Below are 53,996 nucleotides of genomic sequence, written 5' to 3'. Positions count from 1 at the left end.
TGAGCCCCCGCACCCCGACCAAGGGGCCCGGCGCGCGCCTTCACCGCGCCGGGCCCACCCGCCGGCCACTTTGTTCCACAAATACGCAAACCCCGCCGCCAGCCCCGATCCCGCCGCCAAGGACAAAGCCGCAAGGGCTCAGGCAGCATCCGAAGCCTTCTGCGCGGCAAAGCTCCCGGTCATGGTGCCGAGCGGGATCAGACAGGCCTGCAGCGCGTGATACAGGTCGGGCTTGCCGAAGAACGGGTCGGATGACGGCTGCCCCTGCGCGTCGATCTGTGGGTGCCAGCCGCCATTCTCGCGGTCGATCAGATGCAGCGCCGCGAAATCCCAGAAGCGACGGTACCATTCCTCGTAAAGGGGATCGCCGTCGAGTTCGGACAGCGCATGGGCCGCACCGATGCCCTCGCAGATCGGCCACCAGTAGCGTTCGTCGATGGTGGGGCGGTCGTCCCAGCCAAGAGTGTAGTAGAGCCCGCCCTTCTTCGTGTCCCAGCCATCCGCAACGGCGCGCTCGAACAGGGAACGCGCCGCCTCGGGGGCCCAGGCGAGCCTGCGGCCACCGGTCTCGTAAAGCTGAACCAGGAGCCGCGCCCATTCGAGCGAGTGGCCCGGTGTCAGCCCGGCAGGGCGGAACATCGGATCGCCGTCATAGTCGCGGTCAAGGCTCCAATCGGCATGGAAGTGCTCGGCTAGCCGCCAGCCATTCTCGCGGGCGCGACGATTGACGATGAGGTCGGCAATCCGCTCGGCCATCTCGAGGTGGCGCGCATCGCCGGTGGCCTCGAAGGCGGCCATCAGCGCCTCGGTCAGGTGCATGTTGCAGTTCTGGCCGCGATAGGGCTCGGTTTCCTGCCAATCGTCGTCGAAGCCCTCGCGGATCGCACCGTGCTCCTCCTCCCAAAACCGCTCGCGGATCAGGGTCGTGACGTCGTCGAGCATGCCCTGTGCGTCCTGATGTCCGGCCAGCTTGGCGCTCGCGGCGGCGAGGAGGACGAAGGCGTGGCCGTAGCCCGTCAGGCGCGGATCGGGCACGTCCCGGGCTGTAACGCCCCAGGCATAGCCACCGTTTGGCTGGCGGTGCCGTTCGCGCAGGAAGCGCATGCCGTGATTGACGATCCCCATGGCACCGGGGCGACCCATCAAGGCGGCGATGGCATAGCAATGCACCATGCGGGTGGTGACATGGATCTCGCGCAAGCCCTCCTCGCGGATCGCCCGGCCCTGCGCGTCAAGCGGGAAGAACCCGCCCTTGGGATCGATGCTTTCGGCCTCGAACAGGCGCAGCAGGTCGTCCGCCTCCCGCGCAAGCCAATGGCGGTGGTCGGGCCGGTCGGCCCAGCGGGTGGCAACAGTCATGAAGGCGTCTCCGGAGTGGTTATCGAGGCAAGGGCGGTGCGGTGGTGTCACGCAGGATCAGGGAGGCATCGAGTTCCTGGTGAACGGGGGCGGCGGCGCGGTCCGACAGCCGTGCAAGAAGCCGCTCGGCCAGGTGCTGGCCGAGGGAGTAGGGGGCGATCGAAAGGGTGGTCAGCGCCGGCGTGGCCAGCGCTGCGTCGGCGACGTCGTCGAAACCGATCACCGAGACTTCCCGCCCCGGCGTTTCGGCGCGCCGACCCAAGCCGAGACAGGCGCCGAGCGCCACCATATCGCCGTTGCAGACGACCGCCGTGACCTCCGGATGGGTCTCGCGCAGCTTTAGCATGGCGGAGAGGCCGCCGGGCTTGCTGTCCTCGCATGGGAAGACCTGCGGCGCGCCAAGGCCATGTGCGGCGAGGGCAGATGCATAGCCTGCGATCCGCTCGGCGCGCGGGGCGCGAGGCGTGGTGCCACCGAGAAAGGCGATTCGGCGATGGCCGAGTTCCACAAGGTGGTCGACCGCGCGACCGAGCGCCGCCGCGTTGCGCAGCCCGACATGATCGAAGCGTTCGGCCACGCGGTGCAAGAAGGTGACCACCGGCAGGCGCTGCGCCACGAGGAGGTCGAGCGTGGCGGGGTCGGTGCCGCTTGCCGGCACCCAGATCAGACCACCGCGCATGCTGGCGATCAGGGCGCGCAGATTGCGTCCCTCTCGCTCCGCATCGTCGCGGGAATCGAGTACCGAGACGAGATGACCCGCCCGTTCCAACCGGTCGCTCACGCCGCTGACGACCTCTGCATTGAACGGGTTGGCGAGGTGGTGCAGCACCAAGCCAATCTCGCGGTTTTCGCCGGAACGCAGTGCCGCGGCTCGGCCGTCGGGCAGGTAGTTCACTTGCCGCGCCGCCGCGAGCACCCGATCACGCGTCTGGGCCGAGATCCGTCCCGTGCCGCGCAGCACCTGACTGACCGTCGCGGTCGAGACGCCGGCCGCCGCGGCGACGGTGCTGAGCTTGGGTCTGTTTGCCATGGTCTCCGTTCCGCCAAGGCAGCAAGTGCTTTCCAGACATCAGATACAACGTTATACCTTGGCCGCGCAACGCCTGTCTGCCGAAGCGGCGGCGCGACCAGTCCTGTCGGCGAGGAGGAAACCGCATGACATCCGTTCCGCAGCCAGCCGCCGACCCGCGCGGTTTTCTTGAGACGCTCTTCCGCGCCGCCGTCGCGCGGGCCGATCCGATGGAGGTGATGGCCGATCACCTGCCGCCCCGCCCCGAGGGGCGGCTCCTGGTGATCGGGGCGGGCAAGGCCAGCGCCCGCATGGCCGAAGCGGTGGAGGCCGTCTATGGCCCTTGCGAGGGGCTGGTGCTGACGCGCTACGGCTATGCGCGACCCTGCCAAGGCATCGACATCGTCGAGGCGGCGCATCCGGTGCCGGACCGGGCGGGGCTCGAGGCGACGACGCGGCTTCTCGACATGCTGGCGGGACTGGGACCGGAGGATCACGTGCTGGCGCTGATCTCGGGCGGCGGCTCGGCGCTGCTTTGCGCGCCACCCGAAGGGATGAAGCTAGAGGACAAGCAGGCGGTGAACGAGGCGCTTTTGGCCTCGGGTGCGCCAATCTCCGCGATGAACGTGGTGCGTAAGCAGTTGAGCCGCGTGAAGGGTGGTCGGCTCGGCGCGGCCTGCGCTCCTGCGCGGCTCCTGACATTGGTGATTTCGGACGTGCCCGGCGACGATCCGTCGGAGATCGCTTCCGGGCCCACCGTGGCCGACACCAGCACGCCCGAACAGGCGCTGGAGGTCATCGAGCGCTGGAACATTGCGGTACCGGCCTCGGCCCGTGCGGCATTGGCGGCCGGGCTCGATCCGGTACGTCCCGGCGATCCCCGGCTAGCCCGGGCCAAGACCCGGATCGTCGCCGCGCCGTCGCAGTCGCTCGAAGCGGCAGCGGCGCTTGCCAAGCAGGCGGGCTGCGAGGTCCGGATGCTGGGCGACGCCTTGGAGGGAGAAGCGCGCGACTTGGCGCGGGAGCAGGCCCGCATGGCGCGCGAGATCGCGGAGGCGATGGCGCCGGGCGACGCGCCTGTGCTGCTCCTGTCGGGCGGTGAATGCACGGTGACCCGCCGCGGCAAGGGAAGCGGCGGTCCGAATGCCGAGTTCGCACTGGCCGCCGCGATCGCGCTGGAGGGTGATCCTCGGATCCACGTGCTGGCCTGCGATACGGATGGGGTCGACGGCTCGGACGAGGTTGCCGGCGCTTGTGCCGGGCCGGACACGCTGGCCAAGGCGGGGCGGGAGGCTGCGGAGACGGCGCTGGCAGAGAACGATGCCCATGGGTTCTTCGCCCGCGTAGAGGAGCAGGTCGTGACCGGGCCGACTCTAACCAATGTCAATGATTTCAGGGCCTTGCTCATTCTTCCGCGAGGTTGAGTAGCCAAGGTCTCCTTAAAAAAGTGAAGGCTGGCGGCGTGGACTGCCAGCTTCCCAATGCGGCAGTGCAGCATCGAAAAGCTACTGCTTTAACGAAATACCAATTGCCGAAACCGGTTTCGGAAACGAGCTTCGAATCAAGGGAGATTCGAAGTGACCAAGGCGATCCATGATCACGAAGAGGGCCGGGCGCAGCCGGGGCGGGTGACGATCACCGCGCTATCGGCGGCTCTGGGGCTCAGCAAGAGCACGGTGAGCCGGGCGCTGAACGGCTATCCCGATATTTCGGAGCGGACCCGTCTGAGGGTGCGCCGGGGCGCCGAAACCATGGGCTACCGCCCGCTCAGCCACGCGCAAGCGATCCGGACCGGCCGGGTGCGGGCGCTTGGCCTCGTGGTACAGATCGGCGATCACGACGCGCAGCGCCCGTTCCTCGCGGATTTCCTCGCCGGCATCTCCGTGGCCGCCAGCGCCGAGGGCTGGACCCTCACAGTAGCCACGGCCGATAGCGAAGCCGACGCGGTCCGCACCATGGAGCAGCTGGTCGAGGACCGGAAAGCCGACGGATTCATTCTGCCGCGCACCCTGTCGCATGACGCCCGCGTGGCGCTGCTGCGCGCACGGGGCGTGCCTTTCGTGATGTTCGGCCGCACCGCCGATCCCGAGGGCTGCGCTTGGTTCGACATCCTCGGCGAGGCGGCGATGCGGGACGCGGTGCTGCATCTCGCCAGTCTCGGCCACCGGCGGATCGCCTTCGTCAATGGCGGCACGGCCTACAATTACAGCCGTCTGCGCCTGCAAGGCTACCGCGACGGCCTCGACGCGGCCGGCCTGCCGGAGGATCCGGAGCTGATCCGCGGCGGTGCGCTCAACACCGATGACGGCGCGCGGGAAACGCGCGCTCTGCTGGCGCTGCCGCAGCCGCCCACGGCGGTGGTGTTCGCGGTCGACCACGCGGCTCTCGGCCTCTACCGGGCCTGCGCCGAGCGGGGGCTCCAGGTGGGCCGCGATGTCTCGGTGATCAGCTATGACGGCGTGCCGGACGGCGCCCATGTGCAACCGCCGCTGTCTTCCTTCACGGTCGACACCCGCGCGGCGGGGCACCGGCTCGCGGAACTGCTGATCGACCGCATCCGCGGCGCCGCCCCCGAGACCCTGCGCGAGACCGCCCGCGCCGCTTTCGCGGATCGCGGATCGGCCGGTCCGCCCCGGCTGAGTTCCGAAGCGCTGTCGAAGCGCCTCGCCACCGAAACCACATGATTTTCACCAAGGGAGGAGACATCATGACCCACAAGACCCGCCTGATGGCAGGTGCGGCGCTGATCGCGCTGAGCGCCGGGGCCGCGCAGGCCGAGGAGCTGCGCTTCTGGACCACCGAGGAGCAGCCCGAGCGGCTTGCCGCGCAGCAGGAGCTGGCGGCCGAGTTCGAGGCGGCCTCGGGCCATTCGGTCGAGGTGATCCCGGTCACCGAGAGCGATCTGGGCACCCGTGCCACCGCGGCCTATGCGGCGGGCGACCTGCCGGACGTGATCTATCACACGCTGCAATACGCGCTGCCCTGGGCCGAGGCCGGCATCCTCGACATCGATGCCGCGACCGACGTGATCGAGAACCTCGGCGAGGACACCTTCGCGCCCGGCGCGCTCGAGATGGCGGCACTTGAGGGCGGCGGCTATGCCAGCGTACCGGTCGATGGCTGGACCCAGATGATCATCTACCGCAAGGACCTGTTCGAGGAAGCCGGGCTCGAAGCGCCGACCTCCTTCGACGCGGTTCGCACCGCGATCGAGGCGTTGCACAACCCTCCCGAGATGTACGGCTTCGTCGCCGCCACCAAGGTCGACGAGAACTTCATGAGCCAGGTGCTCGAGCACGTCTTCCTCGCCAACGGCGTCTCGCCGGTCGGCCCCGACGGCTTCCAGCCGCTCGACGAGCAGAAGACCACCGAGGTGCTGGAGTTCTACAAGGCGATCGCCGAAGCTTCGCCGCCGGGCGAGCTTTACTGGGACCAGTCGCGCTCGCTCTACTTCTCCGGTGATGCGGCGATGATCATCTGGTCGCCCTTCATCCTCGACGAGCTTGCGGGCCTGCGCGACAGCAATCCGCCGACCATCAACGACGATCCGACCTCGCCCGAGCTGGCCTCGAAGACCGGCATCGTCACCAACTTCTCCGGCCCCTCGAACCCCGAGGGCGCGGCCTGGGCCGACATCCGCTACTTCGGCATCACTAACGACGCTTCGACCGACGCGGCGATGGAGTTCGTCGAGTTCTCGATGAACGAGGGCTACACCAAGACGTTGTCGATCGCGCCCGAGGGCAAGTTTCCGGTGCGGCGCGGCACCGCCGAGAACCCGGAGGAGTTCTCGGAATCCTGGGCCGCCCTTCCGATGGGCGTCGATCGCAAGAAGCCGATGTCCGAGCTCTACGACCAGGAGATGATCGACGAGATCGTCGGCGGGCTCGACGTGGCCAAGCGCTGGGGCGTCGAGGAGGGGCAGCTGGCGCTGGCCTCCAAGATGATCAACTCGCAGGCCATCAACCGCGTGGTGCGCCAGTACATCGATGGCCAGATCGACGCCCCGGCCGCCATCGAGGCGATGAACGACGAGCTGGCCGCGATCCAGTGATCGCGGCCGGGCGACCCTGCGCGTTCCTCCCCGCGCGGGGCCGCCCGCAAATCTCCATTTCCCATCCGCCATCCGCGAGGACCGGACCATGACCGCCCAGACCCCACGAAGTGGGCCAGTGCCGCTCGGCCAGAGCGCCGAGACGAGCCGCCCCGCGCCGAAACCGCCCAAGGGCCGCAACCCGCTCGAGCGCCGCGAGGCACGGCTGGCCTGGGGGCTCCTGCTGCCCACCGTCGCCGCCGTGACCCTCGTGGTCGTGCTGCCACTGCTGGCGATCTTTTGGATCAGCGTGAAGCCTGTCGGCCTCGCCGATCTGCGCCCGCCGACCCCGGTGGTCAGCGAGGATCTGCGCGGCCGGCCCGAAGCGGTGGGCGACGACGCCACGCTGCGCTACCGGCTGCGCAATTCCAGCCAGGACCAGGTGATCACCGGCGTGGTCCTGACCGACACCCTGCCCGAGGGGCTGGAGATCGGCGATCTCGACCCGCGCTGCGCGCTCGACGGGCTGGCCCTGACCTGCGAGCTCGGCGATTTCGAGGGCGGCCACCGCGAAACCATCGAGATCCCGGTCACCATCGGACAGGGTTTTGCCGATGCCGGGATGGAGCTGCCCGACAGCCCGCCGGGCCTCACCGGTCAGGCCCCCAACGTGCTGACCTCCGGCAATTTCACCTTCGAGAACTTCGCCCGCGTCTTCGACGGGTCCGAGTTCTGGGGCGTGCTGTGGGTGACGCTGGTCTACACCGTCTTCGGCACCATCGGCGCGCTGCTCTTCGGTCTCTTCGCGGCGCTGCTGCTGGACAAGTCGTTCCGGGGGCAGGGCGTGCTGCGCGGCCTCTACCTCTTTCCCTATGTCGCGCCGGTGATCGCGGTGGCCTTCACCTGGATCATCCTGTTCGACCCGTTCTCGGGCTCGGCCAACGCGCTGCTGATCCAGATGGGGGTGACGACCGAGGCGATCAACTTCTTCGGCCAGCGGCCCTTGGCGTTGATCATGGTGATCCTGTTTGAGGTCTGGCGCTACTTCCCTCTGTCCTTCCTGTTCATCCTCGCCCGGATGCAGTCGATCGACACCGACATGTACGAGGCCGCCGACATGGACGGGGCCAGCCCGTTCCAGCAGTTCTGGTACCTGTCGATGCCGCAGCTTCTGGGCATCCTGTCGGTGCTGTTCCTGCTGCGCTTCATCTGGACCTTCAACAAGTTCGACGACATCTTCCTGCTCACCGGCGGCAATGCCGGTACCCGGACCCTCACCGTCAACGTCTATGAACAGGCCTTCGCCGTCTCCAACATCGGGGCGGGCGCGGCCGTGGCCGTGGTGATCTTCGGCTGCCTGCTGGTGTTCAGCTTCCTGTTCTTCCGCTTCATCAGCCAGGAGGAGGGGCTATGAGCATGTTCCGTCACGGATATGTCGCAGGGCCGCTCCTGGGTCTTCTCTGGGCGCTGGTCATCGCCACCACCACCGCGGTCGTCTTTTCCTTCGCCACGGGCGGCGCCTACCGTCCCGGCGGCATTGGCGCGGGACTTCTGGGGGCCGGTCTCGGAACCCTCGCCGTGGCAATGCCGCGGCTGGCCGGGCCGGTGGGCCTCGCCCTCGGCGCCATCCTCGCCGTCACGCCGGTGGCGGCGGTGGTCACCGGGCCGGACGTCGCGCTCTGGACCGCGCTGCTGGCGGGCGGCGTCGCCGGTGCCGCCATCGGCTGGCCGATCGCGGCGATGATGCAGGGCTGTCGCCCCGGTGCGCTCACCCGGCACGAATTCGAGGCCGCGGTGATCCGCTTCCTGACCGGCTTCGGCTACATCTTCTTCACCGCCATCGTCGCCATCCCCTTCTACGTGATGGTGATGACCTCGCTGAAGAACCAGTCCGAGCTGATCCAGAACCCGCTCGACTTCTCGATCGACCTGTCCAAGGGCTGGGGGCTGTTTCGCAGCTATGCCGAACTGTTCGGCCAGTTCAACTTCGGCAGCTATCTCTGGACCTCGTTCCTGGTCTCGGTGCTCACCGTGATCATCACGCTGATCTTCGCCATTCCCGGCGCCTATGCGGTGGCGCGGCTGCGCTTCGCGGGACGGGCGATGATCTCCCGCTCGATCCTTCTGATCTACATGGTGCCGATGATCGTGCTGGCGCTGCCGATCTACATCGCCTTCTCGATGCTGGGCCTGCGCAACTCGATCTTCGGCATCGTCATGATCTACCCGGTCACCACGATCCCGGTCGCGCTCTACATGCTGCAGGGCTACTTCCGGGGGCTTCCGGCCGAGATCGAGGAGGCCGGTCTCATGGACGGGCTGTCGCGGCTCAAGGTGATCTGGCAGATCACCCTGCCGCTGTCGATGCCGGCGCTGGCCTCCGTCTCGCTCTACGTCTTCATGATCGCGTGGAACGAGTTCCTGCTGGCCTTCATGCTGCTCGACGATCCGTCGAAATTCACGCTCACCCGCGGCATCGCCGCCCTCAACTCCTCCGAGATCCCGCGCCAGCACCTGATGGCGGGCTCCGTGATCGCGACCGTGCCGATCATGGCGCTGTTCCTCGGGCTCGAACGCTTCATGACCAAAGGCCTCACCGCAGGCTCCGTCAAAGGATGATTCCCATGACCAACCCCCGCATCTCGCCCGCCCTCGACGAGCAGGCCCGCGCGATCCTGCGCGGCAACGACCGCGGCGGCTACACCGTGCCGACCGACGGGCTCTATCCCTACCAGTGGAACTGGGACAGCGCCTTCGCCGCCTGGGGCTTCGCGACCTTCGATCTCGACCGAGCCTGGACCGAACTCGAAACGCTGTTCTCGGCCCAGTGGGACGACGGCATGGTGCCGCACATCATCTTCCACAGGCCCGATCCGGGCTACTTCCCCGGCCCCGACGTCTGGGGCACGCAGGTTTCGCCGCCAACCTCCGGCATCAGCCAGCCGCCGGTGGCCGCGACCATGGCCCGGCTGATCCTCGACATGGACCCCGAGGCGGGCCGCGACCGCATCGCGGCGCTCTACCCGAAAATGCTCGCCTGGCACCGCTGGTGGCGCGACTACCGTTGCGGCTCGGGCGTGGTCGCGATCACCCATCCGTGGGAATCCGGGCGCGACAACTGCCCCGACTGGGACATCGGCATGAGCAATGTCGACGGCTCGAATGTCGGCGAATACACCCGCCGCGACACCGGCCATGTCGACCCGTCCATGCGCCCCGGCAAGGCGGATTACGACCGCTACATCGCCATGGTGCAGTTCGGCCGCGAGTGTGGCTGGGACCAGTCCGAGATCGTGAAGAACGGCCCGTTCCTGATGGCCGACCCGGGCATCACCTTCATCCTACTGCGCGCGCATGACGACCTCGCCGCCATGGGCCGCGCGCTCGGCCATGACGTGAGCGAGATCGAGGGCTGGGCCGCCGATCTGCGCGCCGCCGTGCCGTCGATCTGGAACGCGGAGACGCGCGGATACGACGCGCGCGACCTCAAGACCGGGCGCTTTTCGGGGCGGATCGGCTCGGCCGCCTTCCTCGCCTATCTCGCGGGCGTCGAAAGCCCCGAGCTGGACGCCCGCATGACCGAGCTGTGGGACGCGGTGCGTTACGGCTTTCCCTCGGCCGATCCGGCCTCGGCAGAGTTCGACCCGCGCCGTTACTGGCGTGGGCCCTCATGGCCGGTGGTCAACGCGTTGATGGCGATCGGGCTGAAGGATCGCGGCCACCACGCGGCCGCCGAGCGGCTGCGCCGCGAGACGGCGGAGCTGATCGAGCAGCACGGCTTCTTCGAATATTTCGATCCGATCGACGGCACGCCCTGTGGCGGCGATGCCTTCACCTGGACGGCGGCGATCTGGCTCACCTGGGCGGGAACGGCCGCTGACGCGAAAGGAGGTGCGTGATGTCATCTATCGAGCTCAGGGGCGTCGAGAAATGGTTCGGCAACGTCCAGGTCATCAAGGGCGTGGACCTCGCCATCGAGGAGGGCGAGTTCGTCATCTTCGTCGGGCCATCGGGTTGCGGAAAATCGACGCTGCTGCGGATGATCGCCGGGCTCGAGGGCACCTCGCGTGGGCAGATCATGGTGGGCGGGCGCGACGCCACCGCCGAGCCGCCGTCGAAGCGCGGCCTTGCCATGGTGTTCCAGTCCTACGCGCTCTACCCGCACATGTCGGTGGCCGAAAATATGGGATTCTCGCTCAAAGCCGCGGGCGTGAAGCCCGCCGAGCGGCAGGCCCAGGTGGCCGAGGCGGCCCGGGTGCTCAGACTTGAAGAGTATCTCGACCGCAGGCCCCGCGACCTGTCCGGCGGGCAGCGGCAGCGCGTGGCCATCGGCCGCTCGATCGTGCGCGATCCGACCGCCTTCCTGTTCGACGAGCCGCTGTCGAACCTCGACGCGGCGCTGCGCGTGGAGATGCGTTACGAGATCGCCAAGCTGCACCAGACGCTGAAATCGACGATGATCTACGTCACTCATGACCAGATCGAGGCGATGACGCTCGCGGACCGGATCGTGGTGCTGGAGGCGGGCCGCATCGCGCAGGTCGGCACGCCAAAGGAGCTCTACGAGCACCCAGCCAACCTCTTCGTGGCGCAATTCATCGGCAGCCCCAAGATGAACGTGCTGCCCTGCCGTACTTCGCGCGGCGAATGGCAGCTCGAAGGTGGCCGCGGCGGCGCTTATGCGGGCACCGGTGAGGCGGTGACGCTCGGGATTCGGCCCGAGCATATCGCTCTGTTGCCCGAGGGTCAGGGGGCCTGCGACGGTACGGTGGACCTGCTCGAATATCTCGGTGCGGACACCTATGTGATCGTCGATTGCGGCGACGCGCTGGGCAAGATCACCCTGCGGGTGATCGGCGGCTCCGACCTGAAGCCGGGCCAGCGCGTGGGGCTGGGTTTCGACGCGGAGCGAATGCATTTCTTCGATGCGCAGGGAGCGGCCGTGTCCTGATCCGTACGAGGTGTCCCGCCTGAGGGCATCTTGGTCCGATCGGCTCGTCGCGGGGCAACCTTGCGGAAAGCCGCGCGGCCGCCCGGGATACTCTTCGCCCCGTCTTTCCCCGGAAAGGCGGGGCCTCTATCTCGCTCAGGATACGCAGGCTGCCCCCTGTCTGAGCGGAGAATTCATGGCGAAGAAACTGCCATCCCCCTGCATCGATGTCTGCAAGTTCCGGCGCGAAGGCCATTGCATCGGCTGCTCGATGACCAAGGCGCAGAAGAAGATGTTCAAGACGCTGAAGCGCCCCGAGCATCGCGAGGGTTTTCTCACGATGCTGATCCACCAGCAGAATGATCTGGGCAAGTACCGGCACTGGACACCGGCCTATCTGAAGAAATGCGCCAAAAAGGGCATGGCGCCGCCCCCAGTCCTGAGCTGAGCGGTCTCCGAAACGAAAGCGCGCCGTTCCTGTCAGGTCGTGGTGGAGCCCCCGCCGAGTCAAGCGCGCGGCTTCCAAATGACTTCTTCACCGATAAGACCTGTAATCGAAGTCATCGTCGATGACGGACGATGTGTCTCGATCGGAACTCGAGGACGTCGAAGCGCTCTCACCAACGATCCGGCAAAGAATGGGGGGTGCTTGGTAGCGGAGGAGGCTACCAATCCATAATATCATACATTCTTAATTTGTGCCATAAGAGCCTGATTTATGGGGTACTATATCGGGAGCTGTTCTCATGAGTTCTCATTCAGTATCTTCCAATCCCGTCGATAATGATGGTAAAGATGATGGGACATATGGAGCGTGAGAGATGCCAAAGCTGACTGCTCGGAAGGTCGCCAGTCTGAGGGATGCAGGCATGTATTCCGATGGGGATGGGCTTTATCTGCGGATCGGCACGAAGGGTGGCAAGTCGTGGATCCTACGCACCGTCATCCATGGCAAGCGTCGGGACCTTGGCCTTGGCTCGGTGAAGACGAAGACCCTCGCAGAGGCACGGGAGGAAGCCTACGCGCTACGCAAGGTCGCCAGAGAGGGCGGTGATCCGGCTACCGCACGTCAGCGAGAAGCTCTGACTTTCGAGGAAGCAGCCTTAAATGTCTGGGAGCAACTGAAACCGACATGGCATGGCCCGGCCCACGCGCAGCGATGGAAATCGAGCTTAGACATGTATGTATTTCCGCATTTCGGGTCACGGCCGATCCATACCATCCAGAGTTCGGATGTGCTTGGCGTCCTCGCTCCTATTTGGGTGGCGAAGAACGATACCGCACGCAGGGTGAAACAGCGAGTCAACCAAGTGTTCGACTGGGCGAAGGGCGCCGGGCATTATCCCTCTGAGAACCCGACCGTAGGGGTTGAGAAGTCATTGCCGAGAGTGAAGGCCAAACCAAAGCATCACCCCGCTCTCCCTTGGCAAGAGCTGCCCGCCTTCATGGCGGAGCTGAAGCAGATGGAAGGTGTCTCCGCACGTTGCTTGGAATTGATTATCTTGACCGGCCTGCGCTCGAATGAGGGCCGGGGTGCAAGATGGGAGGAGTTCTCGGGGGACGTTTGGACCGTCCCTGCATCACGCATGAAAATCAAGGACGAAGTGCACCGGATCCCGCTTGCATCCGAAGCCAAGGCTATAGTTGGACAGATGGCTGGCTATGACGATGTCTTGGTATTTCCCAGCCCACAGAAATCCAAATCCGGTTTGGCGAAACCGCTCTCCGACACCGTATTCGAATCGCTGTACGAGCGGATGGGCCGTACCGGCTTCACCACACATGGCTTCCGCTCCACGTTTCGCGACTGGAGTAGTGAGTATGCGCATGCTGATCGGGAAATCGCGGAGATGGTGCTGGCACATGCGGTCGGCGGCCCTGTCGAACGTGCTTATGCCCGGTCCACACTCTTCGACCGCCGCCGCGACCTTATGCTGCGCTGGGCGCGCTTTGCGACCGGCAAGGAGACTGGGAAGGTGGTGGCGCTTGCATGATTGCCGTCCTTTAATCCAACAGAAACCGGGGCGCTGTATTTCGTGTGTCGAGGCAACGACAACACGAGAGCAGACAACATGATTGACAAGATCCTTCGCCGCGCGGCCGTGGAAGAGATGACCGGCCTGAGCCGCAGCACCCTGTACCGCATGATGGACCGGGGGGAGTTCCCACGCCCAGCGCGGATCGGCCAACGAGCCGTTGGCTGGAGACAGAGTTCAGTCAATACATGGCTCAGCCAATGCACCTCTGCCGAGGAGTGTAGGGCATGACGACAGAGGGCGATCGAAACCATCTGGCATGGCGACTGTCAGTATCTCATATGATGACGAGTTCGCCCCTAGTCGTGCTACGCTGAGGGATGCTCCTCAGGTCCGGACATGTGCTGCCTCACTTAATATCGACGGTATCTACCAACGGCTTGCGCCAATCCGCGAAAGGATCATCCAGCGTATCTTCCGGCGCCGGGACGACATGCAGTCTATGCCCGTTTCCGAGAAGCCCGATAGCCGCCTCAGCTACACCATGCCCCGGCACATGACCCAGGGTAATGTCGTAGAACGACCTATCGTCAAGCGCTTGCAGCCCCCGGGCGATGCAGTGGTGGCGGGGCGAGGGGTTCCAGATAGCCTCTCCAAGCCGCGCCATAGGTGGGAGGATCTCGCCAAGTGCCAAACTGGAGACCGCCCGCCTTAAGGCTCGCATATATTTTTTTCCAGCCCCTCGCGCCGCTCCAGTGAAGGCCGGGTTGTGCCGCAAAAACCTTCGGCACTTCCGCTGCATGAGGCGAGTTTAACGCTTTTTACCGGCGACTTCGCTCCGAGCCTCTGCAGTTTTCCGAAATGCCGAAGATTTATCTAGATGCACCTAGGTTTGCCGGACTTACTACTCGTCCTCCGGTCGCCCCCTTGATTAATCAAGCCTGTCACAGCGGTGTTTAATGTCTTCAGTGGGGAAAGTTAATGGAAGCTCCAGCTTCTTGTGATATACATCGACGCTTTCTAAGCTTATGCGCTCCCCTTTACTTTAGAAGTGAGATAAGTGGGTCAATCAAGGAAGCAGCAGTCAGTGCAGTGCCCCAGTAAGCTATTCTCCTGTTGAATCTAGAGCTCGCTTCCTCTCCTTTTCTTTGGGAGATGAGGTCAGAAACTTGTGATAGTGATGCGATTTGCTCGCTAAGTTCGGAGACTTTTTCTTTAAGTTTCAGTTCATTTTGAATCTTCTCCCAAATGGGGGGGAGGTCAATCCGGTCAAGCTGAATTGGATGCTTGTAGTAGTAAGCTGTTTTGAAAAGGCTTAGCTTTTGCAATAGGTCGGTCAAATCTCTGGATGTTTCTGAGAAGTTTTCTTTGGTCATCTGCTTGGAGGCCAAGCTTGAGGATGTTTTAGTAAAGTCATCGAGTGCCGCAGAATAGGCATCAGCGAGGGCGGCGATAATGATTACCCTCTTGAAGTTATCATCATTATCATTGGTGTATACTACCCTTCTCAGATCAATTGTAATCTCCCCTTGATTCTTGAACCTGATTATCTTATTTTCTGGGAGCGCCTTCGAGCCCCTAGTGAATCTCGACGAGATTAACTTCCTGTCTTTCTTGTTGTCCGGCGAGAACTTGGATGGATCCAAGTCCAGATGCGCAATGCAAAAAGCTTTTTTCCCGCTGAGGCCGCTGTTAAACGAGCCATTTGGATTTTTTCCGGGAGAACTTCTTTGGATGCATACCTTTATATTCTTCTCAAACTCAGTTCCTGCAAAGAAGCTCAGGAACCACTCTTCCTCACTTCCTTCATTCGTGGGGGTTTGAATCTTGTATAGCTTTGATGCTTCCGAGACTTCTGGGATAAGGAAGCCGATATTCTTTCCGCCAATTTTCAGGTCCGTCAATTCTTCGCCTGCGTGCGCATTCGCGCATTCAATTACGGCATACCTCGAGAAGAATATATCCTTTGATTCATAGCCTTTAGGGCTGATGTCTTTGTTTTCTTTATCATTGTTGCTGTCAATCACTGAGGCCTGATCAGGCGGATTTTCTTTGGGCCCCTCAATTCTAGTGTTGTTTTTTGCTTCCGCTCCAGTGGGGATGCCTCCTTTGCTAATTAGACGTCGTCTGGGGGGGCGGGGAGTGGGGTAGGGGGTAGTCAAAGTAAGATTCCAGTTCCGTTGCTTTCAGGACTTGTAGTGCTGCCGTAGGAGTAACGTTCTACACAGCGCGTGAATTTGCTCACTGCCGGAACCGGCGAGCAACGTTGCAAGCAGCATTGCCATTCAATCTAGGGGTGATTTGTGTCATTCATGACACGCGACAGATGCCGGCCCTTGAATGCAATGCCTCAGATGGGCCGACGATCTGGCTTCCGATAGACAAGATCAGGACTCCAGAGCGATAGTTTTACTTACCACCTCGTCCGGTAGTCCTAGCGGACTTGAAAGCAGCTGGTGCCATGTTGACGAGACCATACAGCTTGCCAGAGGCGAAGAGGGGGCGCCTGCGACTTGCGCAGACGCGGCGGCAGCCGTAGGTAAACCGTTACGGGATCGCCTCCGCGATAGGATCGCAGGTGTCCGAGCCGCGACCTCTCAGGTCGCCGAGAAAAATAAGTTCCCGTCGGTCATCCGGCTGACTGCAAGTTTGCTGTTCAGAAAGGTGACTCGCGTTTCTCAAAACGGTGTCGTCTGACAGAATGGCTGTGAGTTTCGATCTGCACCGCATTCACTTTATGCACACGCAACGAATTGGTATCGATCCTAAGTGTTGTTTCTCTCGGATCGGCGTTCAGCCGGTCTCCCCAGTCGCCTAAGGGAAGCTCGAATGGGCTGCGCTGTCTGCCCTCATCTGTATCTTCTTGCTCGTTATCCCCGACGGGTGGTACTTCCTCGCTGACCGAAAAATCAGGCTCAGGGCCATCTTCATAATTTGAGTATGTTCTTGCGGTGATTTCCGTACCGCCCGGTATTTCGAGTTCTCCGCAACGCGAAGCCTTGTGGAACAGGACAGCATTCACACCGTTTCCGCCAACTTGAACAGAGGGAAACAGTATGCCATCGAGTGGAACCTGACCTTCGGTAGCGAGATAATCGGCAATGGCCTGTGTTGGCAGGTATTCCATCTCCTGATCATCCGGCAAGACAGGGCGAGACATGCGGCGGCTCAAAGTCCGCAAGAACATCATCCGCCCCAGCCGATAGGCATAATCAGGATCAAAGATGCTGCCGCGCTCAAGGACATCGCCAAGAGCCGCGAGATCGAGCAACCTCAAGGGGCGAATGATCTCGAAGCGCGCTAGCGCAACCCAGCTTCCGACAGGTGGTCGTACTTCGGCCAGCGCAATTTCTGGAGTGGTCGCTCCATAAAATACCGATATGCCTTTGGCATTCATACGGCCTGATGCTGCGGCCCACGCCGGAGGTGCGGATAACTCAAGATCAGGGCGCCTCATTGCCTTTTGTAGTGGCTCTTCTGACTGAAAGACTCGCCCTCGGAAGAAATGAGAAACCGCTGTCCCCGGTCCGACCGCTTCGACCAAAAAGCGACCATCGCCTGTCCGCATTTCATCGATACGGTCAAACAGTTCGCTCAGATGTGTGGCAGCAGTGCGGCTGAAAAATCGTGCTTCAGTTTTTATCTGCTTTTCGAAGCCGCTCCATTCCTCTTGCCAGCGCTCGTCTCGCGGCATGATCTCTTCATAATGAGCATCATCGGAGAACTCGGCTTCTATGCCCATTGTGGCCCCTTCGAAGTCGAAGTGGCGGTAACTCAGGATCGTCTGAACATTCTGTGCTATCTCTTCAGAGGTATGTGCAGCATCCATGATAGCATAACGGCTCTGTTGCCCATCACGCTGCCAATCATAGTCGATCTCCTTGTCGCGGAGCAGTGCATATTCATAGGAGTTTGGTTCGCTGGCTGTGCGAGAATAATGCGTCTCGAATGCCACTTCAATTCGGCCGGCCAGGTCTTTAAGAGTAATGCATGAAACTTCGCTATCCCCGCAGAAAGGGCAATTGCCCTCTTCGCCCTCGTTTTCGATGCATTCGGAAAGATAGGCGTCTCCGATGCATCCGGCGCAAATTTCCTGATTCTCTAATTCTTCAAGTTCTTCTTTTGTTATCGTCAACTTCTGCTCTCATAGACTCTGTTGCGCAAAACGGGTGATGACCGAAGTGCTTCGGTCGGACTTATCCCACGGCCTTTGTGACGGGTATAGCAAGCGCCGTGAAGCCGTTGAGCACGGCAATGCGGATTTGGACTTCAGCCACCTGACGGTCGAAGTCCCGGGGATGTTCACCTCCAGCACCTTCTGGCGTCGGCACAGCGTGCTGAAGTCCGGCACCGACCAATCCAGATCGATCAGCTGCGATAGGCTTTCGACGAAGCGGGTCGTCTGGCGAAGCGCCATGCCGAACAACACCTTCACCGCCAGGCAGACTTGGATTGCCGCATCGCTGTCGCTGTCGCTGTCGCTGTCGCTGTCGCTGTCGCTGTGCTGGCGGCCCATCTTGCCCGTCGGTGGCGGCGTCCAAATCATCTAGGGGTCAAGCCAGGTCGTCAGAGAGCCATGCTTCGTCGGCGCCGCGTTGTCGTCGGACCAGCTCATGGTCTTTTAGCTCGGCGGCGTCGGTCTGCTGCTCATGTAGCCCCGCTACCACGCTGGATTCCGGAGATGAAACCCGTTAGTGCGTTTGCGCAACAGAGCAAGTGAGTATGCGCATTCTGATCGGGAAATCGCGGAGATGGTGCTGGCACATGCGGTCGGCGGCCCTGTCGAACGTGCTGATGCCCGGTCCACACTCTTCGACCGCCGCCGCGACCTTATGCTGCGCTGGGCGCGCTTTGCGACCGGCAAGGAGACTGGGAAGGTGGTGGCGCTTGCATGATTGCCGTCCTTTAATCCAACAGAAACCGGGGCGCTGTATTTCGTGTGTCGAGGCAACGACAACACGAGAGCAGACAACATGATTGACAAGATCCTTCGCCGCGCAGCCGTGGAAGAGATGACCGGCCTGAGCCGCAGCACCCTGTACCGCATGATGGACCGGGGGGAGTTCCCACGCCCAGCGCGGATCGGCCAACGAGCCGTTGGCTGGAGACAGAGTTCAGTCAATACATGGCTCAGCCAATGCGCCTCTGCCGAGGAGTGTAGGGCATGACGACAGAGGGCGATCGAAACCCATCAGGCATGGCGTGTGTCAGTATCTCATATGATGAAGAGTTCGCCCCTAGTCGTGCTACGCTGAGGGATGCTCCTCAGGTCCAGACACGTGCTGCCTCACTTGAAATCGACGGTATCTCCGAGCGGCTTGCACCAATCCGCGAACGGATCATCCAGCGCATCCTCCGGCGCCGGGACGACATGCAGTCTATCCCTGTCTCCGAGGAACTCCACGACCGCGACTTGGGGCATCTTCATCGCAGCACCCACGTCTACGCAAATACGTCGCTTTGGTGCGGTCTCCTGCAGTAGCTTGGTAACTTGGTCGACCGACAGGAGAGGCCGCGTGGTGGCTGTGTCATGGGGTTTCAGAACCTCTTCACCGTGCTCAGCGGCCTCGATGAGCGTCGAGAGCGGCGCCTTCGCTTCGGTGATGCTCGCCTTCATGGGTGCCTCCCTCTGGATGCTTGGTCCGGTTCGGCTTGCGCGGCCGGTGTATCCAGTGGGCGTAGGCAAGGCCGCCTACTAGGTAGACGGCGAGCACGATCAGAACGGCATATTCGTGTGGCATAGGCCAGGACCTCCAGCGACCACTATAGGCGCTTGGCAAGGTCCACGACAGGCTGGGGATCTGCGCCGGCCGCGAGCCAGTCCTTGGGCGAGACCATCCGCCCCGCGATGACCAGGCTAGGCGATGGCGTGACGAAGAAGCTGTAGACCCGCAATGACTCCATGTCGCATGGGACCCAATGGAAGACACTCTCAAGATGCGGCAGCAGGCCCGCAGACCCGATCTGGAACGCTAAGACGCGCCAGTGGTGCCCTGCGCACCATATTCCGAGCAGCTTCCCCTCCTCGAGGCGCTGGTACAGATCCCTCTCTTCCAGGCCGGTGATCCGGGCTGCCTCATGCAGCGGCATCGCCGTGGCAATCAGATCCTCCTGAAGGGCCAGCGCTTCTCGCAGCTCGACCAGATCTTCATACGATCCCGAATTGCCGAGCGGCATAAAGGCGTCCCATTCGCTGGGCATCAGCACCGGAAACTGGTCTTTCGCGAACTGCTGCCGGACTCCGCGTATCCGGGCCAGGAACGTCCTGAAGACCATCTGCTCTTCGAAGTAGCGGGCGGCGTCTTCCTGGGCTGCCTGCATCTCTGCTTGGGAGGCATCGGGCTGAACATCCATCTGCAGCCCGTCGATCGGGAAGCCGGCGTAGAGGACGCGGGTACCAGTGCCGGTCTGGCTTTCAAAGACGATCTTATTGGGGGTGATAATGGTAGACATCGGGACCTCTTGGTCGCTACGGATGCAGGAACACAAGAAGAACATTGGCTGGGGCCGAGGGTTCCGTCAATGGCCAAGACAAGGGCTTGAAACCCTATATTTCTAGGTCCTTGTCCAGAAACCAAGTCCAGAAAATCCGTGGCTGTCGCAAGCTACATGATGCAAAAATATGCAAACGCATCTTTGTGCAGTCGACTGATAGCGCCATGCTGTCGATGGTGCTCATCAGGGGTTTCATTACCCGGCGCTTGGCTTTTTTCGGTTCTTAGCCTTTAGATAGCACGCGCAGGACGTCAGCAGGATACCACCCTCCGATAGGCTTCTGGGCGGACGGTAATCGTGCTTCGAGTTCGGCCGCGAACGGTCCAACTTCCTTGTCCGTGATAGTAGTGGATGTGCCCAACCGCTTCGCAGCGAGATCAAGCAACCGCTGTCGGTCGCTATCATGTCCCGTTAGCCCTCCGTCCGCGCGTGGGGGATCGAACTCGACGTCGTCCGCGCCGGGGTAGTGCAGTGCTTCGGCCAGCGTCCTATCGCGCGACGGGGGGCGCTCATCTCCGTGCTCCATCATCACCTCGCTTATCCACTGTATCCTGAAATCGTCATCTCGAACGCCTCGACGGCGATGATCAGGTCATCGAGCCGCTTACCTTCTGGCGTCCCTAGAGCCGCTCCGGCGCGCTGCAGGCGGGCGAGCTCCGCATATGCCTGCTCACACGCATCCCGCGTTTTGATGACAAGCCGATCGGTGCGGGCGATCTCCTCGTCGAGGTAGAGCGTGCTCCGATGCAGGTGTCGGGGGAAGGCAGGATGATCGTCAGGGTCGCTCATGCTGGACCTCCTCACCTGATGTCGACGGTATCTCCCAGCGGCTTGCGCCAATCCGCGAACGGATCGTCGACCCAGTCGGCCGGCGCGGCAGCAACATGCAGTCTATGCTGGGTGCCGAGGAATTCTACCGCCGCAATCTGAGGCATCTTCATTGCCCCGACATCGACACAGATGGCCCGGTGCTTGCCGGCAACCTCAAGGACTGTGGATGCCTCCTCGACCGATAGCAGGGGCCTTGTGGTGGCTGGTGAGTGGCCGTGAACGACCATGTGAAGACCATGATGCTCCCATCCGCCTTGCCAGCTCAGGAAGGGCTGCCGGATCCAAGCCCAGTGTCGATCCAGTTTGTCCCGCGCGAAGCGATCCTGTTCGAGGAATTCGTCAGCATTCATCTCCGGATGCAGCCCCGCATGCACGAACAGGACGCCTTCTCGGATGAGATGGGTAGCCCCGTGGCGGAGCGTGTCTTCCAGCCCGTCAGGAAAGGCGGCTCGTAGTGCCGCGAGCCGGGCTTCGTCGCCCATCTCGTCCTGCGAGCCGATGCACTGCAAGGTCTTTGAGCCACCAATGATCTTCCACCAGTAAACCTCTTTCGGGTCGTCGATGGCTTTCAGCATCATGATTTCGTGGTTGCCTGGCAGGATGTGGCACTCGTCGGCGCGCGAGGATGCATTCCAGGCCAGTTCGAAGCAGCGTAGGCTCTCCGCCCCACGATCACAGAGATCGCCAAGGAGGATGATCTCGCGTTGCCCGACACGTGGGATGCTATCGATGTGGTCCAGTAGGCGCTCCAGCGCGCCGGCTTGACCGTGGACGTCGCCGATTGCGAAGGTCTGCGTCTCGAAGCTTGGGCCAAAATTGGAAGCCCAGTCGGTGATCAGCATGGGGCCTCCTGCGGTGCCGGAGCGACATGCAGCCGATGCTGCGCGCCAAGAAACTCTACTGCCGCTACCTGCGGACATACAGTAGCGCCGACATCGACGCAGATGCGCCTCTTCGAGGCCGTTGCACACATCAGTTCAGTGACATCACTTGCAGCCGCGAGAGGCTTCATCGTTGCGGGAGTGTGGCCGTGGACAACCCATTTGAAGCCTTGAACCTCCCAACCATCTTCCCAAGCGAGGAATGGTCTCCGAACGTGAGCCCAGTGTGCCCCCGGGAAGCGGCCACGCCAGATGGTGCCATGCTGGCCGAGGAACTCGTCGGCTTCGACAAGCGGGTGCAGCCCTGCATGAACGAAAAGGATGCCTTCTCGCACGAGGTGAGTAGGCCCGCCTCGCAACAGGTCTTCCAAACCCTTGGGCAAGGCCTTTCGTAGAGCAGAGACGGCAAGCTCAAGGGGGAGATCCTCATCGGGATCGACGCAACGCAGCGTCTGGCATCCACCGTCTCGATGCCAGTCTGCCAGAGCCCTTCTGCGACCCTCAAAGGCGATCAACATCATTAGCTCATGATTGCCCGGGAGGATGTGGCGCGCGTCGGCAAGCGAGGAGGCGTTCCAGGCCAGCTCGAAGGCGCGCAGGCTATCGGGTCCGCGATCGCAGAGATCGCCGAGGAAGATCAGTTCCCGCCGGCGCCCGTCGCGCGGAATGCTATCGATATGATCGAGAAGGCTTTCGAGCGCATCCGCTTGTCCATGAACGTCGCCAATCGCGAAAACTTGGTCAGCAAAGTCAGGGCCATGGTTGGAAGCCCAGTTTGAAGCTAGCATGTTATCCCCTTCGCTGTTGACGGATTCTACCCCAAGCTGCATGCTAGCGTCATGTGCATGTGGATCACATTACGATCGATACGTGGACGCCCCGCCTAGGGCGCCGCTAGACGTGCGAGATCCGCTCTCCTGACACCGAGATCTGCCGGCCAGCGGCCGCCTTGCCCATCAATGCGATGCAAGGAGCTGCACATGAACGACCACCCATTCGATCCCGCCCGCGTAAACACGATGCTCCGTGCGACGTGGGGACTTCACCGCCCAGGCGACAAAGACGCTCGCCTCGATCTCGTGCTCGGACCCGATGAAGATCACGACTTGGAACTGGAAAAGCGGCTGAGGGAAGCCATTGGGGGCCCGGGAGACCCGTGGGAGCTTGCATACCGGTGGCACAAACCGGTTGAGCCACTCCAGTGGGGTGCCCCCGAGCCATCTGACGTGCCGGGTATCCGAGACGACCTTGAGCGCCGGCTCTCTGAGGCTGGCATCATCGGCGCAAACGATGTGCAAGCGTTTCCCACGGGCTGGATCTGGATCGCTCAGGTGATGGTCCACCGCATGTGCGAATGGGCCAATGAAGGCGAAACGATCCGCATTCAGCAGATCAAAGAGAAGTTCGGTGGACTCAGGGTCTACGCTTACGGCAGCGATCGCCTGGGCCGTCTCACGGACTGGTGTGAGGAGCAGTCGATTTGCCGGTGCATGGCGACTGGCATGGAGGGCGAGCTGCGTCAGACAGGATGGCTGCTCACGCTCTCGGACGCGGCCTACGAACTCTGCCAGCGTGACCGGCCTGCTGCTGAGCGGATGATGTATCCCCCAAGGGAGGGGGCCGATGGCTAGTTTCCTGGAGGTCGCCAAGCGTCACGCCAGCTACGACTTCGACCCTGGCGCGATCGACATCCGCCTGCACGCGGTGTGGGGCATGTCGATCCCCGGCACAGGGGCCAGCGTCCATGTGGAATGGGGAGCCGACCAGCCCCGTGATGCGGAGAGGGAGGCCGCGCTTGAGGCTCTCTTCGTCGAACCCTGGAGGGCACGATACTCGTCATTCGCGCCAGTCAAACGTCTTCCTTGGGGTACACCCAATAGCCTTCTGCGAGCCGGAATCTTAGAGGAGTTCGAGCGCGGTCTGACCGGGATTGGCGTCAACGGCGCGGCCGAATTTCGAGCTTTCCCGACCGGCTGGATGCTGATTGCACATGTCTTGTTCCACTACCTGCGCGCTTGGGCCGAGGAAGGTGAGGAGATCGAGATCCTCGAAATCCGAGAGCGGGTCGGGGTGCTCGAATGCAAGGTGGCCGGTAGCGAGCGGGTCGACAGGCTGGCCATCTGGGCGAAGCACCAGAGCTATGATCGCTGCCAAGTCACAGGCGATTAAGGAGAGCAGCGGGTCTACAATTGGCGTGTGCTGACGCTGTGTGACGACATGCACGTCCTCGCGCAGTGGGACGTGAAGGCCGTGGAGGAGAAGATGTATCCCACCAGCCGCTACGGAGACGGCGGCTTCGGCGGCACTCATCCAGACATCGACCCTGCGGACTGGGGGGACGGCTCGTGATCATCGTCATAGCCATCCCGCTTGGGCAGGGCCAAGGCTGCGACATTTCGATGTCGGCTGAGCGTCGGCCCATCGCACTGTAGACGTTGCGCTTCATAGGCAAGCCCATCGCGCGCGGTCGCAAGCCAAGTGTCATACCGCGTTTTAGCACTGGTCATCGGAAATGGAGCCGATGGCACTGGCGACGAAGTAGGCCACCAAGATTATAAGTATCGCGTGATACAGGGGGCATTGTCATCTGGCCGCTCCCCATCGTCATGTCGTTCGACCTGCCCACGTGATTACCATCACATCAGACTGCCCAGTCGCCAAGCCAAGAAACCAAGGCGCATTGATGACTAAGTCAAGTAAACCGTAAAGCTTTGAATTAGAATTAACTTCCGGCTTGCACATGGCAGGCCATGAAGATTGATACTGCACCCGCGATTGGCGAGCATCTCAAGGATTGGATGGCGCGCCGACCAGATACCCGGCGGCTTCACCGCGAGACCCTTCGCCGCGCGGCCGCGCTCGAGCAGGCCGGGATCGAAACCCGCCAGCCCATGCCGGAAACGCCTATTGAGCTTGTCGGGGCAATCACTGGCCTTCGCCGATTGGCACATAAGTGGCGCAACCTCGCAATCCTCCCTGCTGTCGCCGTCCGGGCTGCGACCAAGAAAGCTTCCGCCTTGGAGACTAGGCTGCGCGCGCACCCGGCTCGCGACCGGCTGCGTTATCTCGTGGTGGCGCCTGTAGAGAGGGTCCCGGTGGGAGGCGACCTCACCGGCAGGATCGACGAAATCAACGATATGCTGTCTTCCTGGCGAAAGCATATCGTTGGCCCGGCGGGCGCACGCGTGGTCTGGACAGGCCTGGAATTGGCCTTCGATCCGGCCGGGGAGGGGTCCGTGCTGGTCCATGCGAACCTCATTCTCATGCCACCGGAAATGGGAATGGGTGCCCTCTCCAAGGCCACCAACAGGTATTTCGGGCAACAAGGGTGGCACGACGCTTCCACAATACGGGATATCTCCCGGGTCTGCAGCTATGTTACGAAGGTCGCTGATCTCTGCGAAGCCCCCGATGAGGCGATCCGCTGGATTCACCAATACACTCATGATCGGCAAATGCACCGTACCCATCCGGCTCCCGGCCACTCGGTCAGGAAAGAAGACCCGGCTATTCCACCTGCACCCTCGCGCCCGGAGGGCTTGGGGACCGCTTCACTATCGCGGCAAGCCGCTCCGAGGCCGGCACCAACATCCCAAGGGGCCTATGAAGGGTGCCGGAACCCATCCCGCCAAAGGAAGGGAACAAGTGCCCAGCAACCCGTGGAAGACTCATCGCCGCAGGCCGTCGTTGAGCCTGTCGCAGATGCCATCGAGAACTTGGTAATCCGCGAACTGGGCCCCCGGCATTTCACGAAGTGGGCGGAACCGTGCCTGCTGGTGCAAGGCTATACTGAAGTCCCAACAACCGTCGCAGGGCGAGAGGGACTAGCGTTGATCCGACGGGTCGGGGGGGCGCCCGCTCGGATTGGGATGCAGCCGGAGCGCCTGCCCCCGAGCACCTTCGTTCTCAGAAAAGGGATCAAAATCATTCCAAAATAGACAGAGGAAACCACGGAACCGCGCCGCCTGATACTAGAGCAACTGCGGCCCCTTCCTGAGGGTGCGCAGGGTGCCTGTCCACCATCTGGTCTCCCCGACCCTCAAGAACCTCGCCACGTTGAGAGAGGCGCAAAGCATCTATGCCAAGGCCGATGCCTTGCACGCAGGGGGCAACGAACTGATCGCCAAGATGACTTGCCTGACCCTCGATGACATTCCCGGCCTGGTCGCCATAACAAGGAGGAGGTCCAGGTGAGGGCCTGGGGGGAGGCGAGCACTAGCTTACAAGCCTCCTTGCTATCTGGCGTACATCTGGTCACGTCCTCAACGCTGCCTTATTCCAGCAATGGCTGCCCCGTACTCGGCGTGTATCATGATAGCAGCCTTGGCCCGATCACCTCGAATCCATGGCAACTCGGAGCGCCTTGGCATGCCTGGCACTGTCGGGTCCGGCCCGATGCGGTGCACGAATTCGTGCTAGTCGCTCGTGATAGCGGTCGAGCGCCGCTGAGGACAGCAACGGTTCGATCAGTGTGTAGGAGTCTCCGATCTTGCCGATCTCCCGGTTGACCGCGAAAGAACCCATCGTCGTCGTCTCGAGCAAGCGCTGCAGCCAAGCGGTGTCGTAATCCGGCGCATCGGATCCAATCCGTCGGCCTTTGGTGAGATCAAGGTACCACGTAGCGACCTCTGGGGCCTCCCACCCCTCCTGCTCGAGCACCTCATACGGGATCCCATGCACCGCTGCGCTCTGGGCCGACCATGCATCCATCGACCAGTCTGGCCAGCGCCTGATCAGCCTGGAGTGGGTCTCGATCTCGCCATCGTCAGTTACCCAAGAGAGACCGACCTCGATCGGCCACCCTGCTGTGTCCGGCAAGCTGCTTGCTTCGAAGTCTAGGAATACCAGATCGTTGAGGTACTGCATGCCGGGAGAATAGCATGATCGGTGCGGTATGCTGCAGTGAGGTGCACGTAACCCTCTGATCATGAAAATGGATTTCATGAAAACGCTCATTCTCGCAGACCTGCACTGGGACAGGTGGAACCATATTACCCGCGATCCACTCGAGGGCTGCGAGGACCTGCTGGAAGGCGTGTACACGCTGATCCTCGCTGGCGACATTGCGCATGAGCCGCTCAAGAAATGGCCACGTGCGATCGAGTATGTGCGTAAGCGCATGCCGTATGCGGATGTCCACATTTTTCCCGGCAATCATGATTTCTACGGATCCCGCCTCGACCGCGAGCCGCTCATGGCCGCCTGCGCCCAGAAGGCCGGCGCCTCATATGCCCAGATGCGGCAGATTCTATGCGGCGACACCCGGTTCCTTTGTGCCACGCTCTGGACGGACTTCGAGCTCGGCGGGGATTTCGAGGTCAATAAGCGGCGCGCCGTGGACGGGATGAACGACTTCCGCCGGATCCATGTCGGAGAAAGCTGGCGCGCACTCTGGTGCAGTGACCTGATCAGGCTGCACCGCCAGCACCGGGCATGGCTCGAAGACCGCCTCGCCGAGACGTGGCCCGGACGGACGATCGTCGTCACGCATCATGCGCCGCATCCGGCTGTCATCAAGCGATACGATGTAGACCTGTCGGCCGCATTCGGCTCGGATCTCGGTGACCTCATGACCGGCCCCAGCGCGCCTGATCTCTGGCTGTACGGTCACACGCATGACCTGATCGATGCCCGCGTCGGTCGGACCGAGATCCGCAGCGTGGCTCTCGGTTACCCTGATCATCTGCCTCGCGGCTCCGACATCCGGGAACGTATCGAACGTATGATCATCGACGTGTAGCAGTCCCGCGCCCTGCGGGATCACCCCCTATCATGTCAGGCGATAGATCGGACCTCCCCAGTTCCAGAAATCCTCATCAAGTCTTTTGGGGTTGTTTGAATTTGAGCACTCGACGCAACAATGTTGCTCGACGGAATCTCAAAAAGCGTCCCTAACTCAACCCACTTTTGAAAGTTGGGTGGAGTTAGGGGCGCTTTTTCGCCGGCTCAACGAAGACCATGAGCCTTCAATATGTGCGAAATTGCACATCTGTTAAAGTGGGAGGTTCGGGGGCAAAGGGTCTGGCCTGGCCTTCAGGTGGTTCTGCTTCCCAAACGCAGTTCAAGGTCAGGACATGAAACGCGCGATTAGTTGGTTTAATATAAGAGCCGCCTCGCGCGCAGCCAGAACCGTGGCCTCGATGCGAGGGAAGCCGGGCCTGAGAAGGGGCGGTTAGGACCTAGGTGGCGCTGCGCGGGCCGGCGGTAGCGGTCAGTCCGGCGACAGAAGACCCAACACGTCGGGCGCGGCGCCGATTAGTAACGGCCGCATTTCAGTAGTGTTTGCCGTCAAGCAGGGGCCTTAGCCCCTGCGACGTCACTTCGAGCCGGCTTATCAGGGTGTCCTGTCACGGCTATTGACTCTGTAGCCTCATGTTGACGCGCATCATTCTGGGTATGCCAGAGACATCACCGCATCTGGGTTGCGCTTATAAAGGTCATACATTTCGTCCGACAGGCACATCGCCCGCTTGGTATCGCGGGGCCTTCCGCGTTCGCCGGTAGCCATGCAGCGCACTACGCTTTGCGCTTCGCACCATTTAGCCAGATTTTGCAGTCGCGTATTGCCGTAGACGTAGCACCTGAGGGAGCCGAACTCGTCCTCGATCTTGGAGATCTCAACCCAGTCGCCCTCATTGGCCCATCGGCACATGTGCCAAGTCATTACCTCTGCAATGTGGAGCCATCCCGTAGGAAAGGCCTGCATGTCATACGCTCCGATGCCGGCTGCCTCCAGTTGGCGCCGGAGGCTGTCAATGATGCCATCACGCATAGACGGATCGGGAGCCCCCCACGGCAGCTGGGTGGCGGGCTTGTGCCAGCGGTAGTGCCACTGCCATCCAAGGCGTTGCAGCAGTTCGGCGAGCTTCTCTTCCGTTTCAGCATGCCGCGATTGGCCCGCCCCCCAGTCAAGGTCGATACGGCTGCCTTCATTGGGGCGGTGCATGCCCCAAGTTTCATGGAGGGTAATGTCCACTTGGCGAGGATCGAATGTGGTGATGATGATGTCGTTAGCCATTTTTGAGGCTCCTTGTTTCCATGATGGACAAGGGGCAGCCGTCAGCTGGCAGGCAAAGTCTCGGGTTCAGAGGGAAGATGACCACGCGCGCCGATCGGCACCCCGGTGAGGGGGCGTTAACGTATCGGCGTTAAGGTGATCCAAATGCTCATGAGTGGAGCATCAATGCGGCATGGCGGACTGTCAAGCAGCTCCATGCTACCGACTGACCTCTCAGGCTCGCGCGTGGTTGCTCGCCCCGCTTATTGCGCAGGTCTTCCTCAAACCGAGCTCCCTGAGAATTCCGTAGACTGTGCTACGGGATATCTTCAGCGTCCGTGCGATCTGGGTGGGAGACAGGCCATTGCAGTGCAGGTCTCGCACTGCGCTTCGGTCAATGGTTTTCGTACCGCCCTTATAACGCCCTTCCGCCTTGGCGATCTCAACGCCCTCCCGCTGGCGCCGCTTAATCACCTGGCGTTCAAATTCCGCGAAGGCCCCAAGCATCTGGAACGTAAGAACGTTCTGCGGATCACTGTCGTTGAGTGAGCCTTGGAAGGTCATGCGCTCGGACAGGAACCGGACCTCCGCCCCCCGATCGAGGATGTGGCGGACGATCCGGTTGAGGTCGACAATTGATCGCGCAAGCCGGTCGATGCTCCAAACATGTACCTGATCGCCGGCCCAAACGGCGTCGAGCAGCTTGTCGAGTTCCGGACGGCAGTGCCACCTCCACCACTAAGCTTGTCTTCATAGACGCGCTCGCAGTGTGCGAGATCTTGTCTCGCCAGGTCCTGGTCTGCGCTCGAGACCCGCCGGTATCCGTAGATCCGTCCCACGTCCTGCCTCCGGTTGTACGATCAGTGTCTAGGGCCTGATCAGAAAGTGTCTGATCTGAGTAAACGCCATCCAGATCGGACATGCCAGACACAGCCCCTGGCTGTCCGCTTGGGGTGTACCCAGATTGGACATCAAAACACTCTATCAAGAGCTTGGTGCAAAAGGAGCGGTTTGTAGTAAGGTATTCTGGACCCTAGAACTCTTTAAAGATACGTCGGAAGTGGAGGGCGGTGCGATATTCCTTCGGCTCGTGTTTGAGCCAGTCGTAGCCGGTGAGCATACTATAGAAAGGGTTATGGTCCTTATTCACCAGCCGGACACCCTCCTGTCTGGAGTAGTGCTGGATAAGCGCCTTCTCGCGCCGCTTGGCCTCGTTCTTTTCCACGGAGAACTGATAAAGGGCCTCCTTGTCGAGATCTTGAAAGCGGTGCCACGCCGGGTCTGGCATCGTGTCGGGGTCAAGAACCTCATAGTTGCCGTAGATAGCCAAAGTGCGGACGCGAGCAATGCTCATCCAACTCCTGCGATGGCTTTTGTGGCGAGAGACAAGGTTTTTGGTCTCTCCAACATACATGTACACGCCATCGCCGCTGATGAGGCGGTAATTCCATGCGGGGATATAATTCGGGGCGCTCGACAATTTTTTTTCCAGACGGCCTGTTCCCCGCCGGTCTCTCGGTCCTAACGAGAATTCACGGGTTTGAGATTGGTAGTTGGACTGGTCGTTTGAGGCAAGAGCGCGGAGCCTTCAAATTGCTCAAGCGCCCAGCGTCAGCCACCGCCGGGCTTGCCAAGCACTGACGGTAGATCGTTCGAGCATGCGCTATCGCAGCATTCGGCCAGACGACGCCGAGACGCGCATGGCCATGAAGGCAATGACTTCGGACCGACGGCGGTTCGGCTACCGGCGCATCCATGTATTGCTGAGAGGGTAGGGATGGGCCGTGAATGCCAAGCGCGTCTACAGGCTATATGTCGAAGAAGGCTTGCGGACCTGAAACAGTGAGGCGCGAGCCGCCACCGGTTCGAGGCCGCGCCGAACCCGAAACGCAAGGTCGACGCGAAGCTGCGGGAAGACCGGCGCCCGGCCAGTGGGCCGAACGATGTCTGGGCAATGGACTTCCTGTCGGACCAGCTCTTCAACGGCTCGAAAATCCGAGTGCTGACCATTGCCGATGCCTTCACGAAGCTGTCTCCGGCCATCGACGTGCGACGCCGCTACACAGGTGCGGACGTAGTCGCCACGCTCGAACGTGTTACGTGCGAGCATGGCCTCCCTAGCTCGCTCCGGGTCGACCAAGGGCCGGAATTCACCTCCAAGGACCTCGATCTCTGGGCATGGATGAACGGCGTCATCCTCGACTGCAGTCGGCCTGAAAAGCCAACGGATAATGCATCCGCCGAGGCGTTCAACGGGAAGGTCAGGGCCGAGTGCATCGACCAGAACGCAGGCGCTTGCTCAACGTCTAGACCTCATTACCTTATAGGTCAGAAGAGAAATGACAGGCAGATCTGGTTGGCCAATAAGTGGTTAATTGCTGCGCCTTTTTATTAATAATGCCCGCTTGTGTAGGAAGAGCTGACAGTTCATCTTGAAGATGGCTGTCAGCCCTCTGTATCTTATTTTAAGCCTATGGCACCCTCAACTAAATACGACATGGTTCTGCGCATTGTAGTACGATAGCAAAGGCTGACTTGCAAGGATTGCAATCCGGAAATGGCATCAAGAAGTCAAGTCGATAGGGCGCAAATCACCGAATAGGAGGCACCTATTCCTTGCACTCTTGAGTCTGAAAGCATGCCCTTTGTCCACTCTTCCAGAATCAGTCGGATGGTATCCACCGCGCCAGTCGAAAGCGATAAGCCCTCTTTCAATCAGGAATAGAAATTGCGAAAAAACAGGCTTCTGGGATACTTCTAGGGTTTCGAATTTAAAGTGAATCTCGTTGGAGATTACTTTTTCATCCGCAATAATCCAGGCAGTGGTTGGGTGCTTTTCAGAAAGTCGACTTTCTAGAAGGTCAAAGTCCCACGCTGCGACTAGATGGCCATCAGGACCCAGTTCTGGTCTTCCGGTGCACTTCAAATCCACCGTTTCTTCATTGTAGTTAACCGACAGGTAAAGTCCTTGTGGGTTGGGCTTGGCAGAAACTGTTACAAATAGGTCCTTATATCCCTCTCTTTTGGGGTGTGTGCTTTCATATCCATACGCGAGTATTATATCTCTCGCAGTCATTTTGGGGCTTATCTTGGGGTTCGGCACTTGACTGAAAAGTGTGTCCGCTGTTTTTGACTTCTTTCTTTTTGCCTTGAGCTCAACCCCATGGTAATCAGCTGTGCCGAGATTGTTTATGGGCAAATTGAATTGCGCCTCAAGCGTATCCCCGACATCTTTAGCGTTAGCAGTGAGGGGGGAGCAGCTTTTTACCCACTTACCCTGCAGCTCCTTTAGCTTCGAAACGACTTCACCGATCCGGATTTCTACCTGATGTTCTGCATCAAACCTTTCCTGCACTTCACGGGAATATACCAAGCCTTTTCGCAGAGGTATGATAAACAACGAATGGCGCACAACCGTGATGTAGATCAACTCCTCCTGCTCGACGAGCTCGCCGAATCTTGACGGCCAGAATCTAGGGTCCCCAGCCTTTTCTGGCTTGGCTTTGGGTCGATAAAAACTGGTTTCTCGTGTCGTCCACCCGGACTCCGCTAGAATTTCGACGTTTTTTGAAGATATTTCTCCGTCCGCCGCCTCAGAGTAGTCGAAAAATCCTCCGGCCTTTAGGATTCTTGAAAAGTTCCTATTCGCATCAATTATGCACTTCTCGAGCATTGTCTGAGTTACTCTGATGAGGCAAAATTCACCGCGAATTTTATTATTTAGTTCGTCGATTAGTTCTTTTTCAATATCGGTCGCTTCGTGGCGCATGCTGCCCTCAGTAATAATATTTCTTGAGTGGAAAATGAATACTGCTCTAAATTCACGTGTCAAGGCACAACTATAGGTTATGTACTTCAGCATGTAGGTCGCGCGATAAGCAGGGTGCCGATTCCTAGGCACCCTGAGCCTTCTTCTTCTCTAATGGTCACACCTGCTTCCCCCGGCACGGAGGCACCGATACAGATCATGAACGAAGTGGCGTCTGGACCTGGTCAAGGCGCGGGCATGATGCTATAGCCACCGCCTAACATCTTAACGAGGCAGTGGCATGCTCGACGCAGAAACACAGCAGGCAGTGCAGCCGAAGGAGGTATCGGCTACGGTGCGCCCGATGATCGACCTGTTCGCCGGCTGCGGCGGCCTTTCTCTCGGCTTTGAACAGGCTGGCTTTACGCCGGTGTTCGTCAACGAGCTTAACGATGATGCCCGCCAGACGTACCTGCTGAACCGCCCTCATTTCGTTGGAGGTCAGCGTTTTAACGACATGCCGAACCTTGCGTCGGCAGACGTTCATTCCCTCAACAGGGAGCGCCTCCAGAAGCTGGAAAGTGACCTCAAAGGCCTTGATAAACGGTTAGCGTTCGGGAAAGACGGCACCATCGACGTCCTTGCCGGCGGCCCCCCGTGTCAGGGCTTTTCGGGTCTCGGGCACAGGCGCTCCTACTCCGTCGACAAGGCGCTGCTGCCATCAAACCAACTCTACGACCGCATGGCGGCCGTCATCGAGCACGTCCAGCCTCGCATCTTCCTATTCGAGAATGTTCGCGGACTGCTTTTTTCGAAATGGACCTCCCAAGGTAAGAAGGGCGACATCTGGAACGACGTATACGACCGGTTCAAGCGCCTCGAAGAAGAGTACGGCTATTCGGTACGTTGGAAGCTAGTGCTAGCAAGCGACTACGGGGTGCCCCAGAACCGGCCCCGGGTACTGGTCGTCGGCGTTCGCAACGACGTTGCTAAAACTGCCTCCGCGATCTTGGACGTCGGTGCGGATGAAGACGATGCATATGCCTGCAATTTCCTCCCTCGCCATGGCCTGTATCCAGTTCCCGACTTGGTCGACCTGCTTTCTGATCTGGAGGATCCTGCTGTAAGGGACTCTCTTCATAGCCAAGACTTCCCTAAGCCGTTCCAGACAGGGGCTTATATCTCAGAAGCTACAACCCCAGTTCAAAGATACCTTCGGCCAGGGGAACTGGGCAACGCTGGTGCCCAAGTTACTGAGCAAGAGTACAGCCGCCATGCCAAACGCATCGTGACGAAGTTTCAAGCCATGATCGAAAATGGCGGCGAGATTCCAGAAGAATTCAAAACCAAGAAATTTGCCCAGAAGGTATTGCCCGCCCGATGGGGCAATAAGCCTCCCTCCATCACTGCAACATCCATGCCAGATGACTACGTTCATTACCGGCAGCCGCGAACCTTGACTGTTCGGGAGTGGGCGCGCCTTCAGACGTTCCCTGATTGGTACCAGTTCGCGGGCAAGCGAACGACGGGGGGGCTCAGGCGTGCAGGCAACCCACGCGAGGGCCTGCATGACAGGGAGGTTCCGAAGTACACCCAGATTGGCAATGCGGTACCAGTAAGGCTAGCAGAGGCTGTTGCATCGCACTTCGACAAGATCCTGACAGAAGCTGGGTTTCCGGCTGGAGGGTAGCATGGATATATTCACGCCAGAGAAACGCAAGAATATTATGCGGGGCGTGAAATCAAAGGATACCAAGCCAGAGCTTGCCGTTCGGAGACTCCTGCATGCACTTGGCTACCGCTTTCGAATTCACCGGAAGGGGTTGCCAGGAAAGCCGGACATCGCCTTCGTTGGGCGAAAGAAGGCAATTTTCGTCCATGGGTGCTTTTGGCACCAGCACCCATCTCCAAACTGCGCTATATCAAGGCGCCCATCGTCTAATACCGAGTTCTGGAATGCAAAGCTGGACCGCAATATTGAGAGGGATCTGGTCCAGCAAAAGGGTCTCCTCGACATGGGGTGGCAGGTATTGGTGATTTGGGAGTGTGAAATAGAAGATTTGGACGCCTTGAAGGAAAGACTTCAAGAGTTCCTTGGCCCCCGCAGAGCGCAATGCCGAGCTACTCCTAGGGCGTCCCCTTAGACCTATGAAGCAGTCACCCTATTTCGGTGAGCTGCCCTAGCTGAGTCTTTTAATCTGATTGTAAATGTATGATCGGCCTTCATTCGACGAGTAAGACGCTTTCCGGCGCTGGAGGGTGACAGCCTTCTCCCCGCGTACTGTCCGCAAGGCTGCGCCACTATGCGGGGATCAAGACAGAGCGGCCGGTCCATAAGAGAGGCAGGCCAAGACTACCTGGCCCTCGCCCTTACCTGAGCCCGTCCCAGCGATGATGACGAGACACGCGTTTATCGCGCCCGAGCTTAGCGCCGGTCGCGCGGGAGCCGCCGCTTGCCGGTATAAGTGCCAAAGCTGAAGCCCCTAGGCACAGCGGCCTCGGTTTCGCGGCCGATATAGAGGCATGGGATCCGCACGGGGTCCGCGCCCAGTGCCTCGTTTTCGTCACGGCTTCCAGCTACGCGAACCGTGGTCGTCGCTGGCTGCTCGAGAGCTTCTTCGGGCTGCGCTCACTGTAGAGACGCGGCCCGAAGGTGATCAGGACCACGCAGGTTGGCATTTTTCCGACACGCATGTGCTGCTCTTGCAGGCCTGCTTGGCGCATGGGCCGTCCGGGAACCAAGTCCAAGTGGAAGTAGGACAAGGAAAGGCCGCGATCAGATCGCGGCCTTTTGCAGTGGTAAGCATGCTGGAGGCGTAGCGCTTACTCAGCTTCTGGCGGGAAATTCATTTCCTCGCAGGCATTTGCGCGAGCGACGACCTCATCCAGCCGTGCGGGACGATAGTCCCACCAATCCACGCCGGCATTCACGGCTTGCCGGTATCCTTTGCAGGCGTCGTGGACATGGCCGAACAGGTGGATGGCACCGTATCGGCGCCGGTTCCAAGTCATCAGGGGGTAGTGGCACAAGACCAGCCACTGGTCGCCCACCCGGATTTCCTGCATCTTTTCCTGACTTTCCCATTGGACCTCCCTACTGAGCCAAGAGTGGTCATGGTTTCCGGAAATGAGGTGCTTCCGGCCTGGAATCTTTTCGATGATTGCCTTTGCGCGATCTTTCTGGAGGCGGCCCTTGGCGAATGCAACGTCGCCCAAGATCCAGAGGTCATCAGCAGGGCCGACATGGCGCTGTAGCGCAGAGAGCTGAAACTGGTCCATCTCCTCCACGGAGCTGAATGGTCGTGCGCAGTAGTCGATGATGTTGGCGTGTCCGAAGTGGAGGTCTGCGGTGAAAATGTGTGCCATGTATGGCTCCTTTCAGTGGAATACCGGCAGGCGAGTAATGGCCTCAAGGTCATCGAGGTGGCGAGTGACGGTGCGGAGGTTGCGATGCTTCTGAGGATGGGCCGCCATCAGACATGAGAGGGCTTGGAAGTCCTCATCACCCAGACCCCGGCGAGCCAACTCTAGCTTGGCGAACTGCATTAGTTCGTCGTGGCTGGGGGTCTCGATGCGAATGACGCAGCAGCGCGACAAGAGAGCTTCGGGAACCTGGCTCTCGTCATTGGCAGTGAGAATCCAGGAAATGTGGCTCATGTCGAAGCTCACGCGGAAATAGGGGCATTCCCACGCCCGCGCGCTGACAGGTTCGAGGAGGCTCAGGAGCGCTGTTGTCAGGGTGCCTGCATCCGAGGGGTTGGAGTTGCCGATCTTGTCGACCTCGTCCACCACCACGATCGGGTTCCCGACGCGGCTATCCAGGATGAGTTCCAATGGGCGCCCAGCCATACCGGTGGCATAGCCCCTCTGCACGCCTGCAATACCGAACCCTGCCCTGCCTCCTCCACCGTCGATACTGGTGGTGGGAAGACCGGCTCGATCGGCTAGCTCGCGTGCCAAGTGGGACTTGCCTGTCCCCGGGCGACCGACGAGCAAGATCGGACGGAAATAAAATCCAGGCCGGCCATTTTCCAGATTGAACTTGGCGTTCGTCCAGATCTCTCGGCTGGCCGGGCGAAGCCAGGAAGCATCCTGTGCAATCGCGGCTCCCAGTTCATCGATACCGTGCGAGGTAGACGGACCCCGCAGGTCAACCCCCGCCCTAACACGCTCAAGGCGCTCGAGATCGCTCCCGTTGAGACGATCTGGAGACCGTTTCTGTGCGGGAGTAAGGGCTGAGTAGGAAGTGAATAGGTGGCCGATCTCCTCGGCCAAGAAAGGGTGCGCCATTGGGCTCCATCCATATTGAGGATGGGGCCGCTCGATTGACGAAGCGTGCAGGATTTTGTGGTGGTCCAGACAGCGGCAGACGCGACCGAGCGGCCCCTTGAAAAGGGCTCAGATGGTCGTGCTTATTAATTCCTGCTGCCGGATCACGGTCTCACCTTTTCAAGCTGATGAGAGAGATCAGAACACTTAGGGAACAGGCTGTCAAGTGGGAAATTGTCATCTTCTATGACAAGATGTTTCGCTCTGGATCGAACACGCGAAGAGGTGGAAATGACGCACTTCTCCTGAACCACTTAGCTGGGGAGCTAAAGGCTCCCGATCATCTCCCGGTCTACAGTTCTTACACATATATGTGTCGAAACTGTAGATCTGCTAAGCCAGAGCAAGGCCGCGAGATTAGGTAATCTGTTCTCCTGAGATTCTTCTTTTATAGGTCATCTTTGTTTAGAATTTTCTCGTTTTCGACCGGGTTCGGGTTCGAGAACAGGTGCTTGCGAGAAATCCTCAAGGAGCCTTCCTTGCCCAGCAAAGCAGGGCTTTACGAGCATAATATCAGGGCGCTTGAGATAATAATGGGAGTGAACCTTGCTGACGATATGGTCACTTTTCATGTATCGTGACATTGACGACGAGATCACAGCCGACACCGGTCGCCCCAGGTAGATCGCCAGCAAGCCAACCATTCAGGAATCCGCGCACGATCAACAAGCCCTCGGCGTCCCTTGATAGCAGCGCGAGTGGTGAGGTGCCGTCGAACGGCGTCGCAGCGTTCGGCTCACGGATCCAGGCGAGCCGCTGGGCTTCAATTGGGAAAAGGTCACGGAGGGCGCGGTAGATGCCCAGGAGATGACCAAGGCGTTCGAGGGCGACGCAGGATAGGGCGACCGTTTCTCCATCTTGGGCAGCGGTCATAGCAACCCTGAGATCAGCCGGAGGCATGTCGATGAGGCCAGCCAAGTCGGCATCTGAAAGGTGCCAAATGGCAGCGACGCGGCTTATCGTACGAAGAACCGGCGCATTAGAAATGGCACTGTCGATCGGCAGGGTCATGGGAACCTCGCAAACATCGGACTATACCGTAGCATGTAGCGCTCCCGATAGCGAAGCATGTGCTATCCAGCCGCTTGAGGGATGGCGACCATCTAAGGTGCTCTAAATGATCCCCTGCGCGTTCATCTCTGGAGGTGACGCACTCATGCCATTTCAACACGCATCCTCAAATGATTTGGGTTTGGTGGCGACACCCGGCCCGGCAGAGACAGCACCCTTATCAAGAAACTGCACGCCCTTGGTTTCTAAGGTCGCTTAATTAAGCTCCACGGTTTCTTCGACACTAACCCTTTGTGGTCAGCCTTTCCCTCGATCAGCCCGAGGGTGATGAGCGGCTCGTCAGCAGGGCGGATTGCAGAGACCTCCGCTCATCGCATTCGGCCCAACCTCGTTCTCTCCCCGTTACTTCATAGAAAAGAAACACGTGTCCCGGATTCCGGAAGAGATCAGCAGACGGAGCGGGCCCTCGCAGATGTGTTTCCAAAACGGGAGCCTGTGTTCCTCGCGCGCCTTGGTATCGGATACGAGCGATGAACTGTTACACAGCCAAACGGCCATGGTCCGACCGCTACCATCCCAAGATCCGGCACATCGTGGGTGCGCAGTTGCTCGACGTGGCAGCCGACAGCTTCGACTGACACCCAGCTAACGACCTGATGATGCCGAGCGCCCACGATGTGCAGGTGGCGGCGAGGGTGAAGCGACCAGGCGCTACCCCTACGACTTCACCATCCGCTCGCGCGTCGCGTCGCGCGCGAAGACGGAGCTATGAAATATGGTGAAAGGCAGCGGCGAATGGGTGATCTATGTCCACGTCAGCAAAGACGGCAGGGAGCCGGCGGCATGGTGGCTGCTGGGCTTGAGGGTGTTCCGGGCTGTCCTAATCCGGCAGGCTGCGAACGGTTACCGCATTCGGTCAGGCGACCAACGCTATCGCCATGCAGCTAGTGTCGCCGCATGTCTTGCTTGTTCTCACTCTGAATGGCCTTGGGTAAACTCTTCCCAAGGGGATCACGCGATGTGCTGTGATGGTAGAAATGATGGGATGACCGGCCAGAACCTCATAAATCCTATTTGTTTACAGGATCTTGTGAGGTTGGCTTGGTAGCGGAGGAGGGACTTGAACCCCCGACACGCGGATTATGATTCCGCTGCTCTAACCAACTGAGCTACTCCGCCTGAAGCGAGGCCGGAAGTATGACAGCGGGGCGGGGGCGTCAAGTCGAAAACGGCGGAAAAATCACGGGCGCGAACCGAGGCGCGCGGCGGCGAGTTGTGAGGGCAGGGCAGCCGTGCTTCAGTGTTGCCTCCTGATCCCGCCGAAGGGCCATTCGCTCAATGCAAGACCCCGCCGCCGATACCATTCGTGACGACGCGCCAGCGCCCGTGGTCTGGCTTCTGGGGAAGACCGGGGCGGGGAAATCGTCGCTGGTGCGGGCGCTCACCGGGCTCGACGAGATCGAGCTGGGCTCGGGATTCGCGCCCTGCACCCGCAGTGCCGTCATGTTCGACTTTCCGCAGGACCGGCCGTTGATGCGGTTTCTCGACACGCGCGGACTGGGCGAGGCGGGCTACGACGCAGCGGAGGATCTGGCGCAATGCGAGGCGCGCAGCCATGCCATCCTCGCCATGGCGCGGCTAGACGATCCGGCGCAGGCGGATCTCGAAGCGGCGCTGCGCGAGGTGCGGCGACGCCAGCCCGGCATCCGGGTCATCGTGCTGCACACGGCCGCGGCCGAATTGCCCGACGACCAGTCCCGGTTCCGGGCGCGCGCTGCCATGCAGGCCCGGCTCGAAAGGGCTGCGGGGGGGCCATTGCCCTCGCTGGAGATGTCCTTGGGCACGGGCGAGACGCGCGGTCTCGAAGCGTTGTGCGACCTTCTGGGCGAGACCATGCCGGAGGTGGCGCTGCTGCTCGGGGGCGACGAACAAGTTGGCGACGGTTTCGAGGCGGTCCGCGGCGAAGTGCTGCGATATGCCGGGGCGGCGGCGGCGGCGGATCTGGCGCCCGTCGTCGGCATCGCCGCCGTGCCGGGGGTGCAAGCGGCGATGCTGCGGGCGCTGGCGCGGCATCACCGGGTCGACTGGAGCCGCGCCCGCGCCGCCGAATTCGCCGCCGCGCTGGGGCTCGGCGCGGCGCTGCGCTACGGCGCGGGCTACGCGCTGCGTCAGGCGGCCAAGCTGGTGCCGGTCGCAGGCCAGACGCTAGGAGCGGCGGCGGCAGGTGCCGCGAGCTTTGCCGCGACCTATGCGCTGGGCCGGGCTGCGCATCGCTGGCTCGCGGGGGCGGCGGCCGGGGCACCGGTGCCGGAGGCCGAGTTGCGCGCGCTCTTCCGCGAGGCGCTGCGCCGGGCGGAACGGCGGTGAAGCCGCGCCCCTTGGCCCGGCTGCGCGGCGCGCTGCTGCGCTGGGACCGGCTGCTGATCGCGGTGTCGCTGGCGCTGCCCTTCATGGTGCCGTTCCTGCTGGGCTTCCTGTGGCTGACCGAGCACGACTGGCTGCTGCCCTATCTGGGCGTGTCCATCGGCGTCGCGGCGCTGGCCTTCGCGATGCGCTGGTTCGCCCGGCACCGTCCCGGCGGCGGCCGGGCGCCATCGGTGCTGATGGATGAGATGAAGGTCGAATCCGACCCGGTCTGGACCGAGACCGAGCGCGAAACCTTTCGTGCCGCGCGCCGGCGCATCGAGCGCGAGACGGCGGAACCGGTGGCCTGGACCGAGCTTCCCGATCTGGCGCTGTCGGTGATCGACGACATCGCCAAGGGCATGGGGCAGGAGGATCGCAAGGCGCTCGATTTCACTCTGCCCGAGGCGCTTTTGCTGACCGAGCGGGCCGCGTCGCGCTACCGCGACCACCTGCGCCGCCACGTGCCCTTCTCGGACCGGATCTCGCTGCACACGATCCACTGGATCTGGAAACATCGCGGCCGGGCGCAACTTGCCATGGAAGCGGCCTTCGCCGGTCACCGGGTGCTGCGCTTCGCGCTCAATCCCGCGAAAGGCGTGATGCGCGAGGTGGAATGGCTGATGGCGGGGGGCAACACCACCTATCTGGGCACGCAGATGATGGGCGTGCTGCAGGCGGTGCTGCTGGAAGAAGTGGCGCACGCCGCGGTCGAGCTTTATTCCGGCCGGCTGCGTTTCTCGGATGCCGAACTGTTGCAGTTCCAGCTCGACGAGACTCGCGCCGACCGGGCGCGGCTTGCACAGCCCGACGCCCCGCTGCGGGTGTTGGTGCTTGGACAGGTCAGTGCCGGCAAGTCGACTTTGATCAACGCGCTTCTGGGGGAGGACCGGACCGAGACCGACATGGCGGCGACGACCGACGGGGTGGTCGCCTACGAGGCGGCCATCGACGGCACCGACTGCCTGCTGCTCGACACCCAGGGGATCGATGGTGGCGCGGCCCGGCAGCGGCAGCTGCTCGACGAGATGACGCAAAGCGACATCGTGCTGTGGGTGCTGCGCGCCAACCGGCCCGGCCGTGCCGCGGACAAGGCGCTGCTCGAAGCCTTCGAGAACTGGTTCGAGGAGCACCCCGACCGGCGTCGGCCGCCGCTCCTGCCGGTAGCGACGGCGGTGGATCGGCTGGCACCCGGCTGGCCCTATCCCGAGCATCAGATGCCCGGCGAGGTCCGCGAGCGCATCGGCGCGGCGATGGATGCCATCGCCGAAGATCTGGGCGGCCTACGGCCACGGGCGGTCAGCGCGGTGGAGCCCGACTGGAATCTCGATGCGGTGCGCAGCGCCCTGTCAGGCGCGGTGAGCGAGGGGCTCTTGGTGCAGCGCAACCGCCTGCGGCTGGCGGCGGCCCGTCATGCGCGTTCCGGCGACACCCAGATCGTGCGGTCGGGCCGGGGGTTGTGGCAGGGGGCGAAGCTGATCGGCGGCAAGCTGCTGGGCCGCTTGGGCGGAAACGAAAACGCCCGGCCTGAGGCCGGGCGTGGAGACAGGAAGGCGCAGCCTCCGGAGGATCACTCCCCGTAGGGCACCCAGATGTTCTTGATCTGCGTGGCGCGGTGCAGGAAGCCGCGGCCCTGGCCGTCCCTGGACAGCCAGTCGCGCGCCGCCCCGTCCTCGACCCAGGACTGCTTGAGGTTACCTGCCGAGGCTTCCTCGATCATCCGGCCACCGGCTTCGGTGCCGAAATACCAGATGCCCGCCACATCGTCGTGTTCCGCCAAAGTCTTGGCCAGCGCATCGCGCTCGCCCGCGACGATGTTGACCACGCCGCCCGGCAGGTCCGAGGTGTCGAACACTTGGTACAGGTCGGTCGCGGCCAGCGGGTGGGTCTGCGACGGGATCGCGACCACCGCGTTGCCCATGGCGATTGCGGGCAGCACGAGGCTGACGAAGCCCAAGAGCGGCTGCGCGGTCGGGCAGGCGATGCCCATCACGCCAAGCGGCTCGTGCATGGCCAGCGTGACATGCGCGCTCTTGGTCTGGTGCACCGCGCCGTCGAACTTGTCGGCCTGCGCCGCGTACCAGAAGGTGCGGCGGATCGCGGTCTCGACCTCGGCTTGCGCGGCCGACTTCGAGGCGCCAAACGAGGTCAGACGCTCGGCGAACTCACCCGCCCGCGCCGAGAGGTTCTCGGCCACGTAGTAGAGCACCTGCGCGCGGTTGTGGCCCGTCGCCTTGCCCCAGCCCTTGGCCTTGTGCGCCGCCTCGACCGCGTTGCGGATGTCCTTGCGATTGCCGAGACCCGCGAGGCCCACGGGGCCGCCCGCGCCCTGCACAGGGTAGGAGTAGCCCGAGTCGGGCCGCGCCTGCTTGCCGCCGATATAGAACTTTGCGGTACGGTCGATCCGCGCGCCCGCGCCTGGCAGCGCCTCGCCGGGCTGGCCCACCGGGGCGGTCGGGACCGCCTCGGGCTTGCGTGCCTTCGGCTTGGGATGGGTGAGATAGGCCATCATGCCCTCGCGCCCGCCCTCGCGGCCAAAGCCGCTCTCGCGGTAGCCGCCAAAGCCCGCCCCCGCGTCGAAAACGTTGGTGCAGTTGATCCAGACTACGCCCGCCTTCACCTGCGCGGCGATGTCGAGGCAGAGGTTCACGTTCTCGGACCAGATCGAGGCGGCGAGGCCGTAGCGGGTATTGTTGGCCAGGGCCACCGCATCTTCGGGCGTGCGGAATGTAGTCACGGTCGCGACCGGGCCGAAGATCTCCTCGGTGGCCAGCGTCGAGGCGGGCTCGACCTTCATCGCGATGGTCGGCGGGAAGAAGCAGCCCTCGGGGGCGCTGCCCTGCACCAGCTCCGCGCCCTCGGCCACACCCTGTGCGACGAGGCCGCGAATCCGCTCGAGCTGCACCGGGTGCACGATCGCGCCCATGTCGGTGTTCTTGTCGAGCGGGTCGCCGACGCGCAGCTGGCGCATCCGCTTCTCAAGCAGTTCCTCGAAACGCTTGGCCACGCTCTCGGCCACCAACACGCGCGCGCCGGCGCAGCAGACTTGGCCCGCGTTGAACCAGATCGCGTCGACCACGCCCTCGACCGCCGCATCCAGATCGGCATCGGCGAAGACCACGAAGGGCGACTTGCCGCCTAGTTCCAGCGTCAGCGACTTGGCCGAACCGGCGGTTTCGCGACGGATGCGGCGACCAACTTCGGTCGATCCGGTGAAGGCGATCTTGTCGAGGCCCTCATGCGCGACGATGGCGGCGCCCGTCCGGCCATCGCCGGTGACGATGTTCAAAACGCCCTTAGGCAGGCCGACCTCGGCCGCGATCTCGGCGAAGGCCAGCGCGGTCAGGGGCGTGTATTCGGCCGGCTTCAGCACCACGGTGTTGCCGGCGGCGAGCGCGGGCGCGACCTTCCACGCCAGCATCAGCAGTGGGAAGTTCCACGGGATGATCTGGCCGCAGACGCCATGCGGCGCGGTGCCCGGAAGCTCGTCCTCCATGATCTCGGCCCAGCCGGCATGGTGGTAGAAGTGGCGCGCCACCAGCGGCACGTCGGCGTCGCGGCTCTCGCGGATCGGCTTGCCGTTGTCGAGGCTTTCCAGAACCGCGAGGAAGCGCGCGTGCTGCTGCACGTGGCGGGCGATGGCGTAGAGATACTTGGCCCGCTCATGGCCCGGCAGCGCCGCCCAGCCGGGCTGGGCCGCGCGGGCGGCCTTCACGGCGGTGTCGACATCATCCTCGGTGCCCTGCGTGACCCGGCCCAGAAGCTCGTTCGAGGCGGGGGACAGGACGTCGAAGGTCTCGCCAGGCGCGGTGAAGGCGCCGTCGATGAAATGGCCGAAACCGGCCTCGTGCTTCTTGAGCCAATCGCGCACGATGGCGCTGTCCTCGGGGGCCTTGCCGTAATCCATGGTCGCGAGAATGTCCGTGATCGTGTTCATGACGCGCTCTCCCTCAGGCCAGCGAATGACGGTGGGCGGCGGCGTAGCGCCCGGTGACGTGGTGCTCCAACTGGCGCTCGATGTCGCCCAGCATCGACGAGGCGCCGAGCCGGAACAGGTCGGGCTGGAGCCAGTCGTTCCCGAGCTCTTCCTTCATCAGGTACTGCCAGGCGAGCGCGTCCTTCGCGGATTTCATGCCGCCCGCGGGCTTGAAGCCGACCCGGTGGCCGGTGGCGTCGCCGTAATCCCGCAGCGCCCGCACCATGGTCAGCGACACGGGCAGGGTGGCGTTGACGCCTTCCTTGCCGGTCGAGGTCTTGATGAAGTCGGCCCCCGCCTGCATCGCCACCATAGAGGCCGCGTAGACGTTGCGCAGCGTCGCGATGTCTCCGGTGGCGAGGATCGCCTTGAGATGTGCATCGCCGCAGGCTTCGCGCATCGCCGCTACCTCGTCATAGAGCGCGGCCCAGTCGCGTTTGAGCACGTGCTCGCGGGTGATGACGATGTCGATCTCGTGTGCACCCTGATCGACGGTCCAGCGGATTTCCTCGAGGCGCAGATGCAGCGGCATCAGACCGGCGGGAAAGCCTGTGGCGACCGAAGCCACGGGGATGCCGGTGCCGCGCAGCGCCTTCACGGCATGCGGCACCATGGTCGGATAGACGCAGACCGCGCCGGTGGTTAGGCCCATATCGGCGATGCCGAGCCCCTCCATGATGCGCGGCGCGAGCGGCTGTCGCGCCTTGGCGCAAAGCCGCTGCACACGGCCCTCGGTGTCGTCGCCCGCCAGCGTCGTCAGGTCGATGCAACGGATCGCGTTGACCAGCCAAGCGGCCTGATGGGTCTTCTTGACCGAGCGGCGGGTGGTCAGGGTCGCGGCGCGCCGTTCCGCCGCCGAGCGGTTGAGGGCGCGGCCTTCGAACATCGCCGGGTCGAGCTTTGTTCCGAGGTTGCGGGCTTGGTTCGTGAGGCTCTCGGGCTGGTCTGGCAGCGCGGCTGTAGTCATCGGTCGGGCTCCGGCCATGAAGGTGGACCCGGAATGTCTAACAGATAACGGTGATCTGCCTAGGGCGTCGCGACGGCACCTGTCGAAAGGTCAGCCCGGCGCGGGCATTTGCCCGGCCCGCGACCTTACGCTCAGCGCCGCGCGGGCACTCCGGTCCAGCCAAGTATGCTGGCCTTCCGGCGCGAATGCCAGATGTTCCGGGCCTCCTGTCACTATATGCGGCTCGAACAGAAAGCCTGATGAAGCGCGACAGCCGTATCACTTGGTCAGGATCAGCTTGCCCGCGCGGGTGATACGCAGCGTGTAGCTCTGGCCATCCAGCAGGATGCGGGCGCGGATGCCGTCGCCGGTCAGGGCGCGCGCGTCGTGAACGGGCAGGTCGGCGTCTTCGGCGCGCACCGGGTAGGGAAGGGTAGTCATCGGCGTCATGTCGAACTCCTCGAGCACAGGTCGAGCACAGGGACGCGGCTTGCCCGAGGGGCTGGCATGCGGTTGCCGTTAAGTTGATTAAAAGAATCGGGTTTGTCAATCGCACGCGTGTATCCGCCGGCAGGTCGCCGGCTTTTCCATTCCCGGCCGGTCTCAATCGGCCGAGAAACGCCACTCCGTGATTTGCCGGAATCCGGCCCCGGGCGTGATCCGGAAGCTTGGAAAGGCCGGGTGATGCGGTGCGTCGGGCCAGCGCTGTGCCTCGATGGCAAGCCCCGCATAAGGCGCGAGCCCGGCCCGGTCGGCGTCGCGCCCGTCATAGACCTGAAGCCCCGGCGCCGTGGTGGCGACGCGCATCGTGACGCCACCACCGATCATCTCCATGACCTCCCGCAACTCGGCATCCTCGTGCGAAAGGCAGAAATTGTGGTCGAGTGGTGGCGCGCCGGGCGTGATCGCGCGCGGCGCCCGAAAATCATGGCTGCTTCCGGGGGTGGGGGCGATTTCGCCTGTGGGCAGCGATTCCGCGTCAGTGGGAAGCCAGTGCCCGGCCGCGACTCGCAGCAACTGCCCCTCGATCGTCGGCGTGCCGGCAAGGTTCCAGTAGCTGTGATTGACCAGGTTCATCAGCGTCGGCTCGTCGGTCGTGGCCTCGAGCTCGAGCCGCAGGGTCGCGGGGGCGCGCAGCGACCAGCGGGCGGTGATCCGGCGGTTGCCGGGAAAGCCGTCCGCGCCGTCGGGCAGATCGACCGCCAGCGTTGCGGTGTCGGCGGTTTCCTCGATCACCTCCCAGATCTTGAACTGCGTGCCATGGCGTCCCGAATGCAGCAAGGCGCGGTGGTGATTGGCGGTGAAGCGGTATTCCGCCCCGTCGATCGTGGCGCGGGCACCGGCGATGCGGTTGGCGACGGGACCGATGATGGCCCCGAAGTATTTCATCGCCCCGTCATAGGCCGCCAGATCGTCCGAGCCGATCGTCAGGTTGCGCTCGAGCCCGTCGATCCGCACCGCGTGCAGGATCGAGCCACGCGTCAGCAGATCGACCGAGAGCCCGGCCCCCGAGAGCGACAGGCGATGCACCGCGCGGCCCTGCGCGTCGGTGGCGAAGGGGGTCACAGGATCACCCGGTGCTCTTGCTGCCCCGGCGCCTCGGCCCGGACCTGGAAGGTACGGCCCGAATCCGGGCCGTCGGCGATCTCGGCTTCGGACAGCCCCGCCGTGGCCGAGGTGAGGTACATCGTCCGCATGTCGTCGCCGCCGAAGGCGGGACAGGTGACCTGCGGCGCGGTGGGGCAGGGATGGACCGCCACCTCGCGCCCGTCGCGGTCGTAGCCCGCGACCCGGGCGGATCCCCATTGCGCGTTCCACAGCGTGCCTTCGGCATCGACCACCGCGCCGTCGGGGTTGTGGCCCGCGCGCTTGCAATCGACGAAGACCTCCGCTTCGCCCACGGGCCAGCCATCCCCATCGGTACGCTGGCGCATGATCATCCCGGTCGGCGTGTCCGAATAGTAGAGATACCCGCCCTCGGGCGGAAAGCAGATCGCGTTGGGGATGGTCATGCCGGAACGGACCTGCCGCAGCTCGCCGCGATAGTAGCGATAGAGCGCGCCAGCATTGGTCTCGGCGTCGATGCCCATGGTCGAGACGTAGAAGCCGCCATGCGGATCGGCGCGCCCGTCATTGGAGCGGGTGACAGGGTTGTCACTGTCGAAATCGCAGACCCGCTCGCTCCGGCCGGTCTCGATGTCGAATGTCAGCAGCGCCTTGTTGGTGGCGACGAGCAGCGTGTCGCGATCGATCCAGCCGGCGCAGGAAGGCATGTCCTCGAAGGCCCAGTGTCGGCCCGGCGTGTGCAGGCGGCGGCCGAGAATGTCGAACCAGAAGAGCTGTCCGCGCTCCGGATGCCACAGCGCGCCCTCGCCCAGCACGCAGGAGGTGTCGTCGAAGACCTCGAAGGCGGCGCGCGCGCTCATGCCACGGCCTCGTCGAAGGCCGCAACGATCTCGCGGGCGCGACGCCTGACCTCCTCAGCCGCAAGGCCCGGCGTGTAGAGCGCGGTGCCCAGTCCGAACCCGTCGGCCCCGGCGGCGATCCAGTCGCGGAAGTTCGACGCGCCGGCGCCGCCCACGGCGTAGATCGGCGCCTCCGGAGGAAATACCGCGCGCATCGCCTTGAGCCCGTCGGGGCCGATCAGGCTCGCCGGGAACAGCTTGAGACCGGTGGCCCCGGCGGAAAGCGCCGCGAAGCCCTCGGTCGGGGTCATCACGCCGGGCCAGCTCTCCATGCCGGCTGCGACGGTGGCATGAATCACCTCAGGGTCCATGTTGGGGGAGACCACGAGATTGCCGCCTGCCGCCTTCAACTCGGCGACCTGCGCGGTGGTGAGCACCGTGCCCGCGCCGATCGTGGCGCGGCCTGCGCAGGCGCGGGCCATGGCGCGGATGCTATCGAAGGGGCGCGGCGAGTTCAGCGGCACTTCGATCACGGTGATGCCCTCGGCGATCAGCGCCTCGGCGACGGAGACGGCATCCTCAGGGGTGATGCCGCGCAGGATCGCGATCAACGGTCGGGTCATGCGGTGGTCCTTTGCTTCCAGGCGGCGGTGAGGCCTGCCAGAGTCGCGGCGGTGCCGTTGGCCTGCGTCGCGGGGGCGCCCTGCGCGGCCAGCGCGCGGACATAGAGCCCCGCCAGGCCGCCGGCGCCGATCACCCCGATCTGCTGGCCGAGCCAGTAGGGTTTCGCTGCGGCGAGCTCGGCCCCGATCAGCAGCCCCGAGAGCCGGGCCCGCTGCACTGCGCCGCTCCGGCCCTGCAGCAGGCCCTCGGCGCGGATCGAGAACAGCGCCGAGGCCAGCCGCTCGGGGCGCGACAGCGTCTCGGCCACGCCCGCGTCGAAGGCCACCTCGTCCCAGCCTTCATTCGCGAGCGAATGGCGCAGCACGGTATGGGTGGACAGCGCCGCGAAGAGTTCGCCGGTCAGGAAACTGCGAAAGCTTACCACCTCGCCGGCGCTCAGATGTGCCCATTTCGAGTGGCTGCCCGGAAGGCAAAGCACGCCGTCCCAACCGGGATTGAGCGCGAGGAAGCCCGCGATCTGGGTCTCTTCGCCGCGCATCACGTCGGCGGGGTCCGACTGCGACAGGCCGGGGATGATCGAGACGTCGAGTTCGCCGGGCGTGCGGGTGAGCGCCGGCGACAGGGGCGGGCACGGGACCGACGCGTAGGACGCCTCGGCCCAGCCCTGCCTTGCCCCGACCATGCCGCAGGCGACGATCGGCACCGGCCCCTGGTCCAACCAGTCGCCGGCCATCGCGCGCAGTGCGGTCTCGAAATCCTCGGGGGCGAGGCGACCCATTCCCGCATCGGAGCTGCGCTCCTCGATCACCGTGCCGTCGCGACGCATCGCCCAGCCACGCAGCCGCGAGGTGCCCCAGTCGAGCGCGATCCAGTCGGGCCGGCTCATCCGGTCACGCTGACGCCGGCGTCGATCACCAGCATCTGGCTGGTCACCATTCGCGCCGCACCCGAGGCAAGGAACAGCACGCCGCCTGCGATATCCTCGGGCTGCATCAGTTCGGGCAGGCATTGGCGCTGGCTGTGCTTCTCCACTGCCTCGGGGCTGGCCCAGAGTGCCTTCTGCCGCTCGGTCATCACCCAGCCGGGGGCCACGGCGTTGACGCGGATACCGCGCCCGCCCCATTCGCGGGCGAGACTGCGGGTCAGCCCCATGATCGCGGCATTCGCGGCGACATAGGCCGAGAGGCGCGGCACACCCATCAGGTAGCTGCCGGAGGACATGTTGACGATCGCGCCGCCGCCCGCGGCCTCCATCATCGGCGCCACCTTCTGAGCGGCGAAGAAATAAGGCTTGAGATTGACCGCGAGGCAGGCGTCCCACTCGGCCTCGGTCATCTCCTGCGCGTCGTGACGGGTGTCGTCGGCGGCATTGGAGACGAGCACGGTCACCGGACCATGCGCCGTCGCGGCGGTGTCGATCGCGGCCATAAGGGCAGGGGTGTCGGTCACGTCGCCCTGCACGAAGAGCGGGCGGTTGCCGGTGCGGGCCTCCATCTCCTCGACCGCGACGCTTGCATCGGCGCGGTCGAAGAAGGCGACGCGCGCCCCCTGCCGTAGGAACGCCTCGACCAGCGCGGCGCCGATGCCGCTGGCGCCGCCGGTGAGGAACACCGAGGCGTCCCTCAGATCCGGATGGACCGCCTCAAACCCTGTACCGCTCTCCATCATCCTCCCCCATGCTGCGCAGGCAGAGTGTCACCGCCGCGCACGGAGTTACAAGGGCCGGCGCGGCGATCTGGATCCCTGTTTCATTTAATGAGACATCGGTTCCAAATATCGGGATCAATAGCAGAGCACCGTGTCGGCGGCATGGGCGAGGTCGATCAGCGTTTCGGGCATCGCGAATTCCGCCGGGTGGCCTTCGAGCAGCCCCTCGTCATAGCCGCGCGCCTTGGCCGACAGCCCGGAGACGCGGAACCGCGCTCCGGCCTCGGCCAGCGCCGTCAAATGGTCGGACAGCCGGCCCGTTCCCTGACCCTCGATCCCGGCATGCGCGGGGGCGAGCAGGTGCACCCCGTCGCCGGCGAGGAACAGCGTGACGTCGTGGCCCTTTTGGGCGGCGGTCAGCGCGACGAGGCAGCCCAGGGTCGCCTTGTTGGGGTCGGCGGGACCGGTGTGGATATGCACGAGAAAGCGAGGCATGGGATCTCTCCGGGATCGGTCCCGCCCCGGCAGGGGGCGGGGGTTTCAGGAAACCGCCGACGCCCCCTTCCGGTCAAGCGCGGCCTGTTACGCGACCCGGCCCAGAGCGCCATCCACCGCCGCGAGGATCTCGTCGATCTCGGGCGTGCCTGCGATCAGGGCGGGCGCGAAGAGCAGCACGTTATTGAAGCCCGGCACCGAGCGGTTGGTGGCCCCGATGATCACGCCTTGCTTCAGGCAGTCGGCGACCACGGCCTGCACCAGTTTCTCGGAGACCGGCTCGCGCGTGTCGCGGTCGGTCACCAGCTCGGCCCCGGCGAAAAGCCCCATGCCGCGCACGTCGCCGATCAGCGCGTGTTTTTCCATCAGCGACGACAGCCCCTCATGCAGATAGGCGCCCATGCGGGTCGAGTTCTCGAGCAGGTTCTCTTCCTCGAGGATGCGCATGTTCTCCAGCGCCGCGACGGGACCGGAGGTGCAGCCGCCGAAGGTCGAGATGTCGCGGAAATGCGCCATCGGGTCGGAGGCGTCCTTGAACCTCGCGAATACCGCTTCGGTGGTGACGCAGCACGAGATCGCGGCGTAGCCCGAGGCCACTCCCTTGGCCATGGTCACGATGTCGGGCTTCACCCCGAACTGCTGGTAGCCGAACCAGGTGCCGGTCCGGCCCATGCCGCAGACCACTTCGTCGATATGCAGCAGGATCTCGTACTTGGCGCAGATCTCCTGCACCTTCTCCCAGTATCCCTTGGGCGGCACGATGATGCCGCCGCCCGCGGTGACCGGTTCGAGACAGAGCGCCCCCACCGTGTCGGGCCCTTCGCGCAGGATCACCTCCTCGATCGCTTCCGCGGCCCGGACCCCGTAATCCTCGCCCGCGAGCCCGTCCTGGGCCCGGTATTCGAGGCAATGCGGCACCATCACGAATTCGGGCACGAAGGGGCCGTATTGCGCGTTGCGCTCCAGCTGCCCGCCGGCCGAGAGGCAGGCGATGGTGGTGCCGTGATAGTCGCGTTCGCGGTAGAGGATCTTGGACTTGCGGCCGCCGTGATGCTTGTGGCTGATCTGGCGCACCATCTTGAAGGCCTTCTCGTTGGCCTCCGAGCCGGAATTGGAGAAGTAGACGCGGGACAGCCCCGGCATCTTCTCGGTCAGCGCCTCAGCGAAGCGGGCGCCCGGTACTGTCCCTTGCGCTCCGGCGAAGTAGCACATCTTCACCAGTTGCTCGCGCACTGCGTCGGCGATGCTCTCGCGCCCATATCCGACATTGACGGTCCAGACACCGCCGGACACCGCGTCGAGATGCTCCTTACCGGTGATGTCCCAGACCCGCATGCCGCGACCCTCGACGATGATGCGCGGATCGGTGGTCTCCAGCGCCCGGTGCTGGATCATGTGGTGCCAGACATGGGCCCGGTCGGCCTCGATGACGCGGGCGGGGTCGTTGTGCATCAGGTCTTCCATGGCGGGCCTCGCTGTCGGGATGTCGCCACCACTCTGCGCGGCGCGCGTTGCCGGTCAAGGAAAACCGGATTCGCACGACGCACAAAATTTACCGTTTGGAAAAAAATGATTCCGTGTCAGGCTCGGGAAAACGGAATGCCGCCACGGGGGACGCCAGATGCCTGCCCAGCCACAGACCGGACCGATCGCCGGACGCCTGCCTGCCGACGTGCTGGCACGGAACTTCTCGGACCTTCACCCCCCGCTGAGCGCGCATGAGGCACGGGTCGCCGCGGATCGCTGCTATTTCTGCCATGACGCGCCCTGCGTGACGGCCTGCCCCACCGAGATCGACATCCCGCTGTTCATCCGCGAGATCCAGGCCGGGCGCCCGGAAACCGCGGCGCGCGAGATCTTCGAAGCCAATATCCTAGGCGGCATGTGCGCCCGGGTCTGTCCGACCGAAGTGCTCTGCGAGGGCGCCTGCGTGCGCGAGGCGGCCGAGGGCAAGCCGGTACAGATCGGGCTCTTGCAGCGCCATGCCACCGACAGCCTGATGGCGCGGCAGGGCCACCCCTTTACCCGCGCGCCCCGCACCGGCAAGCGCGTCGCGGTTGTCGGCGCCGGGCCCGCCGGGCTCGCCTGCGCGCACCGGCTGGCGCGGCATGGTCATGACGTCGTGATCTTCGAGGGCGCACCCAAGCCGGGCGGACTCAACGAATACGGCATCGCCGCCTACAAGACGGTCGATGATTTCGCGGCGCGCGAGGCGGCCTGGATCATGGGTATCGGCGGCATCGAGCTGCGGCACGAGCAATGGCTTGGCCGCGATGTGAGGCTCGACGCGCTCCGGGAGGAATACGACGCGGTGTTCCTCGGCATCGGGCTTTCCGACGTCAACGCGCTTGGGCTCGAGGGTCCGCCGCTCGAGGGGGTGCATGATGCCGTCACCTTCATTTCGGCTTTGCGCCAGACCGAGGATCTGTCGACGCTGCCGATCGGCCGCGACGTGGTGGTGATCGGGGGCGGCATGACCGCAATCGACTGCGCGGTGCAGGCCAAAGGGCTGGGTGCCGAAACCGTGACGCTGGTCTATCGCCGGGCACGCGAGCGGATGGGCGCGAGCCTCTACGAGCAGGAGCTCGCGGCGCGGCGCGGCGTGCGGCTGATCTACGAGGCCGCGCCCGTGGCGGTCGAGGGCGAGGGGCGGCTTTCGGCCGTGGTGTTCGAGCGGATGGCGGAGGGACCGGATGGCCTCGCCCCGACGGGGGAGCGATTCTCCTTGTCGGCGGATCAGCTGTTCCGTGCCGTAGGGCAGCGCCTTGGGGACGCGAATGGCTTAGAAATCGCACATGGAAAAGTTGTGACGCAGGGTCGCGGCCGCACCGGCATGGACAAGGTTTGGGCCGGGGGAGACTGTGCCGGCGGTGGCGACGACCTCACCGTCACGGCCGTGGCGCAGGGTCGGGATGCCGCCGAGGACATCCACGGCTCACTCATGGAATAGACAAATGGCATTCACGGGCATCTTCATTCTGCCGCTTCCGGTCGATGACCAGGACCGCGCGCTGGCCTTCTACCGCGACCGGATCGGCATGGAGGTCGCACTGGATGCCGATCTCGACGAGGACTGGCGCATGATCATGATGAAGCTGCCGGACACGCAGACCAAGATCCAGTTCGCGCGGCGCCAAGAGGTGAGTTACTCTGAGGAAGTCCCCGTGCTCTATCTCGAGTGCGCTGATGTCGATGCCGAAGCCGCGCGGCTGAAGTCGGAAGGGGTGCGCTTCGTATCGAACCCCACCGAGCTTCCCTGGAGCGACACCGAGCGCTTCGCGATGTTCCTCGACAGCGAAGGCAACACCATCGTGATGCACGCCACACCACCGGAAGGATGATGAGATGGCCGACCTGACCACCCGGTTCCTGGGCATCGAGAGCCCCAACCCGTTCTGGCTCGCTTCCGCGCCTCCGACGGACAAGGAATACAACGTCCGCCGCGCCTTCGAGGCCGGCTGGGGCGGGGTGGTCTGGAAGACGCTGGGGGCCGAGGGGCCACCGGTGGTCAACGTCAACGGCCCGCGCTACGGCGCCATCTACGGCGCCGACCGGCGGCTCCTGGGTCTCAACAACATCGAGCTGATCACCGACCGCGATCTCGAAACCAATCTGGAAGAGATGGCGCGGGTCAAGGCCGACTATCCCGACCGGGCGTTGATCGCCTCGATCATGGTGCCCTGCGAGGAGGCGGCCTGGAAGGCGATCCTGCCGCGGGTTGAAGAGACGAATGCGGACGGCATAGAGCTGAACTTCGGCTGTCCGCACGGCATGAGCGAGCGTGGCATGGGAGCGGCGGTGGGGCAGGTGCCCGAATACATCGAGATGGTCACCCGCTGGTGCAAGCAGTATTACGACCGGCCCGTAATCGTGAAGCTCACCCCCAACATCACCGATGTGC

General features: G+C 62.9%; 52 protein-coding genes, 1 tRNA gene and 1 pseudogene (1 of these 54 only partly in view). 25 read left to right on the top strand and 29 right to left on the bottom strand.

Annotated features, from left to right (window positions below; translation table 11 throughout):
• Positions 1-138 precede the first annotated feature (138 nt).
• Positions 139-1,359 (bottom strand): AGE family epimerase/isomerase, encoded by a 1,221-nt coding sequence (locus tag LOS8367_RS14320; RefSeq protein ID WP_085897204.1) that lies wholly within the window; start codon positions 1,357-1,359, stop codon positions 139-141.
• A gap of 19 nt (positions 1,360-1,378) precedes the next feature.
• Positions 1,379-2,389, bottom strand: coding sequence for a LacI family DNA-binding transcriptional regulator (locus tag LOS8367_RS14315; RefSeq protein WP_085897203.1), 1,011 nt, complete (start codon positions 2,387-2,389; stop codon positions 1,379-1,381).
• 125 nt (positions 2,390-2,514) lie between these two features.
• Between LOS8367_RS14315 and LOS8367_RS14310 the strand changes: the two genes are divergently transcribed.
• The 10 genes from LOS8367_RS14310 (at position 2,515) to LOS8367_RS14265 (ending at position 13,598) form a co-directional block, all read left to right on the top strand.
• Complete coding sequence (locus LOS8367_RS14310; RefSeq protein WP_085897202.1) at positions 2,515-3,792, top strand: glycerate kinase type-2 family protein; 1,278 nt, start codon at positions 2,515-2,517, stop codon at positions 3,790-3,792.
• 153 nt (positions 3,793-3,945) lie between these two features.
• A complete protein-coding gene (locus LOS8367_RS14305; protein WP_242665606.1) occupies positions 3,946-5,052 on the top strand; it encodes a LacI family DNA-binding transcriptional regulator in 1,107 nt (368 codons plus the stop codon).
• 23 nt (positions 5,053-5,075) lie between these two features.
• Complete coding sequence (locus tag LOS8367_RS14300; RefSeq protein WP_085897201.1) at positions 5,076-6,422, top strand: ABC transporter substrate-binding protein; 1,347 nt, start codon at positions 5,076-5,078, stop codon at positions 6,420-6,422.
• An 88-nt stretch (positions 6,423-6,510) separates the two neighbouring features.
• Positions 6,511-7,815 (top strand): sugar ABC transporter permease, encoded by a 1,305-nt coding sequence (locus tag LOS8367_RS14295; protein ID WP_242665605.1) that lies wholly within the window; start codon positions 6,511-6,513, stop codon positions 7,813-7,815.
• Complete coding sequence (locus tag LOS8367_RS14290; protein ID WP_085897199.1) at positions 7,812-9,020, top strand: carbohydrate ABC transporter permease; 1,209 nt, start codon at positions 7,812-7,814, stop codon at positions 9,018-9,020. The genes LOS8367_RS14295 and LOS8367_RS14290 overlap by 4 nt, the downstream gene beginning before the upstream one ends.
• Before the next feature lie 5 nt (positions 9,021-9,025).
• Entirely contained in the window at positions 9,026-10,300 is a 1,275-nt protein-coding gene (locus LOS8367_RS14285; protein WP_085897198.1) for an MGH1-like glycoside hydrolase domain-containing protein, read from the top strand.
• Positions 10,300-11,352 carry an ABC transporter ATP-binding protein gene (locus tag LOS8367_RS14280; RefSeq protein WP_085897197.1) on the top strand — a complete coding sequence of 351 codons (1,053 nt, stop codon included), beginning with the start codon at positions 10,300-10,302 and terminating at the stop codon, positions 11,350-11,352. The genes LOS8367_RS14285 and LOS8367_RS14280 overlap by 1 nt, the downstream gene beginning before the upstream one ends.
• A gap of 175 nt (positions 11,353-11,527) precedes the next feature.
• Positions 11,528-11,779: a DUF1289 domain-containing protein gene (locus tag LOS8367_RS14275; protein WP_085897196.1), complete on the top strand. Its 252-nt coding sequence runs from the start codon at positions 11,528-11,530 to the stop codon at positions 11,777-11,779.
• 373 nt (positions 11,780-12,152) lie between these two features.
• Positions 12,153-13,325: a tyrosine-type recombinase/integrase gene (locus LOS8367_RS14270; protein ID WP_085897195.1), complete on the top strand. Its 1,173-nt coding sequence runs from the start codon at positions 12,153-12,155 to the stop codon at positions 13,323-13,325.
• A 78-nt stretch (positions 13,326-13,403) separates the two neighbouring features.
• On the top strand, positions 13,404-13,598 hold the full coding sequence (locus LOS8367_RS14265; protein WP_085897194.1) for a helix-turn-helix transcriptional regulator: 195 nt from the start codon (positions 13,404-13,406) through the stop codon (positions 13,596-13,598).
• Positions 13,599-14,347: 749 nt separating this feature from the next.
• Here the strand turns inward: LOS8367_RS14265 and LOS8367_RS18870 are convergent.
• From LOS8367_RS18870 to LOS8367_RS19320, 3 genes and pseudogenes are all read right to left on the bottom strand, one after another.
• Positions 14,348-15,469 carry a hypothetical protein gene (locus LOS8367_RS18870; protein ID WP_133056340.1) on the bottom strand — a complete coding sequence of 374 codons (1,122 nt, stop codon included), beginning with the start codon at positions 15,467-15,469 and terminating at the stop codon, positions 14,348-14,350.
• A gap of 494 nt (positions 15,470-15,963) precedes the next feature.
• Positions 15,964-17,442, bottom strand: coding sequence for an RES family NAD+ phosphorylase (locus LOS8367_RS14260; protein ID WP_207569271.1), 1,479 nt, complete (start codon positions 17,440-17,442; stop codon positions 15,964-15,966).
• Between the two features lie 159 nt (positions 17,443-17,601).
• Positions 17,602-17,922, bottom strand: a pseudogene (locus LOS8367_RS19320) (transposase); the annotation flags it as partial.
• 136 nt (positions 17,923-18,058) lie between these two features.
• Here LOS8367_RS19320 and LOS8367_RS19195 point away from each other — a divergent pair.
• Together LOS8367_RS19195 and LOS8367_RS14245 are read left to right on the top strand one after the other, a co-directional pair.
• A complete protein-coding gene (locus tag LOS8367_RS19195) occupies positions 18,059-18,202 on the top strand; it encodes a hypothetical protein (RefSeq protein WP_242665604.1) in 144 nt (47 codons plus the stop codon).
• A gap of 78 nt (positions 18,203-18,280) precedes the next feature.
• Positions 18,281-18,475 carry a helix-turn-helix transcriptional regulator gene (locus LOS8367_RS14245; RefSeq protein ID WP_085897191.1) on the top strand — a complete coding sequence of 65 codons (195 nt, stop codon included), beginning with the start codon at positions 18,281-18,283 and terminating at the stop codon, positions 18,473-18,475.
• Between the two features lie 119 nt (positions 18,476-18,594).
• Here LOS8367_RS14245 and LOS8367_RS14240 read toward each other — a convergent pair whose 3' ends face one another.
• From LOS8367_RS14240 to LOS8367_RS14220, 5 genes are all read right to left on the bottom strand, one after another.
• A complete protein-coding gene (locus LOS8367_RS14240; RefSeq protein ID WP_085897190.1) occupies positions 18,595-18,924 on the bottom strand; it encodes a hypothetical protein in 330 nt (109 codons plus the stop codon).
• A 146-nt stretch (positions 18,925-19,070) separates the two neighbouring features.
• Entirely contained in the window at positions 19,071-19,760 is a 690-nt protein-coding gene (locus tag LOS8367_RS14235) for a hypothetical protein (RefSeq protein WP_133056339.1), read from the bottom strand.
• Between the two features lie 579 nt (positions 19,761-20,339).
• A complete protein-coding gene (locus LOS8367_RS14230) occupies positions 20,340-20,591 on the bottom strand; it encodes a hypothetical protein (RefSeq protein WP_085897188.1) in 252 nt (83 codons plus the stop codon).
• Between the two features lie 11 nt (positions 20,592-20,602).
• Complete coding sequence (locus LOS8367_RS14225; protein WP_165761480.1) at positions 20,603-21,475, bottom strand: metallophosphoesterase; 873 nt, start codon at positions 21,473-21,475, stop codon at positions 20,603-20,605.
• The gene (locus LOS8367_RS14220) at positions 21,469-22,344 is read right to left on the bottom strand and encodes a metallophosphoesterase (RefSeq protein ID WP_085897186.1); all 876 of its coding nucleotides are present in this window, start codon (positions 22,342-22,344) and stop codon (positions 21,469-21,471) included. The genes LOS8367_RS14225 and LOS8367_RS14220 overlap by 7 nt, the downstream gene beginning before the upstream one ends.
• Positions 22,345-22,494: 150 nt before the next feature.
• Between LOS8367_RS14220 and LOS8367_RS14215 the strand changes: the two genes are divergently transcribed.
• From LOS8367_RS14215 to LOS8367_RS18865, 4 genes are all read left to right on the top strand, one after another.
• On the top strand, positions 22,495-23,145 hold the full coding sequence (locus LOS8367_RS14215) for a hypothetical protein (RefSeq protein ID WP_085897185.1): 651 nt from the start codon (positions 22,495-22,497) through the stop codon (positions 23,143-23,145).
• Positions 23,138-23,683, top strand: a complete 546-nt coding sequence (locus LOS8367_RS14210; protein ID WP_085897184.1) for a hypothetical protein — start codon at positions 23,138-23,140, stop codon at positions 23,681-23,683. The genes LOS8367_RS14215 and LOS8367_RS14210 overlap by 8 nt, the downstream gene beginning before the upstream one ends.
• 48 nt (positions 23,684-23,731) lie before the next feature.
• On the top strand, positions 23,732-23,863 hold the full coding sequence (locus tag LOS8367_RS19420) for a hypothetical protein (protein WP_278247971.1): 132 nt from the start codon (positions 23,732-23,734) through the stop codon (positions 23,861-23,863).
• A 401-nt stretch (positions 23,864-24,264) separates the two neighbouring features.
• Positions 24,265-25,452, top strand: coding sequence for a hypothetical protein (locus LOS8367_RS18865; RefSeq protein ID WP_133056338.1), 1,188 nt, complete (start codon positions 24,265-24,267; stop codon positions 25,450-25,452).
• A 394-nt stretch (positions 25,453-25,846) separates the two neighbouring features.
• Here LOS8367_RS18865 and LOS8367_RS14195 read toward each other — a convergent pair whose 3' ends face one another.
• A complete protein-coding gene (locus LOS8367_RS14195; protein WP_085897181.1) occupies positions 25,847-26,380 on the bottom strand; it encodes a 3'-5' exonuclease family protein in 534 nt (177 codons plus the stop codon).
• A gap of 76 nt (positions 26,381-26,456) precedes the next feature.
• Here LOS8367_RS14195 and LOS8367_RS14190 point away from each other — a divergent pair, with 76 nt between their 5' ends.
• On the top strand, positions 26,457-27,254 hold the full coding sequence (locus LOS8367_RS14190; protein WP_165761479.1) for a metallophosphoesterase: 798 nt from the start codon (positions 26,457-26,459) through the stop codon (positions 27,252-27,254).
• Positions 27,255-27,899: 645 nt separating this feature from the next.
• On the opposite strand, the gene LOS8367_RS14185 is transcribed toward LOS8367_RS14190, so the two are convergent.
• The 3 genes from LOS8367_RS14185 to LOS8367_RS14175 form a co-directional block, all read right to left on the bottom strand.
• Positions 27,900-28,532: a hypothetical protein gene (locus LOS8367_RS14185; protein ID WP_085897179.1), complete on the bottom strand. Its 633-nt coding sequence runs from the start codon at positions 28,530-28,532 to the stop codon at positions 27,900-27,902.
• 213 nt (positions 28,533-28,745) lie between these two features.
• Positions 28,746-29,213 (bottom strand): recombinase family protein, encoded by a 468-nt coding sequence (locus LOS8367_RS19495; protein WP_242665609.1) that lies wholly within the window; start codon positions 29,211-29,213, stop codon positions 28,746-28,748.
• A 331-nt stretch (positions 29,214-29,544) separates the two neighbouring features.
• Entirely contained in the window at positions 29,545-29,991 is a 447-nt protein-coding gene (locus LOS8367_RS14175) for a GIY-YIG nuclease family protein (RefSeq protein WP_085897178.1), read from the bottom strand.
• A 426-nt stretch (positions 29,992-30,417) separates the two neighbouring features.
• On the opposite strand from LOS8367_RS14175, the gene LOS8367_RS14170 reads away from it, so the two are divergent.
• Positions 30,418-30,906 carry a DDE-type integrase/transposase/recombinase gene (locus tag LOS8367_RS14170; RefSeq protein WP_278247972.1) on the top strand — a complete coding sequence of 163 codons (489 nt, stop codon included), beginning with the start codon at positions 30,418-30,420 and terminating at the stop codon, positions 30,904-30,906.
• 168 nt (positions 30,907-31,074) lie between these two features.
• Here LOS8367_RS14170 and LOS8367_RS14165 read toward each other — a convergent pair whose 3' ends face one another.
• Positions 31,075-32,373, bottom strand: a complete 1,299-nt coding sequence (locus LOS8367_RS14165) for an MvaI/BcnI family restriction endonuclease (protein ID WP_085897176.1) — start codon at positions 32,371-32,373, stop codon at positions 31,075-31,077.
• Positions 32,374-32,560: 187 nt separating this feature from the next.
• Here LOS8367_RS14165 and LOS8367_RS14160 point away from each other — a divergent pair, with 187 nt between their 5' ends.
• On the top strand, positions 32,561-33,949 hold the full coding sequence (locus LOS8367_RS14160) for a DNA cytosine methyltransferase (protein ID WP_085897175.1): 1,389 nt from the start codon (positions 32,561-32,563) through the stop codon (positions 33,947-33,949).
• Between the two features lies 1 nt (position 33,950).
• Complete coding sequence (locus LOS8367_RS14155; RefSeq protein ID WP_085897174.1) at positions 33,951-34,403, top strand: very short patch repair endonuclease; 453 nt, start codon at positions 33,951-33,953, stop codon at positions 34,401-34,403.
• A 679-nt stretch (positions 34,404-35,082) separates the two neighbouring features.
• Here the strand turns inward: LOS8367_RS14155 and LOS8367_RS14150 are convergent.
• The 4 genes from LOS8367_RS14150 to LOS8367_RS14135 form a co-directional block, all read right to left on the bottom strand.
• Entirely contained in the window at positions 35,083-35,625 is a 543-nt protein-coding gene (locus tag LOS8367_RS14150) for a metallophosphoesterase (protein WP_085897173.1), read from the bottom strand.
• Positions 35,626-35,637: 12 nt separating this feature from the next.
• Positions 35,638-36,534: an AAA family ATPase gene (locus LOS8367_RS14145; RefSeq protein ID WP_165761477.1), complete on the bottom strand. Its 897-nt coding sequence runs from the start codon at positions 36,532-36,534 to the stop codon at positions 35,638-35,640.
• Positions 36,535-37,149: 615 nt separating this feature from the next.
• On the bottom strand, positions 37,150-37,599 hold the full coding sequence (locus LOS8367_RS14140) for an antitoxin Xre/MbcA/ParS toxin-binding domain-containing protein (protein WP_085897171.1): 450 nt from the start codon (positions 37,597-37,599) through the stop codon (positions 37,150-37,152).
• 1,102 nt (positions 37,600-38,701) lie between these two features.
• A tRNA-Met gene (locus LOS8367_RS14135) sits at positions 38,702-38,778 on the bottom strand.
• 159 nt (positions 38,779-38,937) lie between these two features.
• On the opposite strand from LOS8367_RS14135, the gene LOS8367_RS14130 reads away from it, so the two are divergent.
• Both LOS8367_RS14130 and LOS8367_RS19405 read left to right on the top strand, forming a co-directional pair.
• On the top strand, positions 38,938-39,966 hold the full coding sequence (locus LOS8367_RS14130; protein WP_085897170.1) for a GTPase: 1,029 nt from the start codon (positions 38,938-38,940) through the stop codon (positions 39,964-39,966).
• A complete protein-coding gene (locus LOS8367_RS19405; protein WP_165761476.1) occupies positions 39,963-41,585 on the top strand; it encodes a GTPase family protein in 1,623 nt (540 codons plus the stop codon). Before LOS8367_RS14130 ends, LOS8367_RS19405 begins: the two co-directional genes overlap by 4 nt.
• Here LOS8367_RS19405 and LOS8367_RS14120 read toward each other — a convergent pair.
• The 10 genes from LOS8367_RS14120 to LOS8367_RS14075 all read right to left on the bottom strand — a co-directional run bounded on the left by LOS8367_RS14120 (position 41,573) and on the right by LOS8367_RS14075 (position 51,559).
• On the bottom strand, positions 41,573-43,939 hold the full coding sequence (locus tag LOS8367_RS14120; RefSeq protein ID WP_085897169.1) for an aldehyde dehydrogenase family protein: 2,367 nt from the start codon (positions 43,937-43,939) through the stop codon (positions 41,573-41,575). The two genes, LOS8367_RS19405 and LOS8367_RS14120, sit on opposite strands and share 13 nt — an antisense overlap.
• Before the next feature lie 13 nt (positions 43,940-43,952).
• Positions 43,953-44,945 (bottom strand): deoxyribose-phosphate aldolase, encoded by a 993-nt coding sequence (deoC, locus tag LOS8367_RS14115; protein ID WP_085897168.1) that lies wholly within the window; start codon positions 44,943-44,945, stop codon positions 43,953-43,955.
• A gap of 258 nt (positions 44,946-45,203) precedes the next feature.
• Complete coding sequence (hemP, locus tag LOS8367_RS14110; protein WP_085897212.1) at positions 45,204-45,365, bottom strand: hemin uptake protein HemP; 162 nt, start codon at positions 45,363-45,365, stop codon at positions 45,204-45,206.
• A 162-nt stretch (positions 45,366-45,527) separates the two neighbouring features.
• Positions 45,528-46,490 carry an aldose epimerase family protein gene (locus LOS8367_RS14105; RefSeq protein WP_085897167.1) on the bottom strand — a complete coding sequence of 321 codons (963 nt, stop codon included), beginning with the start codon at positions 46,488-46,490 and terminating at the stop codon, positions 45,528-45,530.
• A complete protein-coding gene (locus LOS8367_RS14100) occupies positions 46,487-47,350 on the bottom strand; it encodes an SMP-30/gluconolactonase/LRE family protein (protein WP_085897166.1) in 864 nt (287 codons plus the stop codon). The genes LOS8367_RS14105 and LOS8367_RS14100 overlap by 4 nt, the downstream gene beginning before the upstream one ends.
• Positions 47,347-47,952: a 2-dehydro-3-deoxy-6-phosphogalactonate aldolase gene (locus LOS8367_RS14095; RefSeq protein ID WP_085897165.1), complete on the bottom strand. Its 606-nt coding sequence runs from the start codon at positions 47,950-47,952 to the stop codon at positions 47,347-47,349. Before LOS8367_RS14095 ends, LOS8367_RS14100 begins: the two co-directional genes overlap by 4 nt.
• Entirely contained in the window at positions 47,949-48,839 is an 891-nt protein-coding gene (locus tag LOS8367_RS14090; protein WP_085897164.1) for a 2-dehydro-3-deoxygalactonokinase, read from the bottom strand. The genes LOS8367_RS14095 and LOS8367_RS14090 overlap by 4 nt, the downstream gene beginning before the upstream one ends.
• Positions 48,836-49,618: an SDR family NAD(P)-dependent oxidoreductase gene (locus tag LOS8367_RS14085; protein WP_085897163.1), complete on the bottom strand. Its 783-nt coding sequence runs from the start codon at positions 49,616-49,618 to the stop codon at positions 48,836-48,838. The genes LOS8367_RS14090 and LOS8367_RS14085 overlap by 4 nt, the downstream gene beginning before the upstream one ends.
• A 117-nt stretch (positions 49,619-49,735) precedes the next feature.
• Positions 49,736-50,095, bottom strand: a complete 360-nt coding sequence (locus LOS8367_RS14080) for a DsrE family protein (RefSeq protein ID WP_085897162.1) — start codon at positions 50,093-50,095, stop codon at positions 49,736-49,738.
• An 87-nt stretch (positions 50,096-50,182) separates the two neighbouring features.
• Positions 50,183-51,559 (bottom strand): aminotransferase family protein, encoded by a 1,377-nt coding sequence (locus tag LOS8367_RS14075; protein ID WP_085897161.1) that lies wholly within the window; start codon positions 51,557-51,559, stop codon positions 50,183-50,185.
• 157 nt (positions 51,560-51,716) lie between these two features.
• Here LOS8367_RS14075 and LOS8367_RS14070 point away from each other — a divergent pair, with 157 nt between their 5' ends.
• The 3 genes in view from LOS8367_RS14070 to preA are tightly spaced (at most 4 nt apart) and all read left to right on the top strand, a layout consistent with a single transcriptional unit that may run on beyond the window.
• Positions 51,717-53,045, top strand: a complete 1,329-nt coding sequence (locus tag LOS8367_RS14070) for an NAD(P)-dependent oxidoreductase (protein ID WP_085897160.1) — start codon at positions 51,717-51,719, stop codon at positions 53,043-53,045.
• Positions 53,046-53,049: 4 nt separating this feature from the next.
• Entirely contained in the window at positions 53,050-53,436 is a 387-nt protein-coding gene (locus LOS8367_RS14065) for a VOC family protein (RefSeq protein WP_165761475.1), read from the top strand.
• Between the two features lie 4 nt (positions 53,437-53,440).
• Positions 53,441-53,996, top strand: partial view of an NAD-dependent dihydropyrimidine dehydrogenase subunit PreA gene (gene preA, locus LOS8367_RS14060; RefSeq protein ID WP_085897158.1) — the beginning only. The gene runs 749 nt beyond the window's last position; only the first 556 of its 1,305 coding nucleotides appear in the window; its start codon is at positions 53,441-53,443; its stop codon lies off the right edge, out of view.

Origin of the sequence: Limimaricola soesokkakensis, from assembly GCF_900172345.1 — a bacterium.
In the GTDB taxonomy this organism is placed as follows: Bacteria; Pseudomonadota; Alphaproteobacteria; order Rhodobacterales; family Rhodobacteraceae; genus Limimaricola; species Limimaricola soesokkakensis.
This window is presented reverse-complemented; position numbering and strand designations above follow the sequence as displayed.

Excerpts from the sequence above, each read along its gene's own strand:
- LOS8367_RS14245 (WP_085897191.1), top strand. The coding sequence starts at position 18,281 with ATGATTGACAAGATCCTTCGCCGCGCAGCCGTGGAAGAGATGACCGGC.
- LOS8367_RS14220 (WP_085897186.1), bottom strand. The coding sequence starts at position 22,344 with ATGCAGCTTGGGGTAGAATCCGTCAACAGCGAAGGGGATAACATGCTA.
- LOS8367_RS14315 (WP_085897203.1), bottom strand. The coding sequence starts at position 2,389 with ATGGCAAACAGACCCAAGCTCAGCACCGTCGCCGCGGCGGCCGGCGTC.
- LOS8367_RS14080 (WP_085897162.1), bottom strand. The coding sequence starts at position 50,095 with ATGCCTCGCTTTCTCGTGCATATCCACACCGGTCCCGCCGACCCCAAC.
- LOS8367_RS14165 (WP_085897176.1), bottom strand. The coding sequence starts at position 32,373 with ATGCTGAAGTACATAACCTATAGTTGTGCCTTGACACGTGAATTTAGA.
- hemP (WP_085897212.1), bottom strand. The coding sequence starts at position 45,365 with ATGACTACCCTTCCCTACCCGGTGCGCGCCGAAGACGCCGACCTGCCC.
- LOS8367_RS14270 (WP_085897195.1), top strand. The coding sequence starts at position 12,153 with ATGCCAAAGCTGACTGCTCGGAAGGTCGCCAGTCTGAGGGATGCAGGC.
- LOS8367_RS14140 (WP_085897171.1), bottom strand. The coding sequence starts at position 37,599 with ATGACCCTGCCGATCGACAGTGCCATTTCTAATGCGCCGGTTCTTCGT.
- LOS8367_RS14100 (WP_085897166.1), bottom strand. The coding sequence starts at position 47,350 with ATGAGCGCGCGCGCCGCCTTCGAGGTCTTCGACGACACCTCCTGCGTG.
- LOS8367_RS14185 (WP_085897179.1), bottom strand. The coding sequence starts at position 28,532 with ATGGCTAACGACATCATCATCACCACATTCGATCCTCGCCAAGTGGAC.
- LOS8367_RS14095 (WP_085897165.1), bottom strand. The coding sequence starts at position 47,952 with ATGACCCGACCGTTGATCGCGATCCTGCGCGGCATCACCCCTGAGGAT.
- LOS8367_RS14130 (WP_085897170.1), top strand. The coding sequence starts at position 38,938 with ATGCAAGACCCCGCCGCCGATACCATTCGTGACGACGCGCCAGCGCCC.
- LOS8367_RS14210 (WP_085897184.1), top strand. The coding sequence starts at position 23,138 with ATGGCTAGTTTCCTGGAGGTCGCCAAGCGTCACGCCAGCTACGACTTC.
- LOS8367_RS14160 (WP_085897175.1), top strand. The coding sequence starts at position 32,561 with ATGCTCGACGCAGAAACACAGCAGGCAGTGCAGCCGAAGGAGGTATCG.
- LOS8367_RS19195 (WP_242665604.1), top strand. The coding sequence starts at position 18,059 with ATGGTGCTGGCACATGCGGTCGGCGGCCCTGTCGAACGTGCTGATGCC.
- LOS8367_RS14300 (WP_085897201.1), top strand. The coding sequence starts at position 5,076 with ATGACCCACAAGACCCGCCTGATGGCAGGTGCGGCGCTGATCGCGCTG.
- deoC (WP_085897168.1), bottom strand. The coding sequence starts at position 44,945 with ATGACTACAGCCGCGCTGCCAGACCAGCCCGAGAGCCTCACGAACCAA.
- LOS8367_RS14225 (WP_165761480.1), bottom strand. The coding sequence starts at position 21,475 with ATGCTGATCACCGACTGGGCTTCCAATTTTGGCCCAAGCTTCGAGACG.
- LOS8367_RS14215 (WP_085897185.1), top strand. The coding sequence starts at position 22,495 with ATGAACGACCACCCATTCGATCCCGCCCGCGTAAACACGATGCTCCGT.
- LOS8367_RS14075 (WP_085897161.1), bottom strand. The coding sequence starts at position 51,559 with ATGGAAGACCTGATGCACAACGACCCCGCCCGCGTCATCGAGGCCGAC.
- LOS8367_RS14240 (WP_085897190.1), bottom strand. The coding sequence starts at position 18,924 with ATGAAGGCGAGCATCACCGAAGCGAAGGCGCCGCTCTCGACGCTCATC.
- LOS8367_RS14230 (WP_085897188.1), bottom strand. The coding sequence starts at position 20,591 with ATGAGCGACCCTGACGATCATCCTGCCTTCCCCCGACACCTGCATCGG.
- LOS8367_RS14155 (WP_085897174.1), top strand. The coding sequence starts at position 33,951 with ATGGATATATTCACGCCAGAGAAACGCAAGAATATTATGCGGGGCGTG.
- LOS8367_RS14265 (WP_085897194.1), top strand. The coding sequence starts at position 13,404 with ATGATTGACAAGATCCTTCGCCGCGCGGCCGTGGAAGAGATGACCGGC.
- LOS8367_RS14280 (WP_085897197.1), top strand. The coding sequence starts at position 10,300 with ATGTCATCTATCGAGCTCAGGGGCGTCGAGAAATGGTTCGGCAACGTC.
- LOS8367_RS14295 (WP_242665605.1), top strand. The coding sequence starts at position 6,511 with ATGACCGCCCAGACCCCACGAAGTGGGCCAGTGCCGCTCGGCCAGAGC.
- LOS8367_RS14195 (WP_085897181.1), bottom strand. The coding sequence starts at position 26,380 with ATGCAGTACCTCAACGATCTGGTATTCCTAGACTTCGAAGCAAGCAGC.
- LOS8367_RS14070 (WP_085897160.1), top strand. The coding sequence starts at position 51,717 with ATGCCTGCCCAGCCACAGACCGGACCGATCGCCGGACGCCTGCCTGCC.
- LOS8367_RS14090 (WP_085897164.1), bottom strand. The coding sequence starts at position 48,839 with ATGAGCCGGCCCGACTGGATCGCGCTCGACTGGGGCACCTCGCGGCTG.
- LOS8367_RS19420 (WP_278247971.1), top strand. The coding sequence starts at position 23,732 with ATGCACGTCCTCGCGCAGTGGGACGTGAAGGCCGTGGAGGAGAAGATG.
- LOS8367_RS14235 (WP_133056339.1), bottom strand. The coding sequence starts at position 19,760 with ATGTCTACCATTATCACCCCCAATAAGATCGTCTTTGAAAGCCAGACC.
- LOS8367_RS14285 (WP_085897198.1), top strand. The coding sequence starts at position 9,026 with ATGACCAACCCCCGCATCTCGCCCGCCCTCGACGAGCAGGCCCGCGCG.
- LOS8367_RS14310 (WP_085897202.1), top strand. The coding sequence starts at position 2,515 with ATGACATCCGTTCCGCAGCCAGCCGCCGACCCGCGCGGTTTTCTTGAG.
- LOS8367_RS14320 (WP_085897204.1), bottom strand. The coding sequence starts at position 1,359 with ATGACTGTTGCCACCCGCTGGGCCGACCGGCCCGACCACCGCCATTGG.
- LOS8367_RS14150 (WP_085897173.1), bottom strand. The coding sequence starts at position 35,625 with ATGGCACACATTTTCACCGCAGACCTCCACTTCGGACACGCCAACATC.
- LOS8367_RS14065 (WP_165761475.1), top strand. The coding sequence starts at position 53,050 with ATGGCATTCACGGGCATCTTCATTCTGCCGCTTCCGGTCGATGACCAG.
- LOS8367_RS14275 (WP_085897196.1), top strand. The coding sequence starts at position 11,528 with ATGGCGAAGAAACTGCCATCCCCCTGCATCGATGTCTGCAAGTTCCGG.
- LOS8367_RS14120 (WP_085897169.1), bottom strand. The coding sequence starts at position 43,939 with ATGAACACGATCACGGACATTCTCGCGACCATGGATTACGGCAAGGCC.
- LOS8367_RS18865 (WP_133056338.1), top strand. The coding sequence starts at position 24,265 with ATGAAGATTGATACTGCACCCGCGATTGGCGAGCATCTCAAGGATTGG.
- LOS8367_RS14085 (WP_085897163.1), bottom strand. The coding sequence starts at position 49,618 with ATGGAGAGCGGTACAGGGTTTGAGGCGGTCCATCCGGATCTGAGGGAC.
- LOS8367_RS14190 (WP_165761479.1), top strand. The coding sequence starts at position 26,457 with ATGAAAACGCTCATTCTCGCAGACCTGCACTGGGACAGGTGGAACCAT.
- LOS8367_RS14290 (WP_085897199.1), top strand. The coding sequence starts at position 7,812 with ATGAGCATGTTCCGTCACGGATATGTCGCAGGGCCGCTCCTGGGTCTT.